The organism is Melghiribacillus thermohalophilus (assembly GCF_004342905.1).
Lineage (GTDB): Bacteria > Bacillota > Bacilli > Bacillales > Alkalibacillaceae > Melghiribacillus > Melghiribacillus thermohalophilus.
In genome coordinates this window covers 1-57,671 of record NZ_SMAN01000004.1, presented here as the reverse complement: position 1 = coordinate 57,671, position 57,671 = coordinate 1, and the positions used below count along the sequence as shown (strand labels likewise).

Annotated in this window: 58 protein-coding genes (1 of these 58 running past the window's edge); 12 read left to right on the top strand and 46 right to left on the bottom strand. The window is 41.8% G+C overall.

Going from position 1 to position 57,671, the window contains the following annotated elements; all coding sequences use genetic code 11:
• Together icd and citZ are read right to left on the bottom strand one after the other, a co-directional pair.
• On the bottom strand, window positions 1-864 hold the 5' portion of the coding sequence (icd, locus tag EDD68_RS05015; protein ID WP_132371156.1) for an NADP-dependent isocitrate dehydrogenase. Its footprint begins 408 nt before the window's first position; 864 of the gene's 1,272 nt are visible here — the first part of the coding sequence; the start codon lies at window positions 862-864; its stop codon lies beyond the left edge, outside the window.
• Between the two features lie 214 nt (window positions 865-1,078).
• Window positions 1,079-2,194, bottom strand: a complete 1,116-nt coding sequence (citZ, locus tag EDD68_RS05010) for a citrate synthase (RefSeq protein WP_132371155.1) — start codon at window positions 2,192-2,194, stop codon at window positions 1,079-1,081.
• A gap of 361 nt (window positions 2,195-2,555) precedes the next feature.
• Here citZ and ytvI point away from each other — a divergent pair, with 361 nt between their 5' ends.
• The gene (ytvI, locus tag EDD68_RS05005; protein ID WP_132371154.1) at window positions 2,556-3,677 is read left to right on the top strand and encodes a sporulation integral membrane protein YtvI; all 1,122 of its coding nucleotides are present in this window, start codon (window positions 2,556-2,558) and stop codon (window positions 3,675-3,677) included.
• Window positions 3,678-3,777: 100 nt separating this feature from the next.
• On the opposite strand, the gene EDD68_RS05000 is transcribed toward ytvI, so the two are convergent.
• From EDD68_RS05000 to dnaE, 8 genes are all read right to left on the bottom strand, one after another.
• On the bottom strand, window positions 3,778-4,170 hold the full coding sequence (locus EDD68_RS05000; protein ID WP_132371153.1) for an FxsA family protein: 393 nt from the start codon (window positions 4,168-4,170) through the stop codon (window positions 3,778-3,780).
• A gap of 166 nt (window positions 4,171-4,336) precedes the next feature.
• Complete coding sequence (gene pyk, locus EDD68_RS04995) at window positions 4,337-6,100, bottom strand: pyruvate kinase (protein WP_132371152.1); 1,764 nt, start codon at window positions 6,098-6,100, stop codon at window positions 4,337-4,339.
• Between the two features lie 19 nt (window positions 6,101-6,119).
• A complete protein-coding gene (pfkA, locus tag EDD68_RS04990; protein WP_132371151.1) occupies window positions 6,120-7,079 on the bottom strand; it encodes a 6-phosphofructokinase in 960 nt (319 codons plus the stop codon).
• Window positions 7,080-7,289: 210 nt separating this feature from the next.
• Window positions 7,290-8,252: an acetyl-CoA carboxylase carboxyl transferase subunit alpha gene (accA, locus tag EDD68_RS04985; protein WP_132371150.1), complete on the bottom strand. Its 963-nt coding sequence runs from the start codon at window positions 8,250-8,252 to the stop codon at window positions 7,290-7,292.
• On the bottom strand, window positions 8,249-9,109 hold the full coding sequence (gene accD, locus EDD68_RS04980) for an acetyl-CoA carboxylase, carboxyltransferase subunit beta (RefSeq protein WP_132371149.1): 861 nt from the start codon (window positions 9,107-9,109) through the stop codon (window positions 8,249-8,251). The genes accA and accD overlap by 4 nt, the downstream gene beginning before the upstream one ends.
• A 167-nt stretch (window positions 9,110-9,276) precedes the next feature.
• The gene (locus tag EDD68_RS04975; RefSeq protein ID WP_132371148.1) at window positions 9,277-9,894 is read right to left on the bottom strand and encodes a FadR/GntR family transcriptional regulator; all 618 of its coding nucleotides are present in this window, start codon (window positions 9,892-9,894) and stop codon (window positions 9,277-9,279) included.
• Between the two features lie 77 nt (window positions 9,895-9,971).
• Window positions 9,972-11,210, bottom strand: a complete 1,239-nt coding sequence (ystJ, locus tag EDD68_RS04970; RefSeq protein ID WP_132371147.1) for an NADP-dependent malic enzyme — start codon at window positions 11,208-11,210, stop codon at window positions 9,972-9,974.
• Window positions 11,211-11,443: 233 nt separating this feature from the next.
• On the bottom strand, window positions 11,444-14,800 hold the full coding sequence (gene dnaE, locus EDD68_RS04965) for a DNA polymerase III subunit alpha (protein ID WP_132371146.1): 3,357 nt from the start codon (window positions 14,798-14,800) through the stop codon (window positions 11,444-11,446).
• Window positions 14,801-14,937: 137 nt separating this feature from the next.
• Between dnaE and ytrH the strand changes: the two genes are divergently transcribed.
• From ytrH to EDD68_RS04950, 3 genes are all read left to right on the top strand, one after another.
• On the top strand, window positions 14,938-15,270 hold the full coding sequence (ytrH, locus tag EDD68_RS04960; protein WP_132371145.1) for a sporulation membrane protein YtrH: 333 nt from the start codon (window positions 14,938-14,940) through the stop codon (window positions 15,268-15,270).
• The gene (gene ytrI / locus EDD68_RS04955) at window positions 15,270-15,773 is read left to right on the top strand and encodes a sporulation membrane protein YtrI (RefSeq protein WP_132371144.1); all 504 of its coding nucleotides are present in this window, start codon (window positions 15,270-15,272) and stop codon (window positions 15,771-15,773) included. The genes ytrH and ytrI overlap by 1 nt, the downstream gene beginning before the upstream one ends.
• A 108-nt stretch (window positions 15,774-15,881) precedes the next feature.
• Complete coding sequence (locus EDD68_RS04950) at window positions 15,882-16,100, top strand: YtzJ family protein (RefSeq protein WP_132371278.1); 219 nt, start codon at window positions 15,882-15,884, stop codon at window positions 16,098-16,100.
• Window positions 16,101-16,271: 171 nt separating this feature from the next.
• On the opposite strand, the gene EDD68_RS04945 is transcribed toward EDD68_RS04950, so the two are convergent.
• Window positions 16,272-17,228, bottom strand: a complete 957-nt coding sequence (locus EDD68_RS04945; RefSeq protein ID WP_132371277.1) for a DHH family phosphoesterase — start codon at window positions 17,226-17,228, stop codon at window positions 16,272-16,274.
• 126 nt (window positions 17,229-17,354) lie between these two features.
• On the opposite strand from EDD68_RS04945, the gene EDD68_RS04940 reads away from it, so the two are divergent.
• Window positions 17,355-17,645, top strand: a complete 291-nt coding sequence (locus EDD68_RS04940) for a YtpI family protein (protein WP_165902064.1) — start codon at window positions 17,355-17,357, stop codon at window positions 17,643-17,645.
• 203 nt (window positions 17,646-17,848) lie between these two features.
• On the opposite strand, the gene EDD68_RS04935 is transcribed toward EDD68_RS04940, so the two are convergent.
• From EDD68_RS04935 to EDD68_RS04900, 8 genes are all read right to left on the bottom strand, one after another.
• Window positions 17,849-19,156, bottom strand: coding sequence for a CBS domain-containing protein (locus EDD68_RS04935; RefSeq protein ID WP_132371276.1), 1,308 nt, complete (start codon window positions 19,154-19,156; stop codon window positions 17,849-17,851).
• 66 nt (window positions 19,157-19,222) lie between these two features.
• A complete protein-coding gene (locus EDD68_RS04930; protein WP_132371142.1) occupies window positions 19,223-19,450 on the bottom strand; it encodes a hypothetical protein in 228 nt (75 codons plus the stop codon).
• Window positions 19,451-19,603: 153 nt separating this feature from the next.
• Window positions 19,604-20,287 carry a metal-dependent hydrolase gene (locus EDD68_RS04925; RefSeq protein WP_132371275.1) on the bottom strand — a complete coding sequence of 228 codons (684 nt, stop codon included), beginning with the start codon at window positions 20,285-20,287 and terminating at the stop codon, window positions 19,604-19,606.
• 66 nt (window positions 20,288-20,353) lie between these two features.
• Window positions 20,354-21,901, bottom strand: coding sequence for a polyamine aminopropyltransferase (locus EDD68_RS04920; RefSeq protein ID WP_132371141.1), 1,548 nt, complete (start codon window positions 21,899-21,901; stop codon window positions 20,354-20,356).
• A gap of 187 nt (window positions 21,902-22,088) precedes the next feature.
• The gene (locus tag EDD68_RS04915; protein WP_132371140.1) at window positions 22,089-22,484 is read right to left on the bottom strand and encodes a DUF350 domain-containing protein; all 396 of its coding nucleotides are present in this window, start codon (window positions 22,482-22,484) and stop codon (window positions 22,089-22,091) included.
• A gap of 17 nt (window positions 22,485-22,501) precedes the next feature.
• Window positions 22,502-23,182 (bottom strand): DUF4247 domain-containing protein, encoded by a 681-nt coding sequence (locus EDD68_RS04910; RefSeq protein ID WP_132371139.1) that lies wholly within the window; start codon window positions 23,180-23,182, stop codon window positions 22,502-22,504.
• A 311-nt stretch (window positions 23,183-23,493) separates the two neighbouring features.
• Window positions 23,494-24,165 (bottom strand): PspA/IM30 family protein, encoded by a 672-nt coding sequence (locus EDD68_RS04905; RefSeq protein ID WP_132371138.1) that lies wholly within the window; start codon window positions 24,163-24,165, stop codon window positions 23,494-23,496.
• Window positions 24,166-24,180: 15 nt separating this feature from the next.
• Window positions 24,181-24,696: a DUF4178 domain-containing protein gene (locus EDD68_RS04900; protein ID WP_132371274.1), complete on the bottom strand. Its 516-nt coding sequence runs from the start codon at window positions 24,694-24,696 to the stop codon at window positions 24,181-24,183.
• Window positions 24,697-24,869: 173 nt separating this feature from the next.
• On the opposite strand from EDD68_RS04900, the gene EDD68_RS04895 reads away from it, so the two are divergent.
• The gene (locus tag EDD68_RS04895; RefSeq protein WP_132371137.1) at window positions 24,870-25,964 is read left to right on the top strand and encodes a M24 family metallopeptidase; all 1,095 of its coding nucleotides are present in this window, start codon (window positions 24,870-24,872) and stop codon (window positions 25,962-25,964) included.
• 62 nt (window positions 25,965-26,026) lie between these two features.
• Here EDD68_RS04895 and ald read toward each other — a convergent pair whose 3' ends face one another.
• From ald to EDD68_RS15565, 3 genes are all read right to left on the bottom strand, one after another.
• Window positions 26,027-27,142: an alanine dehydrogenase gene (gene ald, locus EDD68_RS04890; RefSeq protein ID WP_132371136.1), complete on the bottom strand. Its 1,116-nt coding sequence runs from the start codon at window positions 27,140-27,142 to the stop codon at window positions 26,027-26,029.
• Between the two features lie 147 nt (window positions 27,143-27,289).
• Window positions 27,290-28,051: an SDR family oxidoreductase gene (locus tag EDD68_RS04885; protein ID WP_132371135.1), complete on the bottom strand. Its 762-nt coding sequence runs from the start codon at window positions 28,049-28,051 to the stop codon at window positions 27,290-27,292.
• A gap of 96 nt (window positions 28,052-28,147) precedes the next feature.
• A complete protein-coding gene (locus tag EDD68_RS15565; RefSeq protein ID WP_279388235.1) occupies window positions 28,148-28,273 on the bottom strand; it encodes a hypothetical protein in 126 nt (41 codons plus the stop codon).
• 212 nt (window positions 28,274-28,485) lie between these two features.
• Here EDD68_RS15565 and EDD68_RS04880 point away from each other — a divergent pair, with 212 nt between their 5' ends.
• Both EDD68_RS04880 and EDD68_RS04875 read left to right on the top strand, forming a co-directional pair.
• Window positions 28,486-28,923 carry a universal stress protein gene (locus EDD68_RS04880; protein WP_132371134.1) on the top strand — a complete coding sequence of 146 codons (438 nt, stop codon included), beginning with the start codon at window positions 28,486-28,488 and terminating at the stop codon, window positions 28,921-28,923.
• Between the two features lie 11 nt (window positions 28,924-28,934).
• On the top strand, window positions 28,935-29,252 hold the full coding sequence (locus tag EDD68_RS04875) for a hypothetical protein (protein ID WP_132371133.1): 318 nt from the start codon (window positions 28,935-28,937) through the stop codon (window positions 29,250-29,252).
• Window positions 29,253-29,328: 76 nt separating this feature from the next.
• On the opposite strand, the gene EDD68_RS04870 is transcribed toward EDD68_RS04875, so the two are convergent.
• The 4 genes from EDD68_RS04870 to EDD68_RS04855 form a co-directional block, all read right to left on the bottom strand.
• Window positions 29,329-30,156, bottom strand: a complete 828-nt coding sequence (locus EDD68_RS04870) for an EcsC family protein (RefSeq protein WP_132371132.1) — start codon at window positions 30,154-30,156, stop codon at window positions 29,329-29,331.
• 188 nt (window positions 30,157-30,344) lie between these two features.
• Window positions 30,345-31,307, bottom strand: coding sequence for a class I SAM-dependent methyltransferase (locus EDD68_RS04865; protein WP_132371131.1), 963 nt, complete (start codon window positions 31,305-31,307; stop codon window positions 30,345-30,347).
• 317 nt (window positions 31,308-31,624) lie between these two features.
• Window positions 31,625-32,050, bottom strand: a complete 426-nt coding sequence (gene ytfJ / locus EDD68_RS04860; RefSeq protein WP_132371130.1) for a GerW family sporulation protein — start codon at window positions 32,048-32,050, stop codon at window positions 31,625-31,627.
• Window positions 32,051-32,071: 21 nt separating this feature from the next.
• A complete protein-coding gene (locus EDD68_RS04855; RefSeq protein WP_132371129.1) occupies window positions 32,072-32,698 on the bottom strand; it encodes a DUF2953 domain-containing protein in 627 nt (208 codons plus the stop codon).
• 140 nt (window positions 32,699-32,838) lie between these two features.
• Between EDD68_RS04855 and EDD68_RS04850 the strand changes: the two genes are divergently transcribed.
• Window positions 32,839-33,033, top strand: a complete 195-nt coding sequence (locus EDD68_RS04850) for a hypothetical protein (RefSeq protein WP_132371128.1) — start codon at window positions 32,839-32,841, stop codon at window positions 33,031-33,033.
• Between the two features lie 13 nt (window positions 33,034-33,046).
• Here the strand turns inward: EDD68_RS04850 and EDD68_RS04845 are convergent, their stop codons facing one another.
• The 7 genes from EDD68_RS04845 to refZ form a co-directional block, all read right to left on the bottom strand.
• Entirely contained in the window at window positions 33,047-34,636 is a 1,590-nt protein-coding gene (locus EDD68_RS04845; protein WP_132371127.1) for an amidohydrolase, read from the bottom strand.
• Window positions 34,637-34,716: 80 nt separating this feature from the next.
• Window positions 34,717-34,944, bottom strand: coding sequence for an alpha/beta-type small acid-soluble spore protein (locus tag EDD68_RS04840; RefSeq protein ID WP_132371126.1), 228 nt, complete (start codon window positions 34,942-34,944; stop codon window positions 34,717-34,719).
• A gap of 113 nt (window positions 34,945-35,057) precedes the next feature.
• The gene (gene thiI / locus EDD68_RS04835) at window positions 35,058-36,263 is read right to left on the bottom strand and encodes a tRNA uracil 4-sulfurtransferase ThiI (RefSeq protein ID WP_132371125.1); all 1,206 of its coding nucleotides are present in this window, start codon (window positions 36,261-36,263) and stop codon (window positions 35,058-35,060) included.
• A gap of 5 nt (window positions 36,264-36,268) precedes the next feature.
• On the bottom strand, window positions 36,269-37,408 hold the full coding sequence (locus tag EDD68_RS04830) for a cysteine desulfurase family protein (RefSeq protein WP_132371124.1): 1,140 nt from the start codon (window positions 37,406-37,408) through the stop codon (window positions 36,269-36,271).
• Between the two features lie 266 nt (window positions 37,409-37,674).
• Window positions 37,675-37,998 carry a hypothetical protein gene (locus tag EDD68_RS04825; protein ID WP_132371123.1) on the bottom strand — a complete coding sequence of 108 codons (324 nt, stop codon included), beginning with the start codon at window positions 37,996-37,998 and terminating at the stop codon, window positions 37,675-37,677.
• A 16-nt stretch (window positions 37,999-38,014) separates the two neighbouring features.
• Window positions 38,015-39,712 (bottom strand): septation ring formation regulator EzrA, encoded by a 1,698-nt coding sequence (ezrA, locus tag EDD68_RS04820; RefSeq protein ID WP_132371122.1) that lies wholly within the window; start codon window positions 39,710-39,712, stop codon window positions 38,015-38,017.
• A gap of 194 nt (window positions 39,713-39,906) precedes the next feature.
• Window positions 39,907-40,593: a forespore capture DNA-binding protein RefZ gene (gene refZ, locus EDD68_RS04815; RefSeq protein ID WP_243646757.1), complete on the bottom strand. Its 687-nt coding sequence runs from the start codon at window positions 40,591-40,593 to the stop codon at window positions 39,907-39,909.
• A 58-nt stretch (window positions 40,594-40,651) separates the two neighbouring features.
• Here refZ and EDD68_RS04810 point away from each other — a divergent pair, with 58 nt between their 5' ends.
• Complete coding sequence (locus tag EDD68_RS04810) at window positions 40,652-41,131, top strand: GAF domain-containing protein (protein WP_132371121.1); 480 nt, start codon at window positions 40,652-40,654, stop codon at window positions 41,129-41,131.
• Window positions 41,132-41,241: 110 nt separating this feature from the next.
• Here the strand turns inward: EDD68_RS04810 and EDD68_RS04805 are convergent, their stop codons facing one another.
• Window positions 41,242-43,095 (bottom strand): sensor domain-containing diguanylate cyclase, encoded by a 1,854-nt coding sequence (locus EDD68_RS04805; protein ID WP_132371120.1) that lies wholly within the window; start codon window positions 43,093-43,095, stop codon window positions 41,242-41,244.
• Window positions 43,096-43,441: 346 nt separating this feature from the next.
• Between EDD68_RS04805 and rpsD the strand changes: the two genes are divergently transcribed.
• Entirely contained in the window at window positions 43,442-44,044 is a 603-nt protein-coding gene (rpsD, locus tag EDD68_RS04795; RefSeq protein ID WP_132371118.1) for a 30S ribosomal protein S4, read from the top strand.
• A 546-nt stretch (window positions 44,045-44,590) separates the two neighbouring features.
• Here rpsD and EDD68_RS04790 read toward each other — a convergent pair.
• The 7 genes from EDD68_RS04790 to EDD68_RS04765 all read right to left on the bottom strand — a co-directional run bounded on the left by EDD68_RS04790 (window position 44,591) and on the right by EDD68_RS04765 (window position 50,771).
• Window positions 44,591-46,069: a GGDEF domain-containing protein gene (locus EDD68_RS04790; protein WP_165902063.1), complete on the bottom strand. Its 1,479-nt coding sequence runs from the start codon at window positions 46,067-46,069 to the stop codon at window positions 44,591-44,593.
• Window positions 46,070-46,363: 294 nt separating this feature from the next.
• Window positions 46,364-47,332 carry an ABC transporter permease gene (locus tag EDD68_RS04785; RefSeq protein ID WP_341540263.1) on the bottom strand — a complete coding sequence of 323 codons (969 nt, stop codon included), beginning with the start codon at window positions 47,330-47,332 and terminating at the stop codon, window positions 46,364-46,366.
• Complete coding sequence (locus tag EDD68_RS04780; RefSeq protein WP_132371115.1) at window positions 47,319-48,242, bottom strand: ABC transporter ATP-binding protein; 924 nt, start codon at window positions 48,240-48,242, stop codon at window positions 47,319-47,321. The genes EDD68_RS04785 and EDD68_RS04780 overlap by 14 nt, the downstream gene beginning before the upstream one ends.
• A 133-nt stretch (window positions 48,243-48,375) precedes the next feature.
• On the bottom strand, window positions 48,376-49,125 hold the full coding sequence (locus tag EDD68_RS04775) for an HAAS domain-containing protein (RefSeq protein ID WP_132371114.1): 750 nt from the start codon (window positions 49,123-49,125) through the stop codon (window positions 48,376-48,378).
• Window positions 49,112-49,453: a PadR family transcriptional regulator gene (locus tag EDD68_RS04770; protein ID WP_132371113.1), complete on the bottom strand. Its 342-nt coding sequence runs from the start codon at window positions 49,451-49,453 to the stop codon at window positions 49,112-49,114. The genes EDD68_RS04775 and EDD68_RS04770 overlap by 14 nt, the downstream gene beginning before the upstream one ends.
• A 71-nt stretch (window positions 49,454-49,524) precedes the next feature.
• On the bottom strand, window positions 49,525-49,839 hold the full coding sequence (locus EDD68_RS15700; RefSeq protein WP_424399152.1) for a hypothetical protein: 315 nt from the start codon (window positions 49,837-49,839) through the stop codon (window positions 49,525-49,527).
• Between the two features lie 5 nt (window positions 49,840-49,844).
• A complete protein-coding gene (locus tag EDD68_RS04765) occupies window positions 49,845-50,771 on the bottom strand; it encodes a GLUG motif-containing protein (protein ID WP_132371112.1) in 927 nt (308 codons plus the stop codon).
• A 283-nt stretch (window positions 50,772-51,054) separates the two neighbouring features.
• Here EDD68_RS04765 and EDD68_RS04760 point away from each other — a divergent pair, with 283 nt between their 5' ends.
• Window positions 51,055-51,684, top strand: a complete 630-nt coding sequence (locus tag EDD68_RS04760; RefSeq protein ID WP_165902062.1) for a class D sortase — start codon at window positions 51,055-51,057, stop codon at window positions 51,682-51,684.
• Window positions 51,685-51,986: 302 nt separating this feature from the next.
• Here the strand turns inward: EDD68_RS04760 and EDD68_RS04755 are convergent, their stop codons facing one another.
• From EDD68_RS04755 to EDD68_RS04735, 5 genes are all read right to left on the bottom strand, one after another.
• Entirely contained in the window at window positions 51,987-54,233 is a 2,247-nt protein-coding gene (locus EDD68_RS04755) for a leucine-rich repeat protein (protein ID WP_165902061.1), read from the bottom strand.
• Between the two features lie 259 nt (window positions 54,234-54,492).
• Window positions 54,493-54,792, bottom strand: coding sequence for a response regulator transcription factor (locus EDD68_RS04750; protein ID WP_132371109.1), 300 nt, complete (start codon window positions 54,790-54,792; stop codon window positions 54,493-54,495).
• Window positions 54,792-55,121 (bottom strand): response regulator, encoded by a 330-nt coding sequence (locus EDD68_RS04745; RefSeq protein ID WP_165902060.1) that lies wholly within the window; start codon window positions 55,119-55,121, stop codon window positions 54,792-54,794. Before EDD68_RS04745 ends, EDD68_RS04750 begins: the two co-directional genes overlap by 1 nt.
• A 35-nt stretch (window positions 55,122-55,156) precedes the next feature.
• Window positions 55,157-55,828 carry a sensor histidine kinase gene (locus EDD68_RS04740; protein WP_132371107.1) on the bottom strand — a complete coding sequence of 224 codons (672 nt, stop codon included), beginning with the start codon at window positions 55,826-55,828 and terminating at the stop codon, window positions 55,157-55,159.
• A 9-nt stretch (window positions 55,829-55,837) separates the two neighbouring features.
• Complete coding sequence (locus EDD68_RS04735) at window positions 55,838-57,298, bottom strand: 7TM diverse intracellular signaling domain-containing protein (RefSeq protein WP_165902059.1); 1,461 nt, start codon at window positions 57,296-57,298, stop codon at window positions 55,838-55,840.
• Window positions 57,299-57,671 lie beyond the last annotated feature (373 nt).

Here is a 57,671-nt window from a genome sequence, read left to right as displayed (position 1 = left end):
AATATCCGCAATGGCATCCTTGATAATGATTTTTCCCTCTTTTTCAGCAGCTTCCTGAGCTTTGTTTGCAGCGTCACGACCTTCTTTCTCAGCAATGCGGTCATATTCAGCCCAGGTGAACACCTGATCACCGAATTCTTCTTCTGCCACTTCATAACCCCAATTTTTGAAGGCACCTTCCGTAAACTTCATGATATTTCCTTTGTGTACAAGGGTTACACTCTTTCGGCCTTCGTTCAGAGCATACTGAATAGCCGCTCTTACCAACCGCTTGGTTCCTTCTTCAGAAACAGGCTTAATGCCGATTCCAGAAGTTTCAGGGAAGCGGATTTTATGTACTCCCATTTCATTTTGAAGGAAATCAATCACCTTTTTCACTTCGTCAGAGCCTTTTTGCCATTCAATACCTGCATAAATATCCTCCGTATTCTCACGGAAGATCACCATATCTGTATCTTCTGGTCGTTTTACAGGAGATGGCACTCCTTCAAAATAGCGTACAGGACGAAGACATGTAAACAGATCCAGTTCCTGACGAAGGGCTACGTTTAAAGAACGGATACCGCCGCCGACTGGTGTGGTCAGAGGTCCTTTAATGGCAATCTTGTATTCACGGATCGTCTCTAACGTTTCTTCCGGAAGCCATTCACCAGTTTTATTATATGCCTTTTCCCCGGCATATACTTCTTTCCAGACAATTTTTTTCTTACCCTCATATGCCTTTTCAACTGCTGCTTCAAGCACCCGGGATGCTGCCGCCCAGATATCCGGTCCGGTTCCATCCCCTTCAATAAAAGGAATAATCGGATGATCAGGTACATTCATTTTTCCATTTTCCACAACAATTTTTTCACCTTGTGACATACTAACCCCTCCTAATGTTAGCAATCATTCAGTTTTATGATAACTATTTTTAAAAATTTTTATCAAACACCCAAAGCAAGTGTAAGCCAAAGTCTTTCTCCTGTGCAAGGGGTGAGAGATAAAAACGCTGCTTCGAATCGAAAAGGTGTTCAAAAAATAGAACACATCATTTTACACATGATAGAAGCCGGATTTTCCGGCTTCATAGAATAGATTAACGCTCGTCGATTGGAACGTATGTTTGATTTTTTGGTCCTACATATTCAGCACGAGGACGAATCAATCGGTTATTTTCGTATTGCTCAAGAATATGTGCCAGCCATCCGGAAACACGGCTTACAGCGAAAATAGGCGTGAACAGATCATGGTCAATGCCCAGACTGTGATAGACAGAAGCGGAATAGAAGTCAACATTAGCCGGTAGACCCTTTTCTTCTTTCATGAACTCTTCGATTTTAACGGACATTTCGTACCATTTTGGTTCTCCGGCAAGTTTTGTCAACTGTTCGGACATTTTCTTCAAATGTTTGGCACGCGGGTCTCCTTTGCGGTAAACACGGTGACCCATTCCCATTATTTTTTCTTTCCTGGCTAATTTATCTTTAATGTAATCAATGGCACGATCTACTTCACCGATTTCAGTCAGCATTTTCATCACACGCTCATTGGCTCCCCCATGAAGCGGCCCTTTCAAGGCTCCAATGGCAGCGGTGATTCCGGAATAAACATCAGAAAGTGTGGCTACACATACACGAGATGTAAAGGTGGATGCATTCAGTTCATGATCCGCATGAAGAACGAGAGCTTTATTAAATGCTTCAATTTCAATATTTTCAGGTTCTTTCCCTTTTAACATGTATAGGAAGTTTTCAGCAAAGCCCAGGTCTTTTCTCGGAGCTACGGGCTCTTCACCATTGCGGATGCGGGCGAAAGCGGTAACGATTGCAGGCATTTTTGCCTGAAGACGAAGGGCTTTTCTCCTGTTTGCCTCCTCATTCATTTCATCCGCTTCGTCGTCATAGAGGGCAAGCATGGATACAGCTGTGCGGAGAGCTGCCATAGGGTGTACTTTTTTCACATCATATGACTTAAAATGATCAATCACTTCCTGTGGGATTTGCATATTTTCAGCCAGTTCTTTTTTCAGGGCATCTAATTCATCTTTTTTAGGCAGCCTTTTATTCCATAGAAGGAAAATCACTTCTTCAAAACTGGAATTTTCAGCTAAATCATCGATAGAATAACCAACGTATGTCAGCTGGTCATCAATTATTGAACTAATGGATGATTCAGTTGCAACTACTCCTTCGAGTCCTCTGGTAACTGCCATAACACTCTCTCCTTTTCCAAAAAATTTTTCCACTAGCACCATTTAATAAGAAAACGCTTTAAATAACTAAAAAAACTCTGCATGATATGTCCCACAGACAATTATAAACAAATTTTAATGGAATGTGAAATTTTTTATTTGTTTGGTCAGGTTCTTCAACAACATGTATACAGATCATCAAACATTCATGTTTTGCCCATGCAATCCTTTTGAGAAAATGTTTAAACATTGACAGGATTTCTTGATCAATAAATGAAACATTTTTACCTGATCGTCGTTTATATAAAAATAGCAACATTTCTCTTATTAATTGTAAAAGTATGTTAAAATATTCTCTGTAAACTAGAGAGGAGGTATTCATTTGCCTGCCATTTACCTTTATCGTTTTTTACGTCTCCTAATTGTGCTGGGAGGTGTACTCGGTCTCTCAGTGATTGTCTTTTTGCTGGCTAAATATACATACCCATTTATTTTTGCGCTATTCATAGCCTTTCTGATCAATCCGGTCGTAAATGTATTAGAAAAAAAGCTGAAAATGCCCAGAGGTTTTGCCGTCTTTCTCGTTATTCTGATCATTCTGGCCCTGCTAGGCGGGCTGATTACGATTTTAATAGTCGAGATTATAAACGGAATGACCTACCTGGCAGATGTAGTCCCCAGATATTTTGAAGACCTCGTGGAATATTTTCAAAATTTAATTGTAGCTCAGGTTATTCCTGTTTATGAGCGGCTGAGTGCTATGCTGGACACCCTTGATCCTGCTCAAAAAGAAGAAATACTGAACCAGATCAGAGATGTGGGATCAAGCATTGCAGATACAGGAAGACAGATCCTGACTGATATTCTGACCTGGATCCCAGCTCAGCTGCGTGCCCTACCAAACCTGGCCACCGTGCTGATCTTTTCTTTATTGGGTACATTTTTCATCAGCAAAGACTGGTACAAGCTCGGTGATCGCGTCCGCAAATTGCTTCCGGAACGTGTATTAACTTCAGGGGGCAATGTCTACCGGGGCCTTCAAAAGGCACTGATTGGATTTTTGAAAGCACAGCTCACGCTGATTTCCATTACAGCTGTAATTGTTTTGATCGGTCTGCTGATTCTGAGAGTAGACTACGCCATCACAATTGCTCTTATTACCGGGATTGTGGATCTTATGCCATACCTGGGTACGGGACTGATTTTTGTCCCCTGGATTCTGTATTTGTTCTTTACAAAAAACTATTTCTTAACCATCGCCATCTCTGTTCTGTATATCATAGTCATTGTCCAGAGACAGCTGATGGAACCAAAAGTTTTGTCTACCAATATAGGACTTGATCCACTGGCTACTCTCGTCGCATTATTTGTTGGGTTTCAGCTGTTCGGCTTTTTAGGATTAATCATCGGACCTGTCACACTTGTTGTGATTAATACGCTCCATCAGACAGGTGTCCTAAAAGAAATCTGGGATTTTATTCGAGGACCCGAACGGCAGGCTTAGGGAAAATCGTCAATCAAATTCCCGGCCATAGTCAAAATCGTTTCTTTACACAAAAAATCCTTCTTCATCGGCACTCCCTACCCGATGCAAGAAGGATTTTTCAGCGTCTGAATATGGTGATATTGCCCCGGTTAATCATGGACTTAATCCACTGCTTCAAAACGTTTTTAAATGGAATGCGAGAAACGGGGAATAGGAGCAAAAATCCAATGATATCTGTAACAAATCCAGGTGTCATTAACAGAACCGCCCCTATTAAAATACATATTCCATCAACAATCTCTCCAGCTGGAATCCGGCCGTATGAGAGTTGCTCCCTTGCCCTTTCCACCGTTTCCAGCCCCTGTTTCTTCGCAAGCCACGCTCCTGCTATTCCAGTAAGAATGATTCCAAATACAACAAAGCCAACTCCCCATAGCTGTCCCACCCAGAGAAATACACCGATTTCAATAGCAGACATGACTACGATTAATAAGAACAACATACGGAACATCAAAAAACACCTTCTTTTTTTTATCATACCATATGATTATACCATCGGAGGAGCAGATTCAACGATGGTTTAAACGCCAAAATACAATCACATTTCACGTTCGACATTTCTAGTGGGCTGACCTATCTCTTTAATGAAAAAAGAGGGAAAATCGTGTCTCCCTCTTTTATAGCACACTTGCATGTCCCTGGTAAATATCGCCTTTCGAAGGGTCGATGGTGATTTCATCCCCATCTTTGATGATTTTGGTTGCATTTTTCACACCGACAATTACCGGAATCCCAAGACTCAGTCCGACAACGGCAGCATGAGAAGTTAATCCGCCTTCTTCTGTGACAATCCCTCCGGCTTTATTCAAAGCTGGCATCATGTCTTTGTCTGTACCATACGCAATGACGATGTTTCCTTCTTTTACTTTGGTAACGGCTTCTTCGGCATTTTTGGCTACAACAGCTTTTCCGAATGCGCTATGCTGGCCAATTCCCTGTCCTCTTGCGAGAATGTCTCCGACTACATGAACCTTCATTAAGTTCGTTGTTCCGCTCTCACCTACAGGTACCCCTGCTGTGATAATCACCCGGTCGCCCCGTTTAAAGATGCCCGTTTTCAGCCCGGAATCAATCGCAATCTCAAGCATTTCATCGGTAGTATGTGCCCTTCTGCTGGGAACTGGGGTTACACCCCAGACAAGGGAGAGCTGGCGATTAACTGATTCATTCGATGTGATAGCTACTATAGGTGCTTTTGGGCGATACTTTGAAATCATCCGTGCGGTGTGCCCGCTTTCGGTTGGAGTAATGATGGCACTCACATCCAGCACCCGGGCAGTATACGATACACACTGGCTAATGGCATCGGTAAAGGTCATGCCAAGTTGATTCGTCATGTTCACGAAATGACCCGTCTGATAGTCCATCACCTTTTCAACATGTACCGCTATTTTAAACATCGTTTTAACCGATTCCACCGGATATAATCCAGCAGCTGTTTCTCCAGATAGCATAATGGCATCAGTACCGTCGAAAATGGCGTTGGCCACATCACTGGATTCAGCCCGGGTTGGCCTCGGATTACGCTGCATGGAATCAAGCATTTGAGTAGCCGTAATAACCGGTTTTCCTGCTTTGTTACATTTTTTGATCAGATTTTTTTGCACAATCGGAACCTCTTCAGCAGGAATTTCCACACCCAGATCTCCCCTGGCTACCATAATTCCATCACTGACTTTTAAAATATCCTCAATATTTTCTACCCCTTCACGGTTCTCAATCTTAGGTATGATTTTAATATGTTCAGCCTGGTGTTTCTCCAGAAGTTTACGTATTTCAAGCACATCTGAAGGGCGGCGGACAAATGAAGCAGCAATAAAATCGACGCCTTGCTCAATCCCAAACAGTATATCCTGTGCATCCTTGTCAGTAATTCCTGGTAAATCCACACTTACATTGGGAACATTGACACCTTTTTTATTTTTTAATACACCGGCATTGAGAACGCTGACCTTGATTTCATTTTGTTCTTTTAAAATGTCAATAACCTCAAGTTCAATTAAACCATCATCAAGCAAAATTTTTGAACCGATTTCCACATCATTGATTAAGCCACTGTAAGAAACCGAAAATCGTTCGGAAGTCCCGACGGTTTCTTCCATAGAAATGTACACTTCTGCCCCTTCTTTGAGTTCTACTTCTCCGTTCTCAAGGGTGCCTGTCCGAATTTCTGGCCCTTTGGTATCAAGCAGGATCGCAATATTTTCACCGGTACGCTTTGCTGCTTCGCGTATATTTTTGATCCGGTTCCCGTGCTCTTCATGATCCCCATGGGAAAAGTTTAGTCTGGCGACATTCATTCCTGCCTCTATTAACTGTACAAGTGTATCTACTGATTCGGAGGCAGGACCGATCGTACATACAATTTTTGTTTTTTTCATATCCATCCTCCTAACGATTCTAAATGGAAAGTTCCTGCGAAAGCTGGTACATAGACAGTTCAGGGATATGGCTCTGGTTTAATGCTTCTAAAATATCATGATCTTTCAATTGATTGTTCTGGATTCCTACCATTCGCCCTGCTTTTCCTTCCAATAATAAATCAACTGCTTTTGCACCTAAACGGCTGGCCAGAACTCGGTCATTGGCTGTTGGTGATCCCCCCCTCTGGGTATGTCCGAGAACCGTCACCCTCGTTTCAAAGCTGGTTAATTCTTTAATCTTTTCACCGAATTCCATGCCGCTTCCTACTCCTTCTGCCACAAGGATAATGCTGTGGCGCTTGCCCCGTTCATGTCCCCGTTTAATCCGGTCAACTACCGATTCAACAGGTTCATTTTTTTCCGGAATGATAATACTCTCTGCCCCTGCAGCCAGCCCGGCCCAGAGTGCCAGATCCCCCGCATTTCTTCCCATGACTTCAATGATATATGTACGTTCATGGGATGTAGCGGTATCTCGAATTTTATCGACTGCCTGAATAACTGTATTTAATGCCGTATCAAAGCCGATTGTAAAATCCGTTCCCGGGATGTCATTATCGATCGTACCTGGCACACCTATACATGGAAACCCTTTTTCTGTCAACTTGCTGGCCCCCCGGAACGATCCATCACCGCCAATCACAACAAGACCTTCAATTCCATATTTCTTTAATTGTTCTATAGCTTTTATCTGACCCTGTTCAGTCTTAAACTCTTCACTGCGGGAAGTATAGAGAATGGTTCCGCCTTTTTGAATGATGTCTCCTACGCTTCCCAATTCCATTTTTTCTATTTTCCCTTCGATTAATCCCTGATAACCGTAATAAATCCCGAATACATCCAAATCATGATAAATCCCTTTACGGACCACCGCACGGATGGCAGCGTTCATCCCTGGAGCATCTCCTCCGCTTGTAAGAACAGCAATTTTTTTCATCCCTCATCACCTCTATCGATTGAAAAAGTATCCCCATTCAAAGATAAATCTAATTCTGACAGAAGACAACAGGTTTAGAAAAAGGACAATCAGATTTTGTCAGTTAGAACAAAATGACTGACGGAAACAGCTGCTGAATTCGTAAAACTGCACAACTGATTTTCTGCCATTTGAAAAAAATCGTGCAATCACAAAGATTGCACGTAATCGTCAGTTATTTAAAGTAGTAAACGCACCGATCTGTTTATATTTTTCCCAGCGTAAATCCAGCAACTGTTTTGTTGACAGGGATCTCAGCTCATTGAGAGTGTCCATTAATACTTCATCCATATACTTCGCTTGAGCAACGATATCCCTATGGGCTCCTCCTTTAACCTCAGGAATCACTTCATCGATTACGCCCAGTTCCTTAAGGTCATAGGATGTAATTTTCATTGTTTCTGCCGCTTTTTGGGCCAAATTGGAATCCTTCCACAGCAGAGCTGCTGCCCCCTCCGGTGAGATGACTGAATATGTGGAGTTTTCCAGCATGTGAATCCGGTCTCCTACTCCAAGAGCAAGGGCACCGCCGCTTCCGCCTTCACCAATGACAATACAGACAATCGGAACTGTAAGGCCAGCCATTTCTTTTAAATTTCGGGCAATGGCTTCACTCTGACCTCGTTCCTCTGCTGCTTTGCCGGGATACGCTCCTTTCGTATCGATAAAGCAAATCACTGGTCGTCCAAATTTCTCTGCCTGTTTCATCAGACGAAGGGCTTTTCTGTATCCTTCTGGGTGAGGCATGCCGAAATTTCTGCGAATGTTTTCCCTGGTATCTTTGCCCCGCTGATGACCGATGACTGTAACAGGAATCCCTTTATATTTTGCCACTCCACCGACAATAGCCTCATCGTCTCCATAAAGACGGTCCCCGTGACATTCAATAAACGTATCAAATAATTCATGGATATAATCCAGTGTGGTGGGGCGTTCAGGATGTCTTGCCATTTGAACGCGATCCCACGGCTGCATATTTCCATATACTTCATCTTCCAGTTTTTCCAGACGGTTTTCAAGCCTGGTAATTTCCTCATTAAGATCTATTTCGCTGTCGCTGGTAAACTTTTTTAACTCGGCGATTTTTTCTTTTAATTCGACTACAGGTTTTTCAAATGGAAGGACATGTTTCATGATTGACCTCCTCCAGGCTGATGGATGTCTAATAAATCCGTTAACAGTTCCTTTAAATCATGGCGGTGGACAACTTTATCAAGTTGACCATGCTTTAACAGAAATTCAGCTGTCTGGAAATCATCAGGCAGCTTTTCCCGAATCGTTTGTTCAATGATCCGCCTGCCTGCAAATCCGATTAAAGCGCCTGGTTCGGCCAGGTTGTAATCACCTAAAGAGGCAAAGCTGGCAGATACTCCTCCAGTGGTTGGATGGGTCATGACTGTAATCAATAGCCCACCTGACCGATGGAATCGTTCAATGGCCACTGATGTTTTTGTCATCTGCATCAGGCTTAAGACCCCTTCCTGCATCCGTGCTCCACCGGAGGCAGTAAAAATAATGAATGGAAGTTTCTGTTCCCTTGCTCTTTCAATCGCACGGGCAATCTTTTCGCCAACAACCGAACCCATACTTCCCATTCTGAAATGGGCATCCATGACCCCGAACGCAGTAGTCAATCCATTTATGGTACCTTTTCCGGTGACAACCGCTTCATTAATGCCCGTTTTTTCCCGGTCCTTTTCTAATTTATCGAGATACTCTGGAAATTCAAGAGGATTTTCTGACACTAATCCGGAATCCCATTCCTCAAAGGTGCCAGCATCAATTAAGCTATCAATCCGTTCCTTTGCAGTCATACGGTAGTGATGGTCACAGTTCGGGCAAACTTTTAAATTTTTATCGAGCTCTTTTCTATAGTAAATCTTTTTACATTCAGGGCATTTAAGCATTAGACCTTCAGGTACTTCCTGTTTTGACTCTTCATTTGGAATGGTGGCGTACTTTTTTTTCTTGCTAAAAATATCTTTAAGCAAGTTGATTCCTCCTTTTGTCCGGAAACCCGCTTTCTAACTATACCGGAATATGGATGCAAAACCTGTCAAGACCTGTCTGGGGACATGCGACAATTTACGCTCGTCTGGTCTTTAAGGGTAAACAGATTTGTTCCTCGGCATCGCAGCAATCGGTCATGAAACTGTCTTCAATATTGTTCATATAATCTCAACATAATCTGCTGGATTTGCTGATGCTGCTTTTGATTTAGGGCATGTATTAATTCTTGATAGACCTTGCCGGTGTACGTAACTTTATGAACCGTTCGTGAGAACTCTTCAACAAGTTGCCAGATTTTTAACAACAAGCGATTTTCTGCCTTTGAAAAGATGCGCAAAAAAAATTGGAAATGAAGCTCTCGGCCATTTTTATACGTCTTATACATTTCTTTTAACTCATCTATATCATTCGGAGTCAGACGGTCAAGTGCCAGACGGATTCCTTCCTTTTCGAGGAGTTGCTTCACCTGAAAGAGTTCCTCTCTGGTTCTTGAATCACTTAGAATAAAGGTGGATAAAATTTCCACAGCATGATAAGGGCGATAAGACCGCAAAAACGTTCCTTCCCCCTGGCGTGTCTCAATTAAACCGAGCAACTCTATGGCTCTTAACGCTTCCCTCACCGAAGATCTTCCGGCATTTAGCTGCTCGGCAAGTTCCCGTTCTGAAGGAAGTTTATCTCCGGGAGTCAGATTGTATTCATCAATATATGTCCGAATTTTTTGTAAAACTTCCTGGTAGACCTTCACTTTTGGATGTTCACCCACAAAAGGTTCACCCTTCCTCCCTGTTGAAACAGGGGCTGAAATAACAAAAAATGAAACCGGTGAATGAGATAAACTGATTATTTGCCCTTAATGAACGACAGTTTTCTAGTTTTTTCAGCAATATATTCGGGATCAACAGAACGGCGTGCAACACCTGTCTCCATCGCCGTTTTTGCTACGCTTGCCGCTACTGCCGGCGCCACTCTTGGATCAAACGGAGCTGGAATGACATAATCAGGGTTTAATTCCTCGTCTGTTACTAACTCAGCAATGGCATTGGCAGCAGCAATTTTCATTTTTTCATTGATCCTTGTCGCTCTTACGTCGAGAGCTCCCCTGAAAATTCCAGGAAAAGCCAGGACATTATTTACCTGGTTCGGGAAGTCTGATCTTCCTGTACCAATTACTTTCGCACCTGCTGTCTTTGCATCTTCCGGCATGATTTCTGGATCTGGATTGGCCATGGCAAAAATAATCGGATCTTTATTCATACTTTTAACCATTTTTTGAGTTAATAATCCACCGACAGATACCCCAATAAACACATCTGCTCCCTGGATGACTTCTTCCAGTGATCCTTCAAGGCGGTCCTGGTTTGTGGTTTGAGCGATTTGATCTTTTACACGGTTCATGCCATAACTTCTTCCTTCAAAGATCGCACCCTTTGAATCACACATAATAATATCTCTGACACCCAGACTATACAGAAGTTTAATAATGGCAATGCCCGCTGCCCCTGCACCATTAGCAACGATTTTAATGTCTTTGAATGTTTTGCCCACGAGTTTTAAAGCATTAATTAATCCTGCTGCCGTTACAATGGCAGTGCCATGCTGATCGTCATGAAAGATGGGAATGTTGGTTTCTTTCTTCAATCGTTCTTCGATTATAAAGCAATTTGGAGCGGCTATATCTTCGAGGTTTACCCCGCCAAAAGTCGGCTCCATTAATTTTACGGTTTCTACAATCTGATCAACATGATTGGTATCGAGACAAATTGGGAATGCATCCACTCCTGCAAAACTTTTAAACAGTGCAGCTTTCCCTTCCATCACAGGTAATGCCGCTTCAGGGCCGATATTTCCCAGTCCAAGCACGGCAGAACCGTCTGTTACAACGGCAACCATATTTCCTTTCATCGTATATTCATAAACATCATCTTTGTTATCATAAATGGCCTTACAGGGCTCCGCTACCCCAGGCGAGTAGGCCAGGCTCAGGTCACGAGCATTTGTAATAGGCACTTTTGAATGGGTTTCTAATTTTCCGCGGTTGACGCGATGAATATGTAAGGCCTCTTCTTTTAGTTTTGACACGAAGAATCGCTCCTTTTCACATGTAAAAAAATCACATAAAAATTGGTCAGACCACTAACCTACTCCATTATAACAAATGGGTAAGGGGTGTAAAGTTAAAAGATTTTGTCCTGTATCTGGTCTACAAACCGATCGATCTGTGTATTATGTAAAGATAATAGAGGTCACAAAAGGTGTCAAGCACCGGAATGAGCATAAAAACATCCAGATGCCTGCCCCCCCTTTCATGACGGCTACTTTAACTTTTTTATGACCACTTGTTGATTACCAAAAAAATGCTTAAGTTTTTGCAGGCACTCTCTCTCCGGTCTCAAATAGAAATCACCACCAAGCCTGTATGTCCCTCCTCGTTTTTGGGAGTGGACAACTACAGGTGTATCCCCGGGGAAGGCTTCTGCCAATTCTTTTAAGAATGCCATTTGCTTTCGTTCATCATCATCATGAAGTTTGATATAAATGGCCTGTTCGGGGGATCGGGACAAATCTTCAAACCGAAAAGGTACTGCTTTCTGAATGATAATCTGAGTCCGGTCATTTCGTTCCTCAATTTTTCCTGTGACTGATACGATGATTTCTTCTTGAAACCATGGCTTAACCTGGCGAAATAAATCCGGGAAAATCACGGCTTCCATCTCATCGGTTTCGTCTGCCAGCGTGACAAATGCCATAGGGTCCCCCCTTCTTGTACGAATCACTTTGATCTCCTGAACAACAGCAGTTAAGGGCATGACTTTTCCTTTGAAGTCTCTGAGCTGCTGCAGCGTGAGGACCCCTTGCTTCCTTAAATCCTTACGCCTGCCTGATAACGGATGACTGGATACATACATGCCCAGAACTTCTTTTTCCAGTGACAGCTGTTTAAGATCGCTAAATGGAGCAGCTTTGGTGTATTGCACTTCCAGATTCCATTCATCCTCAAAAAGAGTTTGCTGATTCGTTAAGTCTCCAAAAAGTTCCCCTTGTTCCACTGCCTGATCAATCGAAGCAAGAAGTTCCGCCCGATTTGAATGGGTTTCATCAAATGCACCGGCAAGAATTAACGATTCAATGACCTGACGATTAACAATCCTGAGAGGAACGCGCCGGCAAAAATCAAATAAATTTTTAAAAGGATCATTCCCTCTGGCTTTGATGATGGCTTCAGCCGCCTGTTTCCCGACACCTTTGATGACGGTTAATGCCATGCGCAAATGATTGTTTTCCACCGTAAACTTACCAAAACTATGATTTACTGATGGCGGGAGGATTTCAAGTGAGAATTCCCGCGCCTCCTTCATGTATTGCCAGACTTTATCTTGATGATGTGATACAGATGTTAAAAGCTCCGCAAAAAAATAAGCAGGATAATGAGCTTTCAGATAAGCAAGTTGATAGGATATCATGCTATAAGCGACGGCATGGCTCCGGTTAAACCCATAATTGGCAAAACGGATAATCCAGTCAAAAATTTCCTCTGCCAGAGACTGTTCATATCCTCTGGACACACACCCCTTTATAAACTTTCCTTTCATTTCATCCATGATATGTTTTTGCTTTTTCCCCACTGCCCGCCTTAACAAATCGGCCTCACCCAGTGTTAAGCCAGCAATTTTATTCGCTATTTGCATGATTTGTTCCTGGTATATGAGCACGCCAAACGTTGGCTCAAGAATCGGTTTTAAATCTTCATGCAAATACGTCACTCTTTCCATTCCGTGTTTTCGTCTGATAAAATCGGGAATGAAATTCATTGGTCCAGGACGGTATAGAGCATTGACAGCGACGATATCCTCAAAATCGGATGGCTTCAGTCGTTTTAGCACGTTTTGCATTCCCGCAGATTCCAGCTGAAACACACCCATTGTCCGTCCGTCAGCCAAAAGTTCGTAAGTTTTCTTATCCGTCAGCGGAATCTCTTTGATGGAAAATCCCGGTCTTCCATGCTCCCGTATATGTTTAACAATCCGTTCAATCAGCGACAGATTTCGGAGACCAAGAAAATCCATTTTCAAAAGTCCGACAGTTTCCAGGTCATTCATCGGGTACTGGGTCAGTGCCAGATCCTCATGTCCCTGCATAATCGGAATATATTCCGTTAATGGCTGGTCACTGATTACAACCCCCGCAGCATGAGTTGAATGATGACGGGGCAGCCCTTCAAGTTTAATGGCAATTTTAAACAACGTCTTCAATGTCGGAGATTGCTGAACATATTGTTTTAATTCATCTGACTCTTTTAAGGCTGCTGACAACGAAGGCGTATTTAGCGGCACTTCTTTCAACAAAAACCTTGAATCTTCCTGATTGATTCCCATAGTTTTCATTAATTCCCTTAACAAAGATCTTGCAGCAAAGGTGCCAAAGGTGATGATCTGGGCAACCCTGTCCGCTCCATATTTTTTTTGCACATATTTAATGACTTCATCTCTCCGGTGGTCTGAAAAATCAATATCAATATCTGGCATGCTTGTCCGCTCAGGATTTAAAAAACGTTCAAACAGCAAATTGTATTCCAGCGGGTCCACTTCAGTTATGTCCAATAAATAGGCCACAAGAGATCCGGCAGCAGACCCCCGTCCAGGGCCGGTTAATATATGTTTCCTCCGGGCAAATTGCATAAAATCCCATACAATGAGAAAATAATCACTAAATTTCATACCTTTTAAAATATGAAGTTCATATTCAAGACGATCATATGCTTCTCTGGAAGGGTTTTTATATTTTTTGGTAAGCTGTTTCCGGCATATCTTTTCCAGGTACTGATCGGATGTCATTCCTTTCTCCGGAACGGGATATTCAGGCAAAAGATGCCTTCCAAAAGTCAATTCAAGGTGACAACGTTCAGCGATTAGTTCCGTGTTTTTCAAAGCATCATCAAAATCCCCCTGAAACTTGCGTACCATTTCCTGTTCAGTGGCAAGATGATGATGGAGAGTATCAGGCTGTTTATGGACACTCCATTTTTTCCCTTCTCGGATGGCCTGCAGACAGTCGAATGCATACGCATCCTCTTCCTCTAAATAGCGGACATCCTGCAGTGCCACCAGTTCTGCAGAAACATCTGCGGCCACTTCTCTAATGAGCCTGTTAAGCTTCCGTTCCTCTTCCCTGCCATGGTCTTCAATTCCAAGATAGAAGCGGCCAGCAACTGCCTGTTCTTTTATATTCCCCAAAAAGCGTCTGGCCTCTTCCTGTTCATCCTTCCACAGCAGGCTTTTTAGAGGGGATGTCTGAACGGGAAGGATAGCTGTCAGGTTGTCCCTGAATTGCGGGAACTCAGAAAGGGGGAGAGAACGGTTTTCCAGACTTTGAATTCTTGATGATAGAGCGATCAAATTCCGGTAACCCTTTGCATTTTCGGCAAGCACAATAAAAGGATATCGACTACTTGCATCAGCATCTTCTATGGTCAATTTTAACCCGATAATGGGTTTGATTTTGTATTGTTTGCAGGTTTGATAAAACTGAATTGCCCCGTGCATCACATATTCATCGGTGAGAGCAATGGCGTGAAATCCTTTAGCTTTCGCACCCTTCACAAGGTTTTCAATGGTTAGGGTGCTTCTCATAAAACTGTAACCGCTATGTACCTGCAAATGTACAAATCCCATGGTCATCACGCCTTCTTTAAGAATTACGTCTTCTTATATTATATCCCATTAAAAGATGAGGTGAAATAATATCATATGAATGGAAACAAGCCCATAGAATAAATTTGAGACAACTTTTTCAAGAGGAATGATTCAGAATGGATGAACGGTTTGTCGTTTCTCTCTTTCATTGCTACTTTATTGCTTTCGGGGTGTTAACGGGCGGAGCCATTATTGGCAGTATTGGTGCTTTTGCAGCAGGTGAACCTCCGATTACCTGGATGATGAGAACAGCTAAAAGCCTTCGAGTCTGGGCCATTGTGGCTGCAATTGGCGGGACATTTGATGCCATTGCGAATTTTGAACGGGGAATTTTTGAAGGTTCAACGGTCGATGTGTTCAAGCAGGTCGTACTGATCATTACCGCAATGGGCGGAGTGAAATCTGGAATGTTAGTCATTGAATGGTTTTCGCAGGAGGAAATCACATAATGCATATTCCAGCATATTATAAAAAGAAGGAAGTTCAATACTTCTTTTCTGGCGCAGTGATAGGAGCCATTATTGCATATATCATTTTTTTATATATGTATGGCAGCCAAACGGAAAGATGGATTGAAGAAAACATTCAGCTCCATTCTAAAATTAATGACCTCGAACGGGAAAACCAGACACTATCGAAAGACAAAGAAAATTTACAGAGTAAAACGAAAGAAAACCTCACCATACAAAAAATTGATGTGAAATTGCTGAATGCTGAACAGTTAAAGCTTGACCGCTTTGTCGTTTACCAGCTAACAGAATCCATAAAAGAAGAATTAGGGTCATTAATTGGCAAAACCATACCTTCTGTTTCCGAAAACGAATCCTTAGTCTTTGCTGCCATAGAAAATAAAACATTTTCAGTAGATGATTTTTCTTATGATGCGAAAATCACTACTTTAACCATCAGTCAGACATTGCGTGTCAAGGTAAAAATTCAAATAGCAAACTAATATTTGAACTTTTTTAAAAAATTCATAATTAATCAGAATTTTTCATAAAAAATAGGTTACAATAAAATTAGAAAGAAAAACAAACTACTTAAAGAAAGGGTGAGTTTTATGTGGGTCATTGACAGGCATAAGCAATTAGAAAACAAAATGAATCAATTGAGGAATGGTTATACAGCTTATGCTGAAACCGAAGAACTCATCCGATTGCTAAAAAGGCGCTTAAAAAAGCAGAACATGAATGTATTAATGGATCAAACAGAAAACGGTGTCTGGTTTATCCCAATTAAAGAAGAAGACATGCATCAGGAACAGAACCAGTACATGTAGATAGGTCAATTGAATGATAATAGTCTATTAAAATTACTATATCAGATCGGATGATGAGAAATTGAAAACATTTGAGTCATGTAAAAAGAATTTGGCCGCAAGGAAAAGGGGGTATCCTGAGGGATAGCCCCTTTGAACGTTTAAAGCCTGGCGAACATGCCAGGCTTTTCATCAATTATGTTGCATTTTAAATTTTTCGCATGCTAACTCTAAATCCCTGATGACCTCTACTGCTTGTTCCCACTTCGTAATGGATGCCCCCGCAGCCCTCGGATGACCGCCTCCATTGTATTTCGAGGCAATTTTGTTTACGACCGGCCCCTTCGAACGGAGACGAATGCGTATGACATCCGGTTCTTCCACAAAAAATACCCATGCCAGAATTCCTTCAAGATCACCGAGAATGCCGACCAACTGAGAGGTCTCTTCAGATGTCAGGCCATATTCATCTAACAATTCTTTTGTGATTTTGACGACACTTAAACCATTTTTGGAAATGGTGAAATTTTGCAAAATATACCCTTTAAAACGGGCTATGTGAGGTTTCGTATTATAAAGTTGATTATACAGGGTTTCCCGGTCAAAATCATATTTGACCAGTTCCGCAGCATACTGGAAGGTTTTCGGGGTTGTACTGGGGAACAGGAAACGCCCTGTATCACCTACAATTCCTGCATAAATCAGTCTTGCTGCTTTTTCATTCAGCACCAATCCCTGTTCTTTTCCGGCCAGATAGAGTTCGTATATCATTTCGCTCGTTGAGGCAGCATCTGTGTCTACCCACATCATATCTCCATAAGAATCGACATTTGGATGATGGTCGATTTTAATTAAAAATTTACCCATGTGATATCTTTCATCACAGATTCGTTCCCGGTTCGCGGTGTCACAAACGATGACAAGGGCATCCGAATAAGTTTGATCCTCGATGTCGTCCAATTTTGCCAGATAGCTCAGTGAAGGGTCTTCTTTTCCTGCCATGTACACATTTTTTTCTGGAAAAGAAGCTTTAATCATCTCTGCAAGTCCTCCCTGGGAACCGTATGCGTCCGGGTCTGGACGAACGTGACGGTGCAATATAATGGTATCGAATTCCTTAATCTTTGCTATAATTTCCATTTTCGACATAATCATGTAACGCCTCTCTTTATCTCATTATACTATGTATCTTAATACATTTAACATACGGTGGCAAAACCCCTGAAGAACCTGTACAATAGAAAAAGAAAAAAAGTGATAGGAGTCGTTGCAAAAATGATTGCTTTACCGGTTATTGTCGCGGTATCCCTTATTCTCTACCTTTATTTTAAAGTAAAAATATTAACACTAAAAGATACCCGTGAGATGTATTATACCAACGCTAAAGCACGGATGGCCCTTGGTGCGTTTGTATTCTTTTTTGGGATTTATCAATATTTTATTTTTCAGGGGAAATTCTCCCTGGTGATTGGCGTTGTTTTTATATTAATTGGCGGACTGCAGGGATACTATGGAGCAAAGCTGTTCAGGTACTTTAGGGAACAGATTAAAACTGAACAAGGATAAAAATTGGATGAAAACCCCTTCCAGGTCCAAACCGTTTCGACAGCCTTCATGGAATTTTAGGATTCATTAAATGACTCCACCTAAGAGAGTATTCATTTTTATGGTAAAATCTTTTCGTAAAACAGGCATGACGAAGCACAATATCCGAACTCATTCTATGTGGCAATGGAATAAAGTTCGGATATTTCATTCCCTGCATGAACCTACCTGTCAATAAACTGGACCATCAAAAAAGCTTTTCCCACCAGTGACTGATTCGTGTGAACTTCCACATCCACTTTGGCAACCTTTCTTCCCACCTCAAGTATTCGGGGCTGAATGGCAATTTCACTCCCCAGCTGAACCGGTTTCATAAAGTAAATGGATAAATTTTCGACTACCATATCCCCTTTTTTGTATTTCCTCAAAAGACGCTTTCCGGATTCCACAACCAATGAGGTAAATACACCGTAGGATAAGGTCCCCAACTGATTGGTCATCTGAGGAGTAATCTCTGAACGATATTCCGGTTCTGCATCATGGCTCATTTCGATCTGATTTGAAATGATGTCATCAATTGTTTCTCCTACCTGAGGCTGACGCTGAATATGCTGAAGAGCTTTGATGACATCCTGCCGGGAAATCACTCCCTGAAACTTGTGATGGGCATCTACAACAGGCAATAGTTCAATCCCTTCCCATACCATCGTGTGGGCCGCATTGGCAAGAGATGTTTTCGTCTGTACGGTAATCGGATGTTTTGTCATGACCTTCTCTATGGGCAGCAGGTTATCCTTTCCAATAACGTCTTTAGATGTAACCATTCCCACGACTCTCCGGTTTTCATCAATAACCGGATAACGGCTATGTCCGGTCTCCTCATTTAGCTCATGCCATTTTTTCACTGGGTCCCGGGTCGTTAAGTAGAATGTCTTTTCGAAGGGTATAAATATATCGTCCACTATAATAATTTCCTTTTTGATCAGCTGATCGTAAATCGCCCGGTTAATCATTGCAGCCACTGTGAAGGTATCGTAACTGGACGAAATAATTGGAAGCTGCTTCTCATCAGCCAGTTGCTTGACATAGTCTTCTGTATCAAAACCTCCGGTGATTAAAACAGCTGCTCCTGTTTTTAAAGCAAGTTCCTGTGCTCTCACCCGGTTACCGACTATGAGCAAGGAGCCTGCTTCCGTGTAGCGCATCATATCTTCTACCTGCATGGCCCCAATGACAAATTTGTTCAGCGTTTTGTACAGACCTTCTCTTCCGCCGAGTACCTGTCCATCCACTATGTTTACAATTTCCGCAAAAGTAAGCTTCTCAATATTTTCTTTTTTCTTCCGTTCAATCCGAATCGTTCCTACCCGTTCAATAGTACTGACCAATCCGATGTTTTCTGCCTCTTTTATGGCACGGTAAGCAGTCCCTTCACTGACATGAAGGTCTTTAGCAATCTGTCTTACCGAAATCTTGCGTCCGATATCCAGTGATTCAATATGCTGTAGTATTTGCTCGTGTTTTGTCGCCACCATGCTCACCATACTTTCAAATGTTGACTATTTATACCTGTATTATACAATTGTCAGGCAAAAGCTTCAATTTTGTCTCTGAATATCCGGTTTTGAATCAGATTGTGGCATCAAGGTTCCAAAAGAAATCTGGAGCAGTCTTGCCAGATTAGCCCCAACAACGAAAAAAAAGAATAATAACCAGCTGCCCCAGAACATCCCCTCCAGCGAAGAATCATATATTTCCGCATCAGGCAAGGCAAAATACAATAAATAAAAAGCAAATAAAAGACGAAAAAAGGCATACCTTTTCATTGGAACTTCCCCCTAACGGATTTCTTACTGTTAGAGTGTATGAGTTTCTTTTCAAGTCCATACATGGAAATCAATTGAGGTGCAGACATTTTTACATTATGACCAATAAAAAACCTTGTCTGTAGGACAAACAGACAAGGGCTTATTGTTTTGTTATAGACGTATAATATCTCCTGGTTTCATTACTTTTCCGATTCCTGGTTTTAACTGATCCACAAAAGTCCGGGGGTCCTGCTCAATAACCGGGAATGTGTTATAGTGAATAGGCACAACCCGTTTGGCCTTAAGCCATTCAGCGGCTAGAGCCGCATCTTCCGGCCCCATCGTAAAGTTATCGCCGATTGGCAGGAATGCCAGATCAATCTCATTCAGTTCGCCAATCATTTTCAAATCGGAGAACAGGCCCGTATCCCCTGCATGATAAACCGTTTTACCTTCAGCAGTAAACAAAATCCCGGCTGGCATACCTGTGTAAACAATGTTTTGGCTCTCTTCTTCTACAAAACTTGATCCGTGAAATGCCGGAGTATATTTTACCCTGCCAAAATCAAATTGATAACTTCCGCCAATATGCATTGGATGGGTGTTTAATCCTTTAAATGCTAAATAAACTGCCAGCTCATTGGGAGCGACAACGAGTGCATGATTTCGTTTGGCAATGGTTTCTGTATCCCCGACGTGATCATTATGACCGTGGGTAAGTAAAATCACATCTGCTTTTACGTCATCGGCATTCAGGTCACAATTTTCATTCCCGTTCATAAATGGGTCGATCAAGATTGTTTTTCCGGCCGTTTCAATTTTCACTACCGAATGACCATGATAGGAAACTTCCATCGCTGCTTTTCCTCCCATTCCTATTGTTTTCTTTTTTTACATTCGATAAAAAACTGCCTAAACCCTTTAATAATTTAACCAGGCTTTCTCATATTTTTCAATTAAATGAGGGTCAATCAACGTATTTGGAGTGATTTCAACCCGACGGTCACCTTTATAGATCCGATCGTCTTCATCTTTTCCAAAATCCGTTAGACTGTTTAAGAGATCTGTGGTTAAATAGCGGGTAGGAACATCGATCGACAGTTCATTTACTGTAATGGGATTCCTGCTAGCCATGACAAATCCCCAGTTCCCAAAGCTTGGTATATCTACATGGAAATTTTCAACATACAATCCGGTAGATTCCACTGTTTTTGAAATCGTCCAGTACACCTCTGTGGCAAACACCGGGCTTGTCGCCTGAATCATCAACGCTCCCCCGGGTAAAAGGTGATTGCGGAGAAGAGAGTAAAATTCTTTTGTATATAATTTGTTCAGACTTTCGTTATTCGGATCAGGAAGGTCAACAAGAATTACATCGTACCATTCATCCGTATGCTCCATATACTCAAATGCATCCTGATTGATTACCGTAACCCTTGGGTCCAGCAATGACCCTTCATTCAGGCTCAGCAAATGGTGGCTGCTGTTTGCCAGTTTCACGACTGCCGGATCTAGATCGACCAGAGTAATCTGTTTCACATCATCGTATTTTAAAAGTTCCCGCGCCACTAACCCATCTCCGCCGCCAAGAATAAGTATCTGATCATGTTTGTCTGCATATGCCATAGCTGGATGAACCAGCACTTCGTGATACCGATATTCATCCGTTGAGCTGAATTGCAGGGAACCGTTTAGGTACATTCTTGTATCTCCCTGCTCCTTTGTCAGGATAATTTTCTGGTATTTCGATTCTTCCATATAAATAATGGGGTCCCGGTAGAGTTTCTGTTCAAAAGTAAAGGCCAGCTGTTCTCCGAAAAACAGGCCGCCAACCAGCAAAACCCCGATTCCCAGTCCGACCGCACTGTGGGTTTTCCAGGCTTTGATCTCTTTCTTAAAAACGATGAGAATCCAGAGGGCTACTGCCAGATTAATGCACCCAACGAAAAAGGCACTTTTGACCATTCCCAGCTCTGGACGAAGCAAAAAGACAAAAAGCAGACCACCAATTAACCCGCCGGCGTAATCCGAAAACAAGACCCGGGCAGTACTTTTGTTCAGAGCTACCCCAAGCTCATTGGCTTTACGGATCAGAACAGGTAATTCCACACCTGTCAGGGCACCTATGATAAATGTAACCAGATACAAAAACAGGGCATCTGATCCTGAAGGCAAATAAGCTGTCACCCCGAACATGATGAAACTGGAAAAGCCACCAATCAGTGCAATGGAATATTCAATCCAAACAAAGGCCAAAATCAGTTGTTTTAAGATCCGCTCACTCAGGCTCGCTCCAATCCCCATGCCCGTTAAAAACAAGGAAATGGTTAACGTATATTGTTTTACACCATCCCCTAATATATATGATCCTAAAGCACCGAATAACACTTCGAAAATAATTCCACAGATGGAAACGATACCTGAAGACCAGTAGATGATTCTGCTTTTTCTTTCTGGATTTAATTCCAAAGATCATCACTCCGTATGAAAGCATTCCCTTCAAAAAACATTCATTTCCTGGATCAGGGCTATCTCCCGATCAACATTGATCATGAGCATCTTCTTCATGAGAAAATCCATTCTAACCTGGAGCGCTGCACGGTGGTAAGAAAATAGAATCCTTGCCCAATGAACAACAGGCAAGGATTTTTTATGGTCAGGTGATGGAAGCTCCGACAACAAAAGCAAGTGCAATGGATACAGCAAGGGCTACCATTCCTACCGCCACATTTCCTTCTCTTAGTTTCTCCTCAACGGAAAATTTCCTCGTTAATAATTCAAACACAAAATAGGCAATAATCTGTAAAACAACGCCATAACCGCCCCAGATGATGACCTCAAGGAGATTCGCACTATGATAGATGGCAAAAGATAGGATAATTCCGATACCAATCACTTTGCCTGCAATGGATAGTGCAACGGCCTGGTTTCCGTCTCCAATCTCTTCCCAGTCCTTATATTTCGTTGTCACCATTTCAAAAATCAACAGACCTGCTCCAATGACAATGATTGAAAGAATAAAATATAAGAACGTACTCACAAAAGGTTCCATTCTTACAACCTCCTTCATTATTTTCCAGATCCCGGACCGCCTCCCCGTGTATTCGAGGATGCTCCGCGCAGAGATCCCACATTACCGGACCGATATTTATCGGTTTTTGGATAACCTTCATAACAATTCCCGGCTGTACATTTACTCATTCTCTTTTTTCCCCAGTCGTCGACATCGAGCACCTCATCGAGCACCCACAGGGCAAAAAATCCATTAAAATAGTTCGGTGAATAATGATCCCGAACAAAATCAAGTGTAGCAAACTCTAGCAAAAGAATTTGGTTTTCATTCGGGTCTTCTTTAATCGTTAATATGCCTTCCGGGTAAATGAATATTTGCTCATTATTCTGGATCTCACTAGCTTTTTGAGGCGGAATGCTTTCTGCAATCCTATCGGAAAGTTGCTCGACTGTCAGATCCCTGGCCTGAAATATGGTTACCTGCTGGTCGGAGCCTTCGGAAATCACATCTCTTACTGGAAATAGGTCTTTCAGCATGGTTTCAATGTTGCTGTATTGGTTGTTGCTGATCTTTTCTTCCAGTTCCTCCAGAGACGGTCCGCTAATTTCGTTCGTCCCCGATGCTGAAATGCCCCGTTCAGCTTCTCCACTGATGTACTGGTTAACCTTGGAGTCTGAACCGCATGCTGAAAGCACCAGACCAGACATAATGATCATGGATATCAGCTTAAACCTCAACTTGCTCCCTCCCCTCGGATCAGGATGAGTGCACTAAAGAAACAATCGTTTTGTGATCAAAATCCTGCATAGGACGGAATGATTTACTAAAGGCTGTTCATTTCTCTGTATATATGTCAGAAAGAATTGGCCTGTCTCAGGAACCTAAAGACGGCCAATTCTCATTAAGGGTATCTGTCATTTTCTTTCGGATTGTGTGTCGCTTGCGGACGAGCACCTGTATTCTCACCATGAGCAGCCTCTTCAGCTTCCCCGCTTCTGCCTCCAGGACATTAAGGCTAAAGCGTACGGCTCGAGTTCCGCTTGCTTGTTTACTCCTTATTCATTTTCTTTTTTAATGCAGCGAGTTCATCATCTACTGCGCTTCCCTTTTCCAGTTCTTCAAACTCATCATCGAGGGAGCGGCTTTCGGATGACAAATCTTCACTCGTTTCAGCTTCTGCTTCATAACGCATCACTTTTTCTTCCATTCGCTCAAATCCCCGTTTTGCCTCATCATTGCTGATGGATGACATAGCCCGGTTCATTTTTGTTCTTGTCTTCGCGGATTCAGCGCGGGCTTTCAGAGAATCCTTCTTCAGTTTCATCTCCTGATATTCTCTTTTCATTTCATCAAGCTTATGGCGAAGTGCCTGAGTATCAGCTTTAGCCTTCTCCCATGACTCCTTTAACAGGTTAGCCTGTTCTTCATGGTTGCGCTTGTCTTCCAGTGCCCTTCTCGCCAGGTCATCATCTCCGGCTTCCACCGCTTTTTCGGCCTGCTTTTGTCTTTTTTCAACCAGTGCCATCGCGTCATCATATTTCTTCTTCAGCATTTTTTCATTGGCGATCTGTTTGGCCACGCTGCTTTCCGCTTCACGGATATCCTCTTCCATATCCCTCATGAATTGATCAAGCATTTTCACTGGATCTTCCGCTTTATCCAGCATAGCGTTTAATTCAGAGCTGACAACGGTTTTCACACGTTTGAAAAATTTAAACATCAAAACGACCTCCTTTTATTTTGAACCTGCAATAATTTTCATTTCATATTCTTCAATAGGGTATCCGTAACTGACCTCTAAATCGGAACCCCATTTTTCCACACTTAAGAAATGTTCCTCTTCTTCATCGCAGTAATCGGCATAATGGATGCTCTGTCCATTGACCTGTTTGCTTCTTCCTTCTCCGGTAACATTCGCATGACCTTCTTCATCAAGATAAAACATTTTGCCGTCGTATTCGATCTTTTGCGGAAACGGTTCATGAACGGGCAGGGTAATTTTGCGGTATATCCCCGCTTCCAATTCATCATCCATTTCAGCAGCAAGCCAGATCGTACCCCCATTCCCGAGGAGCTGATAGGCATACCATTCATAGCCGTGATCACGGTATGTGATTTTGCCCACCACTTCATAGTCTATTAAATCATAGGTTACGATATCACCTACCTCTATGGATAGCAAATTTCTTTCCTTTACAGTGTGATCAGTTTTTTGATTTTTTTTGCCAAAAAGATTAGAAAACAGGCCCACAATCATTCACCTCAATTTTAGGATCGATCCATCTGATAAGTAGTACGACAAAAGGGGATATCACGTTTCATTTTTTTAAAAAAAAGAGAAATATTCGCATTCCCTTTCTTTTTTCGGTTCATACTGGTAAAGTCTATTTAAAGACATTCAAAATGATGAGAGGTGACACCACCATGGAATCGAGACTGAACCGCTTGTTGCAGATAATAAGGAACAGGGGATTGGATAGTATTTTCATCACATCGAAAGCAAACATTTATTACTTCACGAACTTTCTGACGAACCCCCACGAACGGTTGATTGCCCTTTACGCCGATCAGACCGGTCCTGTCCTCATTGTTCCTGAACTGGAAAAGGAGGATGCCCTACAGGCCGGATGGAAAGGCGATTTACTTACATATGATGATCAGACCGACCCGTGGAACAAGTTTAAAGCCTATCTGCATTCTTCCGGCAAATCTCCCTATTCGATGGGCATTGAGAAAAACCAGCTGACCGTGGACCGAAAAGAAATGATTGAATCAATAATGCCCGATTGCGTCCTTGAAGATGCCCAGACGATTTTGAATGAACTGCGCTTATTGAAGGACAAAAAAGAATTTAACCTGTTAAAACAGGCAGCGGTACTGGCTGATTATGGGGTTAAAACAGGCATTGAAGGAATACAGGAAGGAAAAACAGAACTGGAACTTCTTGCTGAAATCGAATATGCCCTGAAGCGTGAAGGAGTAAGGGAGATGTCTTTTTCCACGCTTGTCCTGACAGGGGCAAACACCGCCTCCCCCCATGGAACTCCCGGCGGCCGAAAGATTGAGCCAGGAGATTTTGTGCTGTTTGACCTCGGCGTAGTGTACGAAGGATATTGTTCCGATATCACCCGAACCGTAGCCTACAAAAAGATATCTGATGTTCAAAAGGAGATCTATCATACGGTATTGACTGCACAGAAAGAGGCGATCAACACCGTCTCATTGGGAGTACCTGTCGGAAAAATTGATCAGGCCGCACGGAAAATGATTGATGACGCAGGATATGGATCATATTTTACCCATCGTATAGGCCATGGCTTAGGGATTGACGTCCATGAGTTCCCTTCCATGCATGGAAAAAACCCTTTGCCGATTCAGGAAGGCATGTGTTTCACCATTGAACCGGGTATTTATGTACCGGATGCAGGCGGTGTTCGGATTGAAGACGAGATATTCGTAACCAAAAAAGGTGCTGAAATATTGACCTCTTATCCGAAAGAACTGCAAATCATTGAATAGTATTTCCCCAAAAATAGTCAAAAGGGCTGCTTTGATCCTGAATAGCAGCCCTTTTTGATTCATTATTTTAACAGCAAGTCCACATTTTCATACTCTAGACCATGAGCTTCCGCTACCGCCTGATAGGTCACATACCCATTTAAGGTATTAATGCCTTTTTTCAGAGCAGCATGATCCAGACATGCTTGCTTATATCCCTTGTTGGCAAGCTGAACAGCATATGGCACGGTCACATTTGTTAACCCAATGGTTGAAGTGCGTGGTACGGCACCCGGCATGTTCGCAACGGCGTAATGAACGACACCATGCTTCTCGTAAGTTGGGTTATCATGGGTAGTAATACGGTCAGACGTTTCTACAATGCCACCCTGATCGATTGCTACATCCACAATGACGGAACCTTTTTTCATTTCTTTGACCATGTCCTCAGTAACAAGTTTTGGCGCTTTTGCTCCTGGAATCAATACTGCACCGATAACGAGGTCAGATTCTTTTACTGCCTCAGCAATATTTAATGAATTGGACATGAGTGTATTAATGGAAGATCCAAAAATATCATCCAGCTCCCGGAGACGATCCGGATTTAAGTCAACGATAGTTACATCTGCTCCAAGTCCAACGGCAATTTTCGCAGCATTGGTTCCCACAACCCCACCGCCAATAATCGTCACTTTTCCACGGCGCACTCCAGGAATTCCGCCTAACAGAATCCCTTTTCCTCCGTGAGGTTTTTCTAAAAATTGCGCACCGATCTGAGTAGCCATCCGGCCAGCAACCTCACTCATCGGTGTCAGAAGCGGAAGGGATCCGTTATCCAGCTGAACCGTTTCATAAGCTATCCCAACCACTTTTTTCTCAATCAGGGCTTTGGTCAGCTCCGGCTCGGCAGCCAGGTGCAAATAGGTAAATAAAATTAATCCTTCATAGAAATAGTCATATTCCTCAGGAAGAGGCTCTTTTACTTTCATAACCATTTCCTGACTCCAGGCTTCCTTTGCTGTAGTTACGATTTGAGCACCTGCTTCTGTATACTGCTCGTCCGTAAATCCAGAACCTAAACCAGCTCCTGTTTCAATAAATACCTCATGTCCGGCTTTCTTTAGTGTCATGACTCCTGCCGGGGTTAACGCTACCCGATTTTCATTATTTTTTATTTCCTTTGGTACCCCAATTTTCATGCTGGAAACCTCCTTCAATACATCATTTTTGATGGTTTATGTAAACGATAATACTATAACACTGAACCAGACAAAAAGGAAGTCTGAAAATGACATGGATTTTCCTGGATGTAAGCCTTTTCATTAGAGATGATGATTTTCCCTTTTTTACCGATAACGATGAATAACATCAAGTCCCCCGGTCACTTCAATGACCGACCCGGTTATCATATCCGAATTTTCATCACATAAGTACAAAATCATTCTCGCAATATCCTCACCGGTCCCAGAACGTCCAATAGGCGTGTGTTCATCTTTGAGCTTTCTGCTTTCCTCAATAGATGCTTCTTTCATGTTTCCCACAATGTTTCCCGGACAGACCATATTCGAGGTAATGCCGTATTCCGCTTCCTCATAGGCGACTGTCTTCGTTAAGGAAACGAGTCCCACCTTAGCTGCCGCAAAAGCAGATCGATAAATCCAGCCGGATGCATCATTGGCCCCCTGAAAACCGTAATTGATCACCCGGCCAAATTTTTGCCTGCGCATAATGGGAAGAATCCATTTTAACAAATAAAATACACTATCTAAGTTGCCGCGAACCATCTGGTTCCATTCTTCCTCCGAATAATCAATGAGTTTTTTCCGTTCAAAAATATAAGGTCCGGCGTTATTGATTAAACAGTCAATCCTCCCAAACACTTCATAAGCCTGATCGACCAGGCGCTTCAAATCCTCTTTATTTGTCACGTCTGCCCTGACAATTTGCAATTGTTCCTGGTATTGCGGAAAAGATTTTTTCAGTTCCCGGGCTTTTTCCCCATCGGAAAAAAAAGTGGCTGTAACGGTATAACCGTTTTGCAGCAGAAGCTCGGTTACTTTTCTGCCCAGTCCCTTCGTTCCTGCAGTTACCAGTGCATGTCTTGCCATAAGACAGCCTCTCCCATCTAAACCATTTCAATTGACCGATTCATTGATTTTATCATATCATAATCCGGTGCAGGGGTTAAACAAAAGCACAAACCATCAGTCTTCTGTATCATTTTCTTCAATGCCACTCTTGTAACTGTCCTGAATCTGTTTCGTTACCGTCAGTCTGTCTTCAGATTCTTGATCACGTGGCTTAACCTGTTTCCGTTCAGATTTGTCCATCGATTTCACCTCCTACTCCTTAATGTAACGAAGTATGTCACAAATTCCTCACGAAAGTTTTTCCATATCCTATCTGCGAATGATATAATAAAAAATAAAGAAAAGCCTGAGTGACCCGTTTTGGTTCAAAACTTCCGGGATATTGATGAAGGGGACATCTCTGTTGTTTGCACAGATGCGGGTGCCGAAAGGGCAAAAAGGAGGAAAATGTCGTGGCATTTGAATACAAACATATTGTAGTTGCTGTTGACGGTTCTGAGGAAGCCGAGCGTGCACTGAATAAAGCCATTGATATCGCAAAAAGAAATCACGCTGAACTGGTCATTTCCCATGTCATCGACACACGTGCGTATGCTCCTTTGCAGGCCTATGACCGAACGATTGCGGAACAAAGCGAAAAGTTCGCCAGAGATTTGCTCAATGAATACAGGGAAAAGGCAGAGGATGCAGGACTGAGAGATGTAAAAATTGATCTGGAGTATGGTTCTCCAAGGGTGAAAATTCCGAAAGATGTGGCACCGCGATTTAAAGCTGACTTGATTGTATGTGGAGCGACTGGACTGAATGCGGTGGAGCGCTTTTTAATCGGAAGTGTTTCTGAACATATTACCCGTTATGCTGAGGTAGATGTGCTTGTGGTACGTTCTTAAGGTGTGATGGCATGCAGAAATGGTTTGTGAAGCATCCGAGATTGAATATTCCCGTTCCTGATCTGGAAAAAGACTGGAATGAATACACAAAAGAGGAACAGGAGTACATACTTGGGGAATGGGAAAAGATTCGGGGAATGATTCCGGACAGGATTAAACAGCTGGAAAGGCAAATTGAGCAGAAACAGGACCAGTTGAATCATGAAATGAATTTTGGCATCTCCTGCCGATTGAATGATGAGATCAGCGAGCTCGCATCCATGATCAATGAACTGTGGATCCTATACCGGTCTTCTGAACGACTTACCGTAAAACAACGGGACTGCTGAACCCATTCTTGAAACTCCCGGCCATCTCAGGCCGGGAGCTTTTTCGGTGGTAAATCAGAAATACGAATACAAACCATTATCCTTCCAGTTCTCCATGTTCCAGCAAATAACGATACTGATAAATTTTCATGGCAAAATCCGTGACCTGTCTGGACAGAGAATAGTTGGCAAAAGCTCCAATTCCTATACTGATGAGGGGAAGACCCTGAAATAGCTTTTTACGGAACATCAGGATGAGCACAGATTTAAAGATTTGACGCAATGGTTGCTCTAACCAGCTTTCATCGGTAAGCTGATCTTCTCCGTCATAAATATAAGGCGTATGCGTGGTAATTTCTTTTTTCAGATGGGACCACGCGTTCATTCGCAATCGTTTAGGCAGCGTAGCACCGTGAAAAACTTTTAACGCCAGAACCATTTCGTATGGATGATTCATTTCATAACCGAATGTATAGCCAACTAACTGAATTGTGCGAAGGTTAAGCCCAATCATCAAAGGAAAATCTATGCCTAATAAAAGATATCCGCCTGCTCCAGTCAATCCGCCCTGGGCAAAAGAGTAAAGTTTTCCTTTCGAACACTGCTGTTCCGCTAAATAGGTCAATTCATCTATGGTCAATGATTTCATATCCTCAACCTTTTCGATTTCCGCATTAAAAATACGTCCTGCCTGCAAGATCCTTTCTTTTGCCTCATTCTGGGCAGCTGTTCCCTGCAAAAATGTGTATGTATATAGCATCCAATCATCTATTTTTTCAAAGAATCGTTCCTGAATCCCGGAATTGAGTTTTCCGAATGCCTGACGAACCCACATGTCATACAGCATTTCAAAATCGCTGGTTTCATAGCTTCGGTTCTGCTTTTCCCATTCTCGCAGAGCATTTTTTGCCTGATCCATACTCATATCCGTCCACCCTCCTCAATCAGTGCCAGAGCAATCAGATTATATTCCATTTTACCACATTTAAGAAATATGATACTGGTGCAAAACAAAAGAATTATTTCCAAAGATTTGGCCGTCCACGTATGAAAAGTATACAGCTTTTTTAAAAGGCCGCCTCCCGTGAAAATAAGGAAGACAGGCCTCTGCCATCAATGATAATCCTTTTGAAACCATTCCTGAATTTTATTCAGCATATTGTTCATCGCATGAACATCTTTAAAGGAAGGCAAATCAGCAAGCAGTGCCTTTTTTGGCGGCTGGGTGTCCTGACCTTTTTTCTGAAGAATAAAAATACTTTTTGCCTGATTTTCTGACGTAAACATGGATTTCGGCAGCTGAAGAAGACCAACAATATGAGCATGTTTGTGAATAAAGGTATTCAATTGGTCCGCCTGATCACTCTCAAATAAAAAATTAGGAATCAAAAAAAATAAATATCCTCCTTCTTTTGTATACTGCAAACTCTGTTCAATAAATAAATGGTGTGCATAAGAATGTCCCTCCTCCGCTCTTAACTCAAAGTTTTTAGCGTTTTGATCATCCGGATAATAGCCGACCGGAAGATCCGAAACGACTGCATCTGCCGGATTGAGCAAAAGAGGGCGAAGACTGTCCTGATGGAATAATTCAATGGTGTTTTTTTGTAAATTGGCATTTATGTAAGCCAGCTGAATCAGAGTGGAATCGATTTCACTGCCATAGCCTACAACCTTCTGGGAAAGCTGATTCAGCACAGCACTCAAGAGGTTTCCAGTTCCACAGGCCGGATCAAATATGGTCATTTGTTTCGCCTGGGTATAAAATTTCTGAACTAAATAGCCGATAAATATGGCCACCGAATCCGGGGTGATATAGTGGTGCTGCTGCGTAGCTCCTTTCATTCCCTTTAATATGGCCAGCTGCAATCCTTTGCGGATTTCTTCTTTTTTATAATCATTCAGATCAGGCTCTTCCATATGAGCAACTATTTCTGAATATTCGTCTTTTGGATCAAACAGCCAATTTCCGGCTGTGACTAAGCCTTCCAAATAGGTCATGTTCATGTTTTTCTCCATTTGTGAAGCGGCTTGATCAAGCCACTTAAAAAGGTGCTCTACATTTTCCTGTTTCATATGTATACCCTCCTCACCCTCTGGTAAATCTCTAGCTTATTTATTGTAGCAATGATTCAGACCAATCACAAACAAGAAAAGGGAAGGCTCCCTTCATAGGCCCAATTGCTATTGAGGACCTGCGGAGGGAAACTACCGCCATAAGAGCAGGACAGAAGCAGCTCGAGTGGCTGGATGCCGGAGCTAACATAAAATAAAGATGTTTGAAATTTACGAGAGACGGCCAGCGTCACCAGAAAACAGTACAGGAGACTAATTCATCTTTAAAAAACCGCCATCCCATTGTATGGATGACGGTTTTTTCCTCAGGGGTTCTTTTAAGGATTTTGATTCTGACTCTGCTTCTGATTGGAACGGTTTTTCAGCATTTCCTGTATTTTTTCTACGGCCTGGGGAGCAAGGTCCAACATTCGCTCATAGATGTGTGTGCTTTCATCAAGGTGAATGGTTTGTACTCCTGCTGGATTGACAATTAAAAAAGCAATCGGTGTAATGGATACCCCTCCGCCGCTTCCTCCTCCGAATGGCATACTTCCATTTCCATCGCCTTTTTGAGAGGAATCCTGCATCTGAAATTCACTTCCGCCTGCTGCAAATCCAAAACCAACCTTTGATACGGTCAAAATGACGGTTTTGCCATCGGGTGTTTCAATGGGATCGCCAATAATGGTATTGACATCAATCATTTCTTTTAAACTTTCCAGGGCGGTTGTCATTAACCCCTGTATTGGATGTTCATTCATCATTCATACTCCTTTCTTTCGTTATCCTGTTTGTCTTTTTGCAGCCTGATTTCGGTTAAAACGCCGAACGAGTCGTAACATGGCGTACATAGCTTGCCCGATTCGAAAAGAAATCATACACTGGAAGTCTGTTTCAATGACTGTTTTTTGAAATTCAGGTTCAACATGGATTTCAGGCCGTTTCATCAGTTTCATAAAATGGGAGATGATGCCCGCCATCGATCCTTTTATGGACCAGAGTACACCGGCTAGTCTTCCAGTAGTACTGGCATCATGTAATCCAATTCGGGTATTCCACCTCAGGGAATGCACCCGGATTTTGCTTAAAAATTTTTTGATTACTACATTGGCGTGATAGATTTGTTTGACCATTTGCTGCCCCTTTTTTACACGTTTCACAAAATCATGGGGTTTATAATCTTTCTCTTTCTCATTTAGATCCTTTTGATTCATTTTCGTCTTTTCCATCGTTACCATCCGCCAACGTTCAGAATCAAATTCTATGGGGATCTCCCTCTTTAAGCGTATAAAACGCCAGAACTGAACCTTAATAGACAGCTCACTCTCCCCTTCTTTAAAAATATAGTCAATTTGAATATACAGGCGTGTTAACCCAAGGATAAGAACAAATAAAGGCAATAAGATCAACAGAATACTCAGGAACAAGACCTTCACCTCTTTTCACTACCATTATTTTCTGTTTTCGAAAAATTAAACATGAGGCTTGCTCATATTGGCAGAAATTCTTTGCACTTTTTGATACCTTAATGAACATGCGCATGGGGATCATGAAAGAAAAACGCAAAACCCCGCTAAAGACCGAAGACGAGGATAACTTGCAGGGAAACGGCTGTGATCAAAGCAGAACCGATGCAACTCAGGGAACTCGGGGCTCTCACTACTGGACACACAGCAATCCGCATCAGCCGATGGTTTTCCTTGCCAAACAAAAAAAAACTGCCTGTAGAACCAGATGGTTCTGAGGCAGCTGATGTATTATTTCTGGTAAACAATGGTCTCATCGATTACGGTCATCTGAACTTGAGCCTTTGAAATTTCTTCAGGATTGATTTGAAAAAGATCCCGATCTAATATCGTGAAATCAGCCAGAAAGCCCTTCCTGATCTTTCCCTGTTTATGCTCATTTCCAATTGCATAGGCGGCTCCTTTTGTGTAGAGGGAAACGGCTTCATAAGGAGTTAGCCGTTCGGATTCCCCGTAAATTTTGCCATCATGATCGGATTTTCGTACAACCGCTGCTTCAATCCCTTTTAACGGATTGATCTCTTCGATCGGTGCATCGGAGCCACCGGCACAAACGATTCCGTGTTTGATGAATGTTTTCCAGGGATAAGCGTGTGTTGCCCTTGTTTTGCCGATGCGGTCAAGCACCCAGGGGAAGTCAGAAGTGACAAAGGTCGGCTGAATATCTACTACTAGATTCAAAGATTTCATTTTTTTAAATAAATCATCTCGCATTATTTGGGCATGAATAATCCGGTCCCTTTTCCCCTGATCAACGGGGTATGCTTGTAATAATTCTACGATGGTTTCGACTGCTTTATCTCCAATGGCATGAACAGCAACCGGTAATGTTTTTTGCCTTGCTTGTTGTATCAGTTTTTCCAGGTCTTCAGTTGAATGAATAGCTACTCCCGTTGTGTCCGGTTCATCTTCGTACGGCTCAGACAGCCAGGCTGTTCGCCCACCGAGTGCACCATCTGCGAAAATTTTCATAGCCCCCATCTCAATCCATTCTGTACCTTTCTTGTAATCCAGACCTGCTTTCTCCATATCATCGATGACTTCGTGGTGAACAAGCAAATGGGCTCTGAATTTTCGTTCTCTACCGTTTATGGAGGATAAAAATGCGTGATAGGTCCGATTAAATCCACCATAATAATTTAAATCTTCACTATGGCCACCAACAATGCCATGTTGAACTAAATCATCCACAGCTAAGCTGATGGCTGTTTCTAAATATTGATCGTTTACCACCGGCATCGCCTGTCTGATGAGATCCTGTGCCCGATCCAGAAAAAAACCGGTAGGTTCTCCTTGTTCATCCCGATCGATTAATCCGCCCTGGGGATTACAGGTGTTCCGGGTAATTCCTGCAAGTTCCATCGCCTTTGTATTGGCGATTAATGCGTGCCGGCACACCCGTGTTAATACAACGGGGCGATCGGGGCAGATCCTGTCAATTTCCCTTCGGTGGATGATTCGGGGCTCATCCCACTGGTTTTCATTAAAACCTTCCCCGATTAACCATTCATCCGCAGGCAAAGTTTGATCTTTTTCCCATATCTTTTGCATTAATTCCTGTGGTGATTGGACATATGCTAAATCGAGACGCAGCAGCCTTTCCCCATGACCAATAATATGTAAATGACTGTCAATCCATCCAGGGTACATCACGTTATTTTGAAGATCGATTTGATGTTCAATTTTATGTTTATATTGATTTTCAAGAACCGACTTCCTGCCTGTATCAACAATTTTCCCCCTGTCTGTAAAAACGGCTTCTACCGTTTCACCTTCCCTTCCCATGGTGTAAATCGTCCCGCCATACCATAGCTTTCCCATGTTCATTCCCCTCTCCATGCAGGTATTATGAAAGGGCAGGGAATCCTGCCCTTTTAAAAGCCATGTTTATTATATTGTAGTTATCGCTGCTGCTGTTGATTTTGTGGTTGCCCGCTCATTTGCTGCTGGGCCATGGATACTAATCGTTTAGTAATTTCACCACCAACAGAACCGTTGGCGCGAGAAGTTGTTTCAGCACCAAGCTGAACGCCGAACTCCTGGGCAATTTCGGTTTTCATCTGGTCCAGTGCCTGTTCGGCTCCAGGTACAAGAAGCTGGTTTGTATTACGGCTATTTTGGCCTGCCATGTATTATCACCTCCTTGTTGTTTATATGTTTTGTAACAAGGAGGATATCATGCAGATCATATTAAGGAAATTTCATGTAGTTCGGTTCTGGCAGATTTTCTTATCTGATTCGTTTACAATAAATCATCAAATTTGTTCTCTGTTGCTGTTTGTTCCTCTTTAAACGTAAGCGTTTCGATACCGTCTACTGCCTCCTGTAATTCTTTAGAAAAATCAACCTGGTCTTCAAACTGATGGATTTTTTCTCTTCGCGGTCTCGTTTTTGGCTGTTTAGGAACAAAAACCGTGCAGCAGTCCTCATATGGTCGAATGGAAATATCATAAGTGCCAATTTTTTTGGAAATATCAATAATTTCCAGTTTATCCATAGCAACCAGCGGGCGTATAATCGGATAATTTGTCACTTCATTAATCACATTCATGCTTTCCATCGTCTGGCTGGCAACCTGCCCCAGGCTTTCACCGGTTGTCAGAGATAAAATGCTGCGTTTTTTAGCTAGTTCCTCCCCGATCCGAAGCATCATTCTTCTCATAACAGTCATGGCGTAACCTTCTGGAATATACTGGTAAATTTTTTGCTGGAGTCTGGTAAATGGAACAATATGCAGTTTTATGTCATGTCCATACCTCGTTAAAACCTGAGCCAGATCAAGAACTTTCTGTTTAGCCCGCTCGCTTGTATACGGCGGTGAAAAAAAATGAATCGCCTCAAGGGATACGCCCCGCTTCATGGCAAGATACCCTGCAACGGGGCTGTCAATCCCGCCGGATAACAGGAGAAGGGTTTTCCCGGTTGTTCCAACAGGCAATCCTCCTGCACCTGGAACTTTCCTCGATGTAATATAAGCAGCATCATGGCGAATTTCAACGCGGATTTCAACATCTGGTTCATGTACATCCACTTGATAACCTTCTGAATTTGACAGCAGATATCCCCCAAGAATCTGATTCATTTCCTGAGAACCATGGGGAAATTGCTTATTGGGACGTTTGGTGGTGATTTTAAACGTCCTGGCTTCCTTGTTTTCGGTAAGGGCGTATAAAGACCCTTTTTTAATTTCATCAAGGTCGTTTGGGACCTTGATGGCCAGGCTCAAAGATTGAATGCCAAAAACCTCCTGGCATCTCTCCATCACCTTTTCATGGTTCTCTCCATTTAATTGAATGTACATTCGGTCTCTCGTTTTGTACAGTTGTGCATCTGGAAATTCAAACAGCTTTTTCTGCAAATTTTCCTTTAGCTGTGCGATGAAATGCTTTCTGTTTTTTCCTTTTAGCGACATTTCTCCATATCGGATCACGATATGATCGTACTGCATATTATCTACCCCATTACCTCTTTTAATTCGTGTAACACGTCTCGAAAAGTTGTACAAAATGTCTGGACTTCCTGATCTGTGTTTAAATAAGAAAAACTGATTCGCAGGGCCGATTTTGTGTATTTAGGATCAAGCCCACAGGCTGAAAGGACAGCACTTTCATCAGCATGCTTTGATGAGCAGGCAGACTTCGTTGAAATATAAATATCTCTTTTGCCTAAGGCATGAATGATGACTTCCGGTTTGAAGCCCGGTACAGATAGATTCACAATATGAGGGGCTCCATCTTGAGGGGAATTAATCCTGATCCTCTCATCCTGTTTTAAACACTCTCTTAATTGCCGGGATAAGCTTTTCAGATGATGGAACTGCTGATTTTGTTCTTCAAAAATCAGACGCATGGCTTTTACCATCGATACAGCTCCAGCTACATTTTCCGTGCCGGAACGCTGATTTCGTTCCTGCCCCCCTCCGTGTAATAAAGGGTGAAGCTTTATTCCTTTTCTCACATAAAGTATTCCTGTTCCTTTCAGACCATGAATTTTATGGCCTGACATCGTGCATAAATCTACTCTAGCCTTTTTTAAATGTAAGGGAACTTTTCCAAGTCCCTGTACATGATCCACATGAAAAAATAATTTTGGATATTGATCGGCAATCATGCCGATTTGGTCAATAGGCTGGATCGTGCCAAGTTCACTGTTGACATGCATGATGGAAATTAAAATCGTATCAGGACGGATTGCTTTTTGGATATCATCAGGATTCACTTTTCCATAATGATCCACTGGTATATATGTCACCTCAAAGCCCATTGACTCCAGCGCTTTACATGCTTCCAGTACCGAAGGATGTTCAATCTGTGATGTGATAATATGTCTTCCCCGATTCTGATGTTCAAGGGCAATTCCCTTAATGGCTAAGTTGTTACCTTCTGTACCGCCGGATGTAAAAATGATTTCTTCTTCTTCCACGTCCAGAAGAGCTGCTGCCTGGTTACGAGCCCGGCTGAGTAACTGCTCGGCCTCTCCACCAAAATGATGGATGGAAGATGGATTAGCATAATATTGAGAAGCAGCTTTTTGATAACTTTTCAGAACTTCTGGATACGGACGGGTGGTTGCGCTGTTATCCAAATAAATCATGGGCCTGGACTCCTTTTTATCATTTTGCAATGAAATATAATATCATACTTCATGTGGAAATAAAAATATTTATCGTTTCTCTGAAGTGTGTTAGGTTTTCAAAAAAGCATGGATATAGCCCAAAATGGACTTCGACTAGAAATCCATTTTCTTTTACATCCGGGTTGACTCCATTATGGAAAATTAACCGTTTTCTGGTCCAACCTTCATCTAAAGGAAAAAGAGACAGAAAAACTGTCCCTGAATGACAGGGACAGTTTCTACTGCTAGTCCACTTCAATATTTAAAGACTCAAGGAGAAAATCAATGGATACTTCCTTTTGTTCGGTAACCGATCCGAGCCACTGATGGGTAATGCCGGAGCTGTCCCGGGAAGGTATTCCTTCCGGGATAACCTTTTCCTGAAGCCTTCTGACTTCAGCAATCCGATCAAGATCTTCTTGTGTAATATCTAACCTTAAGTGGCGAACGGATTCACTGTGAAAATGAACCATTTTAGGTGACACATCTATCGTTAAAAAAAGCCAGACAGCCGCTAACCAGATTGATACAGTAAATACAGTAAGTAGTACGAATATCCACTTTTGCAAATTCATCCCGCCTTATTTAGTTTGTCTGAACGGTCTGCAAAATCTCTTCCAATTTCTTGATCGCACCTGGCTCGACATCTTCCAGTCCTTCTGCTGCCTGCTCGAGGGCAACTTCATATTCATAACTTCGGAATGCATTTTCCGCTTCCGCCAATTTGGCAGCAAGGTACGGATACTGACTCCGATACCGGTTAGCATATTGAATCACATATTCGGCCAGTTCCGCCTGCTCAAGGAGATCCTCGATTTGTTCCTTTGTGGTATGTACATGCTTTTCTGCTTTGCTCAATGCGTGTTGCACCTTTGATATATCCAAGGGGTGTTCCTGAAGAGTCTGATCGGTTTTACCGATGGCATCACTGGCATGTTCAAGCGTCGTCATAATATATTCAGGTACGCCCGGGATGTTTGATTTTTGCAGTCTTCTTTTCACATCCAACAATTGTTTCTTCATTTCTGAAAGTTTTTCCCTGGCTGAAAGCTCATCCCTGCGAAGAGACTTCAAACGATCCTGAAATTGCTGGTGTTCTTCTTGAAGCGCTTCCCATTGCTTTAGCCAGCTTTCCATCTTTTCCTGGATACTGACATACGTTTCATCCTTATTTTCAAGATCCTTTTTGATCTTTACTGCCTGTTTACTTAACTCATCGATCCATTTTTCCAGATTGACATGTTTTTCATAATCAGGGTCGTCGATATGATACGTCTCTTCCAGAATGGTGACATCTTTTTTCGTTTGCTGCCACTTCTCCTTTTCAGACGATAATTGAGCAGAAATTTTATGAAAATGATGATCTACATATTTTTTCGCGTAGACTTCCTTTTCCAGCTGTTCAAACATTTCTTGCGTTTGTTCTTCCATTTCTTGAATGTGGTGTTCAACTTCATTGATTTCGGCTTTTTCCAGTTGTTCAACTAGTTTAATCAGTTTCTCCTGAAATTTGTGGATCTCTTTCTCAAAACCATATTTATGGATGCGGAACCCCTGTTCCTTCATTTCTTTTAAACCGAAAGATAAGCGGTCAAGTGTAGAAGGAAGTTCCTGCTTGCATAATTTATATAACTCAGGAAAACGGGAAATGTCTTTGTTCAGCTTGTGAATACGGTCATGAAGGAGCTGGATCCGTTCACTCGCTTCTATGTAATCACCATTTTCGGTGAGATCTTCGCACCGTGTTAATTCTTCTTCGATTTCATCCACTTCCACTTCAAAAGCAACCTCTGCTTTTCCAAACAAGTGCCTGTTCTGTAAAAGCTTTTTTCTGATATCTTTTATGCTCGGGCGGAGATTTTCCACTTCTTTGCGGCTGTTCTCCTCGGAGTCGAGCAAATATTCCACTTCTTTAAACATCTGATCAATGGAGGCTTCAATTTCCGCTAATGTGCTTTCAACATCTTTTAAAATCCGTTTGGCTGTACGGAAGCGATAGCGGTCAGCAGCTTCTTCCGCATCAAAAAGCTCCTCCTCAATATCTGGCAGTTTGAGATCAATAATCTTGTCCCATTCTGTTCTCCATTTTTCAAAACGTGCCTGAGTTTCACCGGATAACGTAAGGTCTTTTATTTTAGATAATTCATCGGTAACATTCCGATTCATAAGTTCCATTTTATGTTCTTCCAATTGATCCACCCGGTCATAAATTCGTTTACGTACTAAAAGACCATACAAAATCAATAAAACGATAACAAGCAAACTTCCGATGATGTACTCCATAAAAAGCCTCCTAACTCTTCTCCCTTCAGAGCTGTGCCCCTGAAATCCAATCGTCTACTATTGTAAATATGATACCATGTATTGGCCAATTTTTGCTAAATATTTTCAAAAATCTTCTCATAATGACAATATTATATACTATATTTATTATACATGGTTTTTAAAGGAAAAATCTAGTTCAATTGGAGGCTTTTTTATGCCACATACAGAGATTCCAGCCATCGCCGGATCACCTTTGTATAATGATTGACAAAACTTTGATGGCTGCCATCCCATCGAACATAATCCAGCCATTCATGGGGCATAAAATACGGACTGTTTAACATTCCTTTAAATTGAACGAGTAAACATTTTTTCTCCATCTGGTTATAAGGCTGGCTCTCCAGAAGATCAAGAAAAGCATTTTCGATTACATACCTTTCCCTGGCGAGATAGGTTACGAGCATTTCTCTGACCAGCATGTTGTCCAGCGTCAGTTCCCTCTGGATAAAACAGGTGAATTGATGATTTTTTTGTTTATAGTGTATAATGGCCTCAACTAGTCGGACGATGGCCTCTACCGGATTTTTTCCTTTATATTGTTGCTGGACCTCTTCGATTTCTCTTAAATAATGTTCATAATACTGAATCATCAGGGCTTCCAGAAGCCCCTGTTTATGATCAAAATAATAGCTGATCAGTGAAACATTGACGTTTGCTTTTTTGGCGATATCCCTCAGGGAGGTACCATGAAACCCTTTCAGGTAAAATAATTCCCTGGCTGCATGTTGTACTTTCTGTTTCGTGCTGTGCTCTTTCAAAGGAATCACTCCTTTCTCTGTAATCATATTTCGCTTTCGCACAGGTTTTTCCTTTACAAATTGTTCAAGATATAATGACACGTCGTGCGTCATTACAACAATGTTTTACAGGCTAAATGATGAATAGGAGGTTAATACCATGTTTCATGTCGTAAACTATACCGGTTCAAGAGAAGAAAATTATCAGCTGGTTTTAAAACAGCTCAAGGCTTTGATTGAGGATGAGAAAGATACGATTGCCAACCTGTCAAATGCTTCAGCACTCTTAAATCAATTTCTGGACGATGTTAACTGGGTGGGGTTTTACCTGTGGAAAGAAGGCGAGCTGGTACTGGGCCCATTTCAGGGGTTACCTGCCTGCGTCCGGATACCTTATGGAAAAGGAGTTTGTGGAGCAGCAATTAAAGAAGAAAAAACCATGCGGGTAGCCGATGTTCATCAGTTCCCCGGACACATTGCCTGTGATGCGGCCACCCAGTCAGAAATCGTGATCCCTATTTACAGGGAAAACCAGCTGTACGGGGTGCTCGACATCGATAGCCCTGTAAAAAGCCGTTTTGACGAATTGGATCAAACCTATCTGGAACAATTTGTTTCAATTCTGGAACACTATATTTGACGGATGGATGTAAAGCACCTGGAAGGTCATAAACGATTGCTCCTTAAACAATTAAATTGCCCGGCCATTTCATACATGACCGGGCAATCACGATAAGTGTTTTTCATACGTTATAACTCCAAATCATACTGCGTTCGGACACAATTTTTCCCGCTTTCTTTTGCAGCATAAAGGGCACGGTCAGCGCGAATAAATACGTCTTTTACTTGATCCTGCTCACCGTTATTCCAGTAGGATACACCGCAAGAAACCGTTACTGCCGGACGGGTTTGTCCGGCAACAGCATGGACAATCCGCTCGCTTAAGTCTTGCGCTTCTTCAAGTGTAGCATCTGGAATGTAAACAGCCAGTTCTTCCCCGCCCCAGCGCGCTGCTACATCTTTATAAGCAATATGGTTTTTAATCACTTCCGCAACCTGAATGATAATCTGATCCCCCACATGATGACCATATTGGTCATTTACCTGCTTAAAATCATCAATATCCATCATTAAAAACGCGCCTTTTTGACCTGTCTTCATATGCTGATGCAAAGATTCATCTAGATATTTTCGAGAAAATAATTTGGTTAAATAATCTGTTTTTACGAGCTGTTCCAGTTCTTCTTTGAGCATGGAATTGATCACGGTCAGAGCCGAATGCTGCACAATCGATTGAAACAGTTTGAACGTTTCGAATGAAAAGTGATAGGAATTCCTGTGGAGCACGACCACTAATCCAATCATCTTTTTATCCTGAATCATCGGTATCGCCATAACCGACTGAAACCCAAAAGGATAGTCAGGGAATTTGGCTGCAAAATCCCCGATAAATAAAGGATCCTTCTCCTTCTCAAAACGACCGTTTAAAAATTGAACAAACCGCTTTCCTTCTGCAGAGAAAAAATATGCGGTGCTACCTGTCTGCAATTCATAATCGTTCCATTCATGGTTGACATATAATAAAACCCCGACTTCTTCAGCTTTAAAACTTTCCAGCGTCTGTTTCGAGATAAATGAGATCGTATCAGACAGGCTTAAATTCATATTTAATCGCTGAGAAGTCCGGTTAATCAATTGAAGATCTTCAACTAGCTTTTTGGATTGCTGGTATAATCTCGCATTTTCCAGTGCATTCCCGGCTGTATTGGCCAGCAGAGAAATGAATTCAATGTCCTTTTCGGGGAAAAACACGGACTCTGGAGCTAGAATCTCCAGTACTCCATAAACTCCCTGCTTCCCCTTTAACGGTGCATACAGGCAGGATTGTCTTTCCCCTCTCCTGTCCTCCAGCTGGATCTCACCGGTAAGGTATGCCCGGGAACTGGCATGATCTTTCTGCTCTAAATCAAAAGATATGATTCGAATCGGCAATTGTTCATGAATGGCATCATCCTGGGACAAGTATAAATGATATTCGAAATCAGGATAAATCTGTTCCAGTGTAAAAATCATTTCATTCAAAACATCTTCCATCCTGATCGAAGCATGAAACTTTGACGTAACCCGGTACAACTGCTCGTATTTTTTCTCTTCATTCAAAACGGCAAAAAAACCCTTTATTCGTACAAGGACACGAACCGTTTCCCTGGAAATGTCCTGTAAGAGATTCCGAAACCCCTCAATCGATTTGTCCCTGTCAAAAACGAGCAAAAGAAATCCATAATCTTTATTCTCTATTCGAAGCGGAAGGCGGTATTCTTGATGCTGGTCATGAACTCCCTCATCCGGCATCCCACTTCCAGGTACATCATGGCTTTCCAGTTCTTCATCTGATATATCCTTCCCATACCGCTCATAAGTATCTGTATACTCATTTTTCAGGTAGATGGCACAGGTTTTTGCTTCTGTAAGGTCCCGAATAATCCCGGCTAGATCCCGAGCAAAGTACTGAAAGTTTATATGGGATTTTACCGTCATCAGTTCATAAAATTGGTTCCGTAACTGTTCCATTATATATAAGTTTGGCTCTGCCTTATTTTTCATCTATACATCACCCTGGATTAATCAAAATTAAAATAGGAATTCTTGCCTGGTACTTTTTTCATTTTATCACATTTGTACAGGAAATAAATGAAGAATAATTTATCACACATGCCCGTTTTCCCTCGAACACTTGACTTATCATACTAAAATCACTATAATAGCTTTTGTGTAAAATAAAAGGCGGCTTATGTGGACCAGCGATGGATCCATTTTGTTCCTCATGCAAGAGGTGTATCCCGTAACTCTCTGCTGCCGGAGCGAAGATACATGAAAACAAAATGGGCATCGTGAAAGGGACACGCTGTTTTTATTTTATGCAAATCTGACAATAAAGGAGGAAATGCCAATGGCCCGTTATAGGGGTCCAGTTTGGAAAAAATCCCGTCGTTATGGCATTTCTTTGAGCGGTACAGGGAAAGAATTGGAAAGACGTCCTTATCCACCGGGACAACATGGTCCAAACCAGAGAAGAAAACTTTCTGAATATGGTCTTCAGCTTCAAGAAAAACAAAAGCTGCGTTTTATGTACGGAATTAACGAACGTCAATTCCGCCGCATCTTTGAAGATGCAGGCAAAATGAAAGGGGTTCATGGTGAAAACTTCTTAATTCTCCTTGAATCTCGCCTGGATAACTTAGTATATCGCCTTGGTTTAGCACGTACACGCCGTCAGGCACGTCAGCTTGTTAACCATGGTCACATCACAGTAGATGGAAGCCGTGTAGACATTCCATCTTACCGCGTAAAACCCGGGCAGACAATCGGCGTTCGTGAAAAATCCCGTAATCTTGATGTGATTAAGGAAGCTGTAGAAGTAAACAACTTTGTTCCAGAGTACCTTTCTTTTGATGAGGAAAAACTGGAAGGGACCTTCAACCGTTATCCTGAACGCTCAGAGTTGCCATCTGAAATCAACGAAGCGCTCGTTGTTGAATTCTACTCTCGTTAATAACATTGGTTATTTAAAAACCCTGAAATTCCTGTCACAAGGTTTCAGGGTTTTTTGCTGTTTTTCAGCGGTGTTCATAAATAGTCAGACTCCAACTGACTGACAAGCCTGGAAAATGTCTTAATACGAACCTCTTCAACACGTATACTATCCATTCTGATCTTTTCTTGATTTCCAATATAAAAATGGCTTCCAATCGGGTTCATTCTATTTTATGGCTCATTTGGAGCCGGCACCCGGCTTGATTTTCCTGGTTCTCTGTTTCTCCTTTTATCAAAAATGTTTCCCGGTCTTTGTAAAGCAGAAAAACTGCGAATACGAACGAGAATGCATCAGTTATTGGAAAGGCCATCCATGCCCATTACTCCATAAAAAATGGGGGAGAGTGAGCCAGCGGAATCAGCATTAGTATTTGCCTGGACAGAGAAAGCATAAGGGCCTGCTTTGGCTTTCCAAGTGCCTGGTAAATACCCCCGGACTCATTTCATGATAAAAGCTCACCAATTACTGTCTTGTCATTCGTGAGCTTTTACCTTATAAAAATGGTTATTCCTCACGATAAATCTGGTACTGGTTCTTCCCTTTTTCTTTCGATACATATAAAGCATGATCGGCTTTTTTGTATAATTCTTTAGCTTCCTGGCCATGTTCAGGTGCAAATGAAATGCCGATGCTTGCAGAGACATCTAACTTTCTCACATCTTGAAATTGATTCATTTCTTCACGAATCATTTGGATCATTCGGCCGGCCACATGCTCTGCCTCTTGCTTCGTGGTTCCTTCCATAACAATTAAAAATTCATCACCGCCATATCTGAATAACGTATCTCGTTTACGGAGCACTTTCATGATCACGTTTGAAATTCCTTGTAACAACTCATCTCCCCGGTCGTGCCCAAGTACATCATTGACTGATTTAAAATGGTCAATATCCAGCATCAAAAAGGCTGTCACACCCTGTTCAAACACAGTCGACTGGCAAAACTCATCAAAAGCTGCACGGTTTTTTGCACCGGTCAAACTGTCATGGAAAGCTAAATGCATAGGGCGTGCTACCCATCTGGAAATAATAAAGGAAATGATCATGGCAATACTGACCGACAATAAAAATTGTATGAGATACGTACGTTTCAATTCGTTGAGCATAACCTGCAATTCCGTATCATTGTAGACCATCTCAATGACTTTTTCTTTAGAGGTGCCCGGGTCATATTCCGAATAATAGTAGATGTATCGATATGTAACGGGTTCCCCATTCCACATCCCCTTCACTTCCTGTGTTTCCTTTGTCTCTAGAACCTGTTCGAATGCTTCACGGTTTCTCCGGTCAAGTTTTAAGGTTTCATCCGATGTGCCTAAATAAAGACCGCCAAAGTTTAACACATTAATTTTATTAATCATTGAATACTTCTTTTCAATTTCAGAAGCAACGTCTAAATAATTAAATTGCTTAAAAATTTCCCCGCCTTGAAGATTGTAGCCGAGCTGAATAATATATTTACGGTCAGGTGTAGCCATATAACTATATTTTTTAATCTGTCCCGTAGCCTGCTCAATGTCTATTCCATCATGGTAAAATTCACCTGATTTCCTTCTTTCATCTAAAACTTTCGCCAGTTTTGAACAGCATTTTTGAAAATCAAGGCCAATGTCCTGTTTAAAACTGCTGTGAGTGATCACATTATGTTCATTGATGATATAAATATCCATGTCATCCATGAATTTCTTTAATTCTTCAAAATTCCACTTATCAAAATCAGGATTGCTTTCGTATATTTCGATCAACTGATGAGTATTTGCTTTCATTTCGGAAGCTGCTTCTTCATCAAAATAATAATAAGCTTTCTCCGTAATGCTTAAAGCATATTTGATCGTATCCAGAATCTGCTCCAGCTGATTCTCGTTGTTTTTTACCGTCTGTTGAATCACTCTAGTGTAATCAATGAGTGCGATGATGGCAACAGTCAAGACAGAAAAGACAATCATCGTTAACAACAACTTAAGTCTAAATCTTTTATGATTCACATCTTCACCTCTTGCTAGAAACATATCATAAGATGATTAGGTATTACGTCCTATAATATCTATATTATTATAATAACGAAAAACAAAGCAATGGGAATGGCATTTCTTTTTTTGCTGTAGGAATCTCTTGGTGATGGTGAATACTTCTGCACGTGCTTCGTTTATCTGAAGACATGCACACCTGTCAGGCCTATTCGATCTGATGAGATGACGAGAATTGTAGCTGAGCAAATGCAGAATCTAGAAAAAAACTGTTCCAGAAATCATGTCGATTTCTGGAACAGTAATGGTTGCTTAATGTCCCGCTACATCCCGTTTATTGAACACCAGCCAGGAAAGCACGACAAAGACGACAAAATAGATCATCAGCATCGTAATCGAAAATCCTAGAGTCATTCCTTCAATCCATACGTTTCCTGTTTCATATTGTTTTAAATCTATATTGGCAAACAGAATGTACTTTGCCCACTCATATTGGGAGAAAATACCGACAACCATATTCCCACCAAGAAGCAGGAAGATTCCAATGCCGATAGCCAGGGAGCTATTTTTGAAAATAGTCGAAATCATAAACGCCAGAGTCGTCATCATCACTAAATTTACCACTTTATATCCGTACTCAGAAAAGATTTCATTTACGATTCGCACATGTTCAAACCCTTCAGCTGTTTGAACCACGTAATAAGGATTCATTCCTTCAAAACCAAAGAAAATGGCCCCCGTTAAGAGTGATATCAAAAATAAAAAGATCATGGTGCAAAGGGCAAACAGAAAGACACTGGTCAGTTTACTCAACAAAATTTTCGTGCGGGAAATCGGTCGAATGAGCAGCAGCTTAATTGTTCCCCACCTGTATTCGTTTGAAATAATGCCTGCCCCAATAATAATGGTCAATAAACTGACAACAGAAACAAGACCCGCGTTTTCAAGGGTAAAGGTCCAGGCACCATAGTTCAGCGGCTTAATGTCATTTTCTAGATAGTAGTTATTTTTCGCAATCGTTTGTGAATTGTATTCCTCCACGAAGTCTCCAGGAGATTCTTCCATTTCAGCCATATCTTTCTGATACTCTTCATTTTCCTTCTGCAATTCTTCACGCCAGTTATCTGTATACTCCTTTTGCATATCGTCAAATGAAAGAATCAGCACTGCCGGAGCAATAATGAGAAGCGTCAAAACGGCATACATAGCCCAGGTTGACTTACGGACGTAGATTTTAAATAGTTCGTTATATAGTAGTTTAAAATATTCACTCAATGACATTCCCTCCCGTCAATTCAAGGAACTGTTCCTCAAGAGTTGCTTTGATGCCTGTTACGCCATAAATGGATATATGGTGTTCTACCAGCGTTTTGACAACGGGTGGAATTTCTTCACGCTGCAGCTGGACAATAAGCTGTTTGCCTTCCTGTACTACATCCACTTCCATACTTTTTAATACATTCATCGCATCCTCTGGTTCGTTTACATCGATCACGACTTTGATTTTCTTTTCCACGGCATCCGAATCGTCCTCATTCACATAGCGCTCAGTAATGATTTCACCGTGTTTAATGATTCCAATCCGGTCACAGATTAATTCAATTTCCGAAAGCAAGTGACTGGAAATGACGACAGCCACCTGCTCTTCATCTGCAAGTCTCCGTATGTATTCCCGAACTTCTCTCATTCCAGCAGGATCAAGTCCATTTGTCGGTTCATCCAGGATCAATACTTTTGGCTTATGGAGAATGGCCTGCGCAATGCCCAGTCTTTGACGCATTCCAAGGGAATACTTTCGGACTTTCGTGTGAATGGCTTTTTCCAGGCCAACCAGGGACACGACCTCTTCGATACGCTCTCTGGTAATGCCCTGATACATTCTTGCAAAATGCTTTAAATTTTGCATGCCTGTCATAAAGGGATACAGTTCAGGGTTTTCAACAATGGCTCCGACGTTTTGAGCAGCTTCTTTGTAATCATGCTGTATGCTTTTCCCTAATATTTTGATATCTCCACCTGTCGGTTTCATAAGTCCAACAATCATGCGAATCGTCGTTGTTTTCCCGGCACCATTTGGTCCTATAAAACCATACACTTCTCCCTGTCTGACAGTCAAACTAACTCCTTTAATAATTTCTTTCTTATTAATGGTTTTCTGTACATCTTTTAATTCTAGTGCGATTTGACTCAATAATCTCCCTCCCTATTAAGCAGTCATTCTTTCATACGCAACGAACCAAAAATGGTTTCAAAAAATTTCTAATGAATGGATTAAACAGTTCTAAGCATTCCCGCCAATAACATCTAAAAAAGCCTTCCGTCTGTCACCCCTCTTTCCTTTCCTTCTTAAAGATGATGAAGAAAAATATAATTAACCCGCTGAACACAAGGATGTTTTGAGTGATTAATCTTGTCTCTAATCTTAAATCTGTAAGTCCAAGTAAACCTTCAGGTAAGTATAAGATGGCTGGAATGATGATCGGTACCCATGTTTTGCTCCAGAGGGCCATACCGATGAACAGTCCGATACACAACACAACCGTCAAGATATTTCCAGTTTGATTAAAGATAATCTCCGGTGAATCAATGGCATGATCCAGGAAAATGACTCCTACAAATAAACTGATCGGCATGATGCCTAATAAAGCGAACAACATACCTTCTTTGAACTTAGACAGTCTGTGACTGGCGATATATTTTGCAACACCGGAAAACAGCAGCAAAGAAATGATGATAATGAAGAAATCACCTGCGATTTTCAGCAGAGAATACTGTACCCCTCCACGAATCGCTTCCCCGAGCAAAATATACGCGTAAACCCCGAGTATCAGCACCGGTATATATTTCAGCCATCCTTTTTTATCAAAAGACATCTCACCTGCTATTTGTTCCATATATTCTTTAGGGCTTTTTCCAATCAAATGATCTACATCTTTTCCATCCTTTTCTGCTTCGTACAGATGATCCTCCAGTTCAGATACGATGTCTTCAATTTCCCGTTCATCTTTTCCGCTGGCTACCAGGTACAGACGAAGATCTTCCAAAAACGTTTGGCTCTTTTTAGACAGTTTCATTTGTGTCATCCTCCTCTATTAGTTGATTTACTCCGCTGGAGATGACAGACCAGCGTCTTTTAAACTCCTCCAGTTCTTCATATCCCTTCTCCGTCAGACGGTAATATTTTCGTTTAGGTCCGCCAGAAGGTACTTGTTTTCTGACTGTAGAAACAAATCCTTCTTTTTTTAGACGCAGGAGCACGGGATAAATACTCCCTTCTCGAACCATCGTTAAACCGTATTCATTCAACTTTTCCATCATTTCATAGCCGTATGTCTCGCCTTTTGAAATGATTGATAACAGACAGCCCTCTAAAATACCTTTTAACATCTGACTGGTCGACAAACTACCCTCTCCTTTTCTCACTGACTTGTTATACAATATAGTTGGCCAAAAAATAAAGCATCTATTTTGTATTACAAGTTAGTTTGAAGATAACATAATGAAAAATAAATGTCAATGATGAATGTCATTCTCTGAAGTCCGAAGACAGATGAAAGCAGATACTTTCCTTTACAGGATCTGAATAGACCGCCCATCGTTTGACCGACAATGCCTGCAGCATAATTCACCGCTCTGACTTTGCCCAGGGCATAGTTGTTTTCAACTACTCCACCGTCATCGTAAATGGCACCGACAATTCCACCAGCTACAGTTGAGTCTGAACTGTCCCCTGTATCGACTACGCCTTCCGAATAAGAATTTCGTATGGTACCCCCGCCATTCTGGATGGAACCTACCAGACCACCTGCATAGATCGTTCCACGGATACATCTCCTGTGGCAAACGTTGTATCCACTAGAGTGCCATCCATCACTGAACCAATTAAGCCGCCTGCATTAGCGCCCCATACATTCCCTTCTGCATGGGAGTTCATTACTTCTCCCCCATAGGTTCTGCCGATCAAGCCACCTACATAAATGTCATCACCCGTTACCTTTCCAGTTGCGTATGAATGGACAACTTCACCATAGTTTAATGACCCCATTAACCCGCCTACATAGGGACTGTTACCTGTTACATTCCCGGTTGCATGAGAATGTTTAATCAACGCTTTTGTACCATTACCAGAAGAATTTCTACCAATCAAACCGCCTACATGTTTGCCTTTTCCTTGAACAATGGCATCCGATGAAGAGTCTTCTACTACACTACTGTTAGAAATCCAACCGATCAAACCGCCAGCGGCGCCATCTTCTGTTTCAACCTGTCCAGATAAAACATGGACATTTTTAATGGAACTTGTTTCAATAAATCCCGCAAGAGCACCAGCACCATAATTCCCCAATATATTCACGTTTTCAAAATTTAGGTTTTTTACAGCCACCTCTTCGTCGAAATTTCTTATGATACTGAATAACCCTACATAAACGGTATCCGGTCGGTTAATGGTCAGATTCGATATCGTATGTCCCTGACCATCCAGTGTTCCTTTAAACTGAGAAATAGGTTCCCAGTTGATGTATGTACTCAGGTCAATATCCTCTGTCAAACAATAATCTCCTGTAAGATCATGACGGATTTGATTGAAATCATCAGCTGTCTGAATAGGGATACAAGTTGATTCCTCCGCATTGACAAAAATCATTGGAACCTGTCCGGCTATCAGACTATATAAGAGCACCAACACTATAAACATATGTAAACCTTTTCCTTTTTTCATTCATGCCTCTCCCTTATTTCAATATTTCTTACATGACACAATATCATTTTTCAAGAACTGGTCATTCACTCATCAGCAACTGGTAAAATCAAACTTCAATTGTATAAAACCGGTTGATCGGTAACTAGGTCATATACAGTCACTTTATGGGGAGAAACCGTCATGAAATCCGTCACATGGGCAGTCATTTCATCACCATTCCTTTTACAATCATTCAAATCATGTAAGGACTGGCCTTCTTGATATCTATTTGCTTTAAAAGAACATTTAGACTATTATGGGGATGAAACGATTGATAAACGGGGCGTTTGATATGCTTAAAAAAATTGGAATCTTGTTCATCATAATGGGCCTGACTTTTTTGATATACGCTGGTTATTCCATGTTTGACTATTACTCAGGAAGCCAAAAACAGCTCAAACAGGCAGAACGTTATATCACTCAGTTTCGTAACGAGGACCATATGAATGCCTCTGCAGAAGAGAAAGCAGACATGTTCAGAACAGACAGCAATCCAGAGGTCGGGGAAATTTTTGCTACGATTGAAATACCTGATATCGGTTTAAAACTCCCGATTGTTGAAGGAACAGGAGAGGAACAGCTAAAATATGGAGTAGGACATGAACCGGACACCTGGCTTCCAGGGGAAGGAAACCAGATTTTTTTAGCCGGGCATAACGACACAGCTTTTCTTAAAGTCGGAGATATCCAGGAAGGCGATCGGATCATTTTACATTTGCCCTATGGTTCTTTCGAATACGAGATGGAGTACAGCGATATTGGTCATGAAACAGAAATAGATCGAATAGGTCCCATGGATCAGGAAACGTTAGTGTTAATGACCTGCTATCCTTTTTATTCATTTAGTGATACAGAAGAAAGATATTTTATCTATGCCAATCCGGTTGATTAATCCAGATTGTTACTGTTTCATGTTTATTGAACAAAACTTCATAAGTTCATAACATATCCGAACCGATAGTCAATCCTCACATGAATGAGATCGGATTTTTCTTTTGTTCCGAAAAAAGAGCATCGACAATGGGGACTGATCCCGTCCTTCAAACGAGGGGAAAGGATGTTCAGCTGCTCCCCGGAAGCTCTGGGCAATACAGGGGATTCCGGCTTTTCTGTTTCCATGTCTATCTTGCTCTTTAAGAAACCGCAAAAAGCTGTTTGAACAACAGTTGCTCAAACAGCTTTGCGGATGGTGATCTATTGATTTTTATAGGAAGGTCGCCTCAGGATAAAAAATGTTCCAGCAATGATGAACAGAAGACCTCCAATGAGCCATTGATACATCTGGGTTCCTGTTTCAGGCAAGATTCCACTACTCTGTCGATCCTTGTTTTCAGCGGTTTCTGTCTCTCCCTGATCATCATCTTGATCATTGGAAGCCATTAATTCCGTTGAATCAAAGACCGTAAACGTACTGAAGTGATCGGTCAATGCCTGAATGAAGCCTTCGTTGTAACGGCCGCCTATCAGTTCCCATTCTTTTGTTCTATCATTCCAGTAATAGATGTTCAGATGTTCGACATCTTTTTCAGAAGCACTGACTGCAAATTGGAGTTCAACAGGCTCAGAAAACTCCCTTACAAATTCCTCACCCTGTTTTAATTGAAACGTATATACAGCACTCCTGGAAAGATTCAGCGATGACATATCTTCCACATTTTCGTTCAAGCGTCTCAGGGAAATGATTAAATCCTGGTTTGCATCAACATTCACCGAAGGAATATTCAAGATTACATCTTCCCGTTGCACCTGTATAACCGCTCCCTGTTCAATCAGGTAAGCCAGCTGTTCTTTGCTCAAATAAATCGCAGCAACATCATCGGTTACATGGGTTAGATCGATCAAGAACGTTCCAGCCTGACCGAGAAGAAAGACGTCTTCATTTTTCACTGTGTACATCTGTTCATCTAAAGTTGGCTTTACGAGAATATCCGATGAAAGTCGAGTTACATTCAATGTATAGTTTTGTTCGGTTCCATCCTGAGCCACGACCTGTATTTCTATGGTGTGGTCTTTTCCTTCGTCCAAAAAGACTTTGATTGAATCTCCCTTGTCTATCTCATCTCCTTGAACAATCACCGTAGCTCCTTCATCTTCCATACTGGGAGTGATGGTTACATATTCTACATCATGGGCAACACGGATCTGATACTCATCCTGCTCAGGATCAAAATCAAGGTCCGGCACGCCGCTGATCGTTAAGTCTTTTAATCTTGTATTGGATGATTTTTCCGTTTCAGCCGTAATCGTACTTCCTTCCCCAGTTCCACTCATATTGACGGCATGAACGGTGTACGTGTATGATGTACCCGGACTCAGATGACGGTCTTCATAGGATAAGCCTGTCCCTCTATAAATTTCTTCTCCATCACGTTTCAGAATGTATTCATCCGCATAAGGAACAAAACCCCATTGTAGCGAAATGTCAGTTTCTGTGCGGCTTTCGACTGTCAGCTCTGGGCTTGCTGGTAGTGGAGGAGGCTGGACATCTATGATCACTTCTTTACTCGTTTGTCCACCGTATTCTGTTTCAACTGTGAGACGAATGGTTGTCTCCCCCACCGTTGTCGTATACGGTTCAAGCGACAGAGAATCTCCTGGAATCGTTTCATCATTTACAGTCCAGATGACATCTGTGATAGACGCTATTTCGTGATGATAGACAGCTTTTAACTCTTCCGCTGATTGATAATCAACAGAAACTGTTTGTCCTCCGACATCTGTTTCATTGAATAAAATGCTAACATCAGGGGACGAATCCAGGGGAACAAATGGATGGAAATACCCATCCGCATAATCCGCTGCATCTGAACCTTCAAAACCATAAATGATGATATCTTCCGAATTGATAGGAACTTCTCCATCTTCGATTTGATCTTCAAATACGCCTTCTCCTAAAGTGATATTCGGATTTGGAATGATGATACGGGTCAATGAGTTGGCACTAAATGCATGCCCTCCAACCGTTGTTTCATTATTCGGCAGCGTAACCTCAGTCAAATTGTTCATACCAAAAGCAATTACACCAATATTCGTAATGCTATCTGGTAAATGTACATCTGTTAATGAGTTATCATGAAATGCACCAAGCCCGATATCGGTTAAATTTGGCGGAATCGTGATTTCGGTTAACGAATTATAGGCAAATGCCTGTTCGCCAATTTTCGTTACCGTTTCTGGTATAACCACACTGGTTATACCCATATACCTAAAAGCGTCGTTGCCGATTTCCGTTACCGGTTTTCCATCCAGTTCATCCGGGATCACAATATCGGTGTCTGTACCTGAATAATCTGTAATCGTGACCGTTCCATCTCCGTTGTCAGTCCATGTGTAAGTTCCATCAGCATCTGCCTGCTCCATTTGAGGATATTGCAACATGAGGATGATGGCCAGTGCGATGAGTGCGATGATAGCTATTCTTAAGCTTGCAGGTTTTTCCATTCTTTTTCCTCCTTCTATTCTTTTCATCACTACAGGGTACCAGTAAGCCCCATAAAAAACGATTAACTTTGGTTAACTTTTTTTATCCGTCCCCATAAAAAATTGGATATAAGAAAAGAGTGGTTCCGAGGAGCGCGCCACCCGTACAGCGTGGGCGAAGCAACTCAAGTGGGTGGCAAAGAAGTGATCAAATACGGAACAAAAAAATATCAGCCATGAAGATGACTGATAGGTTCCTATCGATATTCTTTTCGACTTATTAATCCAATTGATGTAAGAGACTTGCCTTCAATATTGCTTCATACCGATTGTTTACATTCAGTTTTGAATAAATTCGATTGTTGTACACTTTAACTGTCCCCAGGGAATAGTTTAAACGTTCGGCAATTTGCTTGTTGCTCAGCCCCTGTGCGATGAGACGAAGCATCTGTTTTTCATAAGGGGTCAAATCTTCCAGCAGTTGCTGATCAGATTCACTGGTTTCCTTTGTGGATGGAAAGTCTATATTTATTTGCGCATATTGTTCACGGCGGCGCAACTGGGCATTTACCTTTGCCATTAAAATCCGGGGATCAAACGGTTTGGTAACAAATCATCTGCACCAAGATCATGACCATGAATAATGTCGTCACTTTCGTCTTTGCAGCTTAAAAAGATCACAGGCATTTCCGGAGTTGTCCTGCGGATTTCCCGGCAGATCTCCCATCCCTCTGTATCCGGAAGCACAATATCGAGTATAGCGAGATGAATATGTGTTTCAACCAGAATCTTGCGTGCCTCGTCACCATCCCCGGCCTGACAGGGATCATACCCGCTGTTTTCCAAATATAAACTGACCAGTTCCCGAATGCTTTGATCATCTTCAACAATCAGAACTTTTGGTTGCATGATTTTTCCCCCCAAATTTTGCATTTCACGAAATCCTATTCGTCGCATAAAGGTAAAGTGAAATAAAACGTAGACCCTTCCCCTTCCTGACTGCTCACACCAATTGTGCCATTGTGGCGTTCGATGATCTCCCTGGAAATGGCAAGGCCCAGACCGCTTCCTGACTGTTGTCTGCTTGTGGACCGCCTTCCTTTATAAAAACGTTCGAATATATAGGGCAAATTTTCGGAAGGAATTCCTTCACCGTTGTCCCTAACACGAATAACGACATGCTCCCTATCCGGTTGCTGGAACAGCTTTTCGTCCTGATGATTGTCGGTTATTGTATTGGACTTTACGTTTGCAAGGTCAAGCTCAATCATAATTTCCCCGTTTTCTTTCAAGTGTTTGACCGCATTGTGAATCAAGTTCATATATACCTGCTCAATCCGTATCGAATCTACCTTCACGACTAAATCCTTTTCTCCCGGAGTATAATCGAGAAAACGGAATCGGACCGTTGATATATCCGAACTCACCTGATGTCTTTCATAAAGCACGTTGATTAGCCTGCGAATATGTTGTTTTTGGAAATCAAATTTGATTTGCCTGCTCTCCATTTTGGTTAAGTCCCTTAAGTCCTGCATCATACGGGATAAATGTAATGTTTTATCATAGACAAGCCGAAAATATTTTGGCTCATTCTTATCCACAACTCCATCTATCATTCCTTTCAATTACCCCTGAATAGAACTTAAAGGGGTTCCGAGCTCGTGGGCAATATTCGTCAATAACCGCCGCCGGGAATGGTCCATTTCCTGTAATTTAAGATTGGCTTGCTGCAATTGCCGGTTTGAGTTTTCTAATTCCCTGGTTCGATCCTTCACCTGCTGTTCCAGTGACAGATTTAACTTTTGCAAATGACCGGATAAAACCTCAATTTTGGAAAATGCCCGGGAAAATTTAGCTGACAGATTCAGAGAATGTACGAGTAAAAAGAACAGGATTCCAAATGATACCGTTTCACCTGTATGGGTCAAATGATTGTAATACAGTACATCGTTTAAAGTCATCACAAAGAAAAAAATCATGGCAACTCCATTCAGCAAGGCCCCATTTCGTTTATTCTTCAGAGCCTTCATATATACAACGACTAAATAAACAAAAATCAATAATGCTGTGACCTGTATGGGAACAATAAATGTTGTGTATATTCTTGCAGGGGTTAATAAAACAAAAATAGCGATTAAACCTTCGATCCAGACAAATAGATGTTTCACCGGCCGGCTCATGTCTTCGGGGTACTGTGTGTACACGAACAATACAAAGAAGAGAATGCCGAGGATTGCCCCCAGATACTCCATCTTGGCAGATAGCTCCCAGGGGATATCCGGGAAGAAACGGATAAGCAGCATTTCTCCAAGCAACAGTTTTCGAAATGCAACGGAAACACAGACTGCCCCGAAAAAGAGTGATGCCCGTTCTTTTCTTCTAAACAAAAACAAACTGATATGATAAAGCCCCATGACAACTAAACTTCCAGCAACGATTAATTCAACCGCTACTCTTCTCTCTCTGAACAAAGCAATTCCTTCAGGTTCTCCCAAACGGATGGAATCCCATAACCCGGATTTTCGCTGATAAAAGTCGGAAACTTGAATGACCAGTTCAACCTGCTCTGAGTCAGGCTGAAAATAGACAACCTGTGGAACATTTTTAGGAATCATTTCATCTCTGTTCGTTCCAATCTGGCCACTGGATAATTTCCGTTCACCATTGATCCATAACGAGTACGCGGTAGCCACCTCTGGCATATAAATAGCCTTCATTTCCCCCACTTCTTCTTTCGCGAGCTGGATCACTAGTCGATAGGTTGCATACCCTTCTCTGGGAAGGGTTTGTCCATCCTGTTTATGAAACTGCCAGTCGACAGGAACATGAATATAATCAGTATTTCCGGAATCCCTCTGTTTCCCTGACGGAGTAAGAAAATCCTCAGGGAACAAAAATTCTTCCCAGTAAAACTCCCACTCCCCATTTAACAGAATGATTTCATTTTGATCAAAATCATGGGATTCGAGATTCAAGAACCCTTTTTCAGCTTTAATCATACTGTCCCGGGCTGGTTGGGCCAGAACAGTCATGTCCAGCAGAAATAGCCAGCACACAATCAGTGCAATCATTTTGAAATATTTCATAGTTTTATGGATCCTCCAGGGATATGTTCTAGCATGCCAGGGCATAGGTAATAGTCAACCGTTATATAGTTCAAATCTATTTCAAGCATATCACCTACTATATTACATGATTTGACATGGATTGAGGAAATTCCTTGTGATAGAGCAAAATACCTATATGTTTTTTGACAGCCTTTCCAGAACTTAAAAAAATCGTGTATATTCTTTTAGAATCTTTTTATTAGGATAGAGGGGCACCGTTTAAAAATAAATAATACAAAAAAATAGACACCCTGATTTGAAGTGACCCCTGTCAAGTAGACAGGAATAAAAAAGCACACTTATGCAGCCTGAGTCCTATATTCATAAGGACTCAGGTTATTTAATTTCTTTT

Coding starts and splice junctions, on each gene's coding strand:
- ytrI (WP_132371144.1), top strand. CDS start 15,270: ATGCATATTCCAGCATATTATAAAAAGAAGGAAGTTCAATACTTCTTT.
- EDD68_RS04735 (WP_165902059.1), bottom strand. CDS start 57,298: ATGAAATATTTCAAAATGATTGCACTGATTGTGTGCTGGCTATTTCTG.
- EDD68_RS04765 (WP_132371112.1), bottom strand. CDS start 50,771: ATGAAAAAAGGAAAAGGTTTACATATGTTTATAGTGTTGGTGCTCTTA.
- EDD68_RS04870 (WP_132371132.1), bottom strand. CDS start 30,156: ATGAGTATGGATCAGGCAAAAAATGCTCTGCGAGAATGGGAAAAGCAG.
- EDD68_RS04810 (WP_132371121.1), top strand. CDS start 40,652: ATGTTTCATGTCGTAAACTATACCGGTTCAAGAGAAGAAAATTATCAG.
- EDD68_RS04750 (WP_132371109.1), bottom strand. CDS start 54,792: ATGGCAAAGGTAAATGCCCAGTTGCGCCGCCGTGAACAATATGCGCAA.
- EDD68_RS04845 (WP_132371127.1), bottom strand. CDS start 34,636: ATGGGAAAGCTATGGTATGGCGGGACGATTTACACCATGGGAAGGGAA.
- EDD68_RS04945 (WP_132371277.1), bottom strand. CDS start 17,228: ATGTCGAAAATGGAAATTATAGCAAAGATTAAGGAATTCGATACCATT.
- EDD68_RS04885 (WP_132371135.1), bottom strand. CDS start 28,051: ATGGCAAGACATGCACTGGTAACTGCAGGAACGAAGGGACTGGGCAGA.
- EDD68_RS04805 (WP_132371120.1), bottom strand. CDS start 43,095: ATGAAAAATAAGGCAGAGCCAAACTTATATATAATGGAACAGTTACGG.
- citZ (WP_132371155.1), bottom strand. CDS start 2,194: ATGGCAGTTACCAGAGGACTCGAAGGAGTAGTTGCAACTGAATCATCC.
- EDD68_RS04925 (WP_132371275.1), bottom strand. CDS start 20,287: ATGGAAGTTTCCTATCATGGTCATTCGGTAGTGAAAATTGAAACGGCC.
- EDD68_RS04930 (WP_132371142.1), bottom strand. CDS start 19,450: ATGAAAAGGTATGCCTTTTTTCGTCTTTTATTTGCTTTTTATTTATTG.
- EDD68_RS04905 (WP_132371138.1), bottom strand. CDS start 24,165: ATGTTTAAATTTTTCAAACGTGTGAAAACCGTTGTCAGCTCTGAATTA.
- EDD68_RS04830 (WP_132371124.1), bottom strand. CDS start 37,408: ATGATTTATTTGGATAACAGCGCAACCACCCGTCCGTATCCAGAAGTT.
- accA (WP_132371150.1), bottom strand. CDS start 8,252: ATGAAACATGTCCTTCCATTTGAAAAACCTGTAGTCGAATTAAAAGAA.
- EDD68_RS04760 (WP_165902062.1), top strand. CDS start 51,055: ATGAAACGATTGATAAACGGGGCGTTTGATATGCTTAAAAAAATTGGA.
- EDD68_RS04785 (WP_341540263.1), bottom strand. CDS start 47,332: ATGTCATTGAGTGAATATTTTAAACTACTATATAACGAACTATTTAAA.
- thiI (WP_132371125.1), bottom strand. CDS start 36,263: ATGCAGTACGATCATATCGTGATCCGATATGGAGAAATGTCGCTAAAA.
- EDD68_RS04850 (WP_132371128.1), top strand. CDS start 32,839: ATGAAAGAAAAACGCAAAACCCCGCTAAAGACCGAAGACGAGGATAAC.
- EDD68_RS04740 (WP_132371107.1), bottom strand. CDS start 55,828: ATGATAGATGGAGTTGTGGATAAGAATGAGCCAAAATATTTTCGGCTT.
- EDD68_RS04745 (WP_165902060.1), bottom strand. CDS start 55,121: ATGCAACCAAAAGTTCTGATTGTTGAAGATGATCAAAGCATTCGGGAA.
- EDD68_RS04755 (WP_165902061.1), bottom strand. CDS start 54,233: ATGGAAAAACCTGCAAGCTTAAGAATAGCTATCATCGCACTCATCGCA.
- EDD68_RS15565 (WP_279388235.1), bottom strand. CDS start 28,273: ATGGACAAATCTGAACGGAAACAGGTTAAGCCACGTGATCAAGAATCT.
- EDD68_RS04865 (WP_132371131.1), bottom strand. CDS start 31,307: ATGAAACAGGAAAATGTAGAGCACCTTTTTAAGTGGCTTGATCAAGCC.
- pfkA (WP_132371151.1), bottom strand. CDS start 7,079: ATGAAAAAAATTGCTGTTCTTACAAGCGGAGGAGATGCTCCAGGGATG.
- pyk (WP_132371152.1), bottom strand. CDS start 6,100: ATGAAAAAAACAAAAATTGTATGTACGATCGGTCCTGCCTCCGAATCA.
- EDD68_RS04950 (WP_132371278.1), top strand. CDS start 15,882: ATGTGGGTCATTGACAGGCATAAGCAATTAGAAAACAAAATGAATCAA.
- EDD68_RS04940 (WP_165902064.1), top strand. CDS start 17,355: ATGATTGCTTTACCGGTTATTGTCGCGGTATCCCTTATTCTCTACCTT.
- ytfJ (WP_132371130.1), bottom strand. CDS start 32,050: ATGAATGAACATCCAATACAGGGGTTAATGACAACCGCCCTGGAAAGT.
- EDD68_RS04875 (WP_132371133.1), top strand. CDS start 28,935: ATGCAGAAATGGTTTGTGAAGCATCCGAGATTGAATATTCCCGTTCCT.
- EDD68_RS04895 (WP_132371137.1), top strand. CDS start 24,870: ATGGAATCGAGACTGAACCGCTTGTTGCAGATAATAAGGAACAGGGGA.
- EDD68_RS04840 (WP_132371126.1), bottom strand. CDS start 34,944: ATGGCAGGCCAAAATAGCCGTAATACAAACCAGCTTCTTGTACCTGGA.
- ezrA (WP_132371122.1), bottom strand. CDS start 39,712: ATGGAGTACATCATCGGAAGTTTGCTTGTTATCGTTTTATTGATTTTG.
- EDD68_RS04775 (WP_132371114.1), bottom strand. CDS start 49,125: ATGAAACTGTCTAAAAAGAGCCAAACGTTTTTGGAAGATCTTCGTCTG.
- EDD68_RS05000 (WP_132371153.1), bottom strand. CDS start 4,170: ATGTTCCGTATGTTGTTCTTATTAATCGTAGTCATGTCTGCTATTGAA.
- ytrH (WP_132371145.1), top strand. CDS start 14,938: ATGGATGAACGGTTTGTCGTTTCTCTCTTTCATTGCTACTTTATTGCT.
- dnaE (WP_132371146.1), bottom strand. CDS start 14,800: ATGGGATTTGTACATTTGCAGGTACATAGCGGTTACAGTTTTATGAGA.
- rpsD (WP_132371118.1), top strand. CDS start 43,442: ATGGCCCGTTATAGGGGTCCAGTTTGGAAAAAATCCCGTCGTTATGGC.
- EDD68_RS04915 (WP_132371140.1), bottom strand. CDS start 22,484: ATGGAACCTTTTGTGAGTACGTTCTTATATTTTATTCTTTCAATCATT.
- ald (WP_132371136.1), bottom strand. CDS start 27,142: ATGAAAATTGGGGTACCAAAGGAAATAAAAAATAATGAAAATCGGGTA.